Origin of the sequence: Pandoraea sp. NPDC090278, assembly GCF_044772185.1 — a bacterium.
Lineage (GTDB): Bacteria > Pseudomonadota > Gammaproteobacteria > Burkholderiales > Burkholderiaceae > Pandoraea.
On the sequence record NZ_JBIVYJ010000005.1, the window covers coordinates 1 to 57,671 of the forward strand.

Annotated in this window: 49 protein-coding genes and 1 pseudogene (1 of these 50 running past the window's edge); 29 read left to right on the forward strand and 21 right to left on the reverse strand. The window is 63.9% G+C overall.

The features are described 5' to 3' along the window. The 4 genes from ACIQWO_RS17940 to ACIQWO_RS17955 all read right to left on the reverse strand — a co-directional run. The coding region (locus ACIQWO_RS17940) for a hypothetical protein (protein WP_402826896.1) at positions 1-569 on the reverse strand (569 nt) is incomplete at its 3' end. 258 nt (positions 570-827) lie between these two features. Then, complete coding sequence (locus tag ACIQWO_RS17945) at positions 828-1,835, reverse strand: FecR family protein (protein WP_402826899.1); 1,008 nt, start codon at positions 1,833-1,835, stop codon at positions 828-830. Positions 1,836-2,021: 186 nt separating this feature from the next. Next, on the reverse strand, positions 2,022-2,597 hold the full coding sequence (locus ACIQWO_RS17950; RefSeq protein ID WP_402826902.1) for an RNA polymerase sigma factor: 576 nt from the start codon (positions 2,595-2,597) through the stop codon (positions 2,022-2,024). 2 nt (positions 2,598-2,599) lie between these two features. Continuing rightward, complete coding sequence (locus ACIQWO_RS17955) at positions 2,600-3,301, reverse strand: energy transducer TonB (RefSeq protein ID WP_402826905.1); 702 nt, start codon at positions 3,299-3,301, stop codon at positions 2,600-2,602. Positions 3,302-3,684: 383 nt separating this feature from the next. Between ACIQWO_RS17955 and ACIQWO_RS17960 the strand changes: the two genes are divergently transcribed. From ACIQWO_RS17960 to ACIQWO_RS17975, 4 genes are all read left to right on the forward strand, one after another. Beyond that, complete coding sequence (locus ACIQWO_RS17960; protein ID WP_402826908.1) at positions 3,685-4,212, forward strand: spore coat U domain-containing protein; 528 nt, start codon at positions 3,685-3,687, stop codon at positions 4,210-4,212. Positions 4,213-4,225: 13 nt separating this feature from the next. Continuing rightward, positions 4,226-5,020, forward strand: a complete 795-nt coding sequence (locus ACIQWO_RS17965) for a molecular chaperone (RefSeq protein ID WP_402826911.1) — start codon at positions 4,226-4,228, stop codon at positions 5,018-5,020. Between the two features lie 64 nt (positions 5,021-5,084). Next, entirely contained in the window at positions 5,085-7,358 is a 2,274-nt protein-coding gene (locus ACIQWO_RS17970; RefSeq protein ID WP_402826914.1) for a fimbria/pilus outer membrane usher protein, read from the forward strand. Beyond that, positions 7,355-8,317 (forward strand): spore coat protein U domain-containing protein, encoded by a 963-nt coding sequence (locus tag ACIQWO_RS17975; RefSeq protein WP_402826917.1) that lies wholly within the window; start codon positions 7,355-7,357, stop codon positions 8,315-8,317. Before ACIQWO_RS17970 ends, ACIQWO_RS17975 begins: the two co-directional genes overlap by 4 nt. Before the next feature lie 3 nt (positions 8,318-8,320). Here the strand turns inward: ACIQWO_RS17975 and ACIQWO_RS17980 are convergent, their stop codons facing one another. Then, positions 8,321-9,928: a hypothetical protein gene (locus ACIQWO_RS17980; RefSeq protein WP_402826920.1), complete on the reverse strand. Its 1,608-nt coding sequence runs from the start codon at positions 9,926-9,928 to the stop codon at positions 8,321-8,323. A 312-nt stretch (positions 9,929-10,240) separates the two neighbouring features. Between ACIQWO_RS17980 and ACIQWO_RS17985 the strand changes: the two genes are divergently transcribed. Further along, positions 10,241-11,245 (forward strand): flagellar brake protein, encoded by a 1,005-nt coding sequence (locus ACIQWO_RS17985; protein ID WP_402826923.1) that lies wholly within the window; start codon positions 10,241-10,243, stop codon positions 11,243-11,245. Continuing rightward, positions 11,245-12,039: an IclR family transcriptional regulator gene (locus ACIQWO_RS17990; protein ID WP_402826926.1), complete on the forward strand. Its 795-nt coding sequence runs from the start codon at positions 11,245-11,247 to the stop codon at positions 12,037-12,039. Before ACIQWO_RS17985 ends, ACIQWO_RS17990 begins: the two co-directional genes overlap by 1 nt. Positions 12,040-12,096: 57 nt before the next feature. On the opposite strand, the gene dmpG is transcribed toward ACIQWO_RS17990, so the two are convergent. Both dmpG and ACIQWO_RS18000 read right to left on the reverse strand, forming a co-directional pair. Then, on the reverse strand, positions 12,097-13,116 hold the full coding sequence (gene dmpG, locus ACIQWO_RS17995) for a 4-hydroxy-2-oxovalerate aldolase (RefSeq protein WP_150577325.1): 1,020 nt from the start codon (positions 13,114-13,116) through the stop codon (positions 12,097-12,099). 34 nt (positions 13,117-13,150) lie between these two features. Then, the gene (locus tag ACIQWO_RS18000) at positions 13,151-14,137 is read right to left on the reverse strand and encodes an acetaldehyde dehydrogenase (acetylating) (protein WP_170836280.1); all 987 of its coding nucleotides are present in this window, start codon (positions 14,135-14,137) and stop codon (positions 13,151-13,153) included. 725 nt (positions 14,138-14,862) lie between these two features. On the opposite strand from ACIQWO_RS18000, the gene pagP reads away from it, so the two are divergent. Next, positions 14,863-15,582: a lipid IV(A) palmitoyltransferase PagP gene (pagP, locus tag ACIQWO_RS18005; RefSeq protein WP_402826932.1), complete on the forward strand. Its 720-nt coding sequence runs from the start codon at positions 14,863-14,865 to the stop codon at positions 15,580-15,582. Here pagP and ACIQWO_RS18010 read toward each other — a convergent pair. Next, entirely contained in the window at positions 15,558-16,814 is a 1,257-nt protein-coding gene (locus tag ACIQWO_RS18010) for a sugar MFS transporter (RefSeq protein ID WP_402826935.1), read from the reverse strand. The two genes, pagP and ACIQWO_RS18010, sit on opposite strands and share 25 nt — an antisense overlap. A gap of 391 nt (positions 16,815-17,205) precedes the next feature. Here ACIQWO_RS18010 and ACIQWO_RS18015 point away from each other — a divergent pair, with 391 nt between their 5' ends. The 6 genes from ACIQWO_RS18015 to ACIQWO_RS18040 all read left to right on the forward strand — a co-directional run bounded on the left by ACIQWO_RS18015 (position 17,206) and on the right by ACIQWO_RS18040 (position 22,696). Then, the gene (locus ACIQWO_RS18015; protein ID WP_402826938.1) at positions 17,206-18,291 is read left to right on the forward strand and encodes a hypothetical protein; all 1,086 of its coding nucleotides are present in this window, start codon (positions 17,206-17,208) and stop codon (positions 18,289-18,291) included. 346 nt (positions 18,292-18,637) lie between these two features. Further along, entirely contained in the window at positions 18,638-19,096 is a 459-nt protein-coding gene (locus tag ACIQWO_RS18020; RefSeq protein ID WP_150577330.1) for an HU family DNA-binding protein, read from the forward strand. 491 nt (positions 19,097-19,587) lie between these two features. After that, positions 19,588-20,385, forward strand: a complete 798-nt coding sequence (locus ACIQWO_RS18025; protein WP_402828206.1) for a transporter substrate-binding domain-containing protein — start codon at positions 19,588-19,590, stop codon at positions 20,383-20,385. Between the two features lie 325 nt (positions 20,386-20,710). After that, the gene (locus tag ACIQWO_RS18030) at positions 20,711-21,307 is read left to right on the forward strand and encodes a PadR family transcriptional regulator (protein ID WP_402826941.1); all 597 of its coding nucleotides are present in this window, start codon (positions 20,711-20,713) and stop codon (positions 21,305-21,307) included. Next, entirely contained in the window at positions 21,307-22,146 is an 840-nt protein-coding gene (locus ACIQWO_RS18035) for a siderophore-interacting protein (RefSeq protein WP_402826944.1), read from the forward strand. Before ACIQWO_RS18030 ends, ACIQWO_RS18035 begins: the two co-directional genes overlap by 1 nt. A gap of 202 nt (positions 22,147-22,348) precedes the next feature. Then, a complete protein-coding gene (locus tag ACIQWO_RS18040) occupies positions 22,349-22,696 on the forward strand; it encodes a hypothetical protein (RefSeq protein ID WP_039399723.1) in 348 nt (115 codons plus the stop codon). Positions 22,697-22,809: 113 nt separating this feature from the next. Here ACIQWO_RS18040 and ACIQWO_RS18045 read toward each other — a convergent pair whose 3' ends face one another. Next, positions 22,810-23,565, reverse strand: coding sequence for an SDR family oxidoreductase (locus tag ACIQWO_RS18045; RefSeq protein ID WP_402826948.1), 756 nt, complete (start codon positions 23,563-23,565; stop codon positions 22,810-22,812). A 511-nt stretch (positions 23,566-24,076) separates the two neighbouring features. Here ACIQWO_RS18045 and ACIQWO_RS18050 point away from each other — a divergent pair. The 8 genes and pseudogenes from ACIQWO_RS18050 to dxs form a co-directional block, all read left to right on the forward strand. Continuing rightward, positions 24,077-24,463 (forward strand): annotated as a pseudogene (locus ACIQWO_RS18050) (CDP-alcohol phosphatidyltransferase family protein); the annotation flags it as partial. Positions 24,464-24,637: 174 nt separating this feature from the next. Continuing rightward, positions 24,638-25,462 (forward strand): 2OG-Fe(II) oxygenase, encoded by an 825-nt coding sequence (locus tag ACIQWO_RS18055; RefSeq protein WP_402828209.1) that lies wholly within the window; start codon positions 24,638-24,640, stop codon positions 25,460-25,462. Then, complete coding sequence (locus ACIQWO_RS18060) at positions 25,463-26,485, forward strand: flippase-like domain-containing protein (RefSeq protein ID WP_150577335.1); 1,023 nt, start codon at positions 25,463-25,465, stop codon at positions 26,483-26,485. A gap of 15 nt (positions 26,486-26,500) precedes the next feature. Beyond that, positions 26,501-27,265 (forward strand): NTP transferase domain-containing protein, encoded by a 765-nt coding sequence (locus ACIQWO_RS18065; protein WP_039399729.1) that lies wholly within the window; start codon positions 26,501-26,503, stop codon positions 27,263-27,265. Beyond that, a complete protein-coding gene (gene aepX, locus ACIQWO_RS18070) occupies positions 27,262-28,971 on the forward strand; it encodes a phosphoenolpyruvate mutase (RefSeq protein WP_402826953.1) in 1,710 nt (569 codons plus the stop codon). Before ACIQWO_RS18065 ends, aepX begins: the two co-directional genes overlap by 4 nt. After that, positions 28,964-30,151, forward strand: coding sequence for a phosphonopyruvate decarboxylase (gene aepY, locus ACIQWO_RS18075; RefSeq protein ID WP_402826956.1), 1,188 nt, complete (start codon positions 28,964-28,966; stop codon positions 30,149-30,151). Before aepX ends, aepY begins: the two co-directional genes overlap by 8 nt. Before the next feature lie 39 nt (positions 30,152-30,190). After that, positions 30,191-31,264 (forward strand): 2-aminoethylphosphonate aminotransferase, encoded by a 1,074-nt coding sequence (locus tag ACIQWO_RS18080; protein ID WP_233328161.1) that lies wholly within the window; start codon positions 30,191-30,193, stop codon positions 31,262-31,264. A gap of 21 nt (positions 31,265-31,285) precedes the next feature. Next, on the forward strand, positions 31,286-33,190 hold the full coding sequence (gene dxs / locus ACIQWO_RS18085; RefSeq protein ID WP_402826960.1) for a 1-deoxy-D-xylulose-5-phosphate synthase: 1,905 nt from the start codon (positions 31,286-31,288) through the stop codon (positions 33,188-33,190). 83 nt (positions 33,191-33,273) lie between these two features. On the opposite strand, the gene ACIQWO_RS18090 is transcribed toward dxs, so the two are convergent. Both ACIQWO_RS18090 and ACIQWO_RS18095 read right to left on the reverse strand, forming a co-directional pair. After that, entirely contained in the window at positions 33,274-36,684 is a 3,411-nt protein-coding gene (locus tag ACIQWO_RS18090) for an autotransporter outer membrane beta-barrel domain-containing protein (protein WP_402826963.1), read from the reverse strand. Between the two features lie 608 nt (positions 36,685-37,292). Further along, the gene (locus ACIQWO_RS18095) at positions 37,293-39,926 is read right to left on the reverse strand and encodes an MMPL family transporter (RefSeq protein WP_402826966.1); all 2,634 of its coding nucleotides are present in this window, start codon (positions 39,924-39,926) and stop codon (positions 37,293-37,295) included. A gap of 253 nt (positions 39,927-40,179) precedes the next feature. Here ACIQWO_RS18095 and ACIQWO_RS18100 point away from each other — a divergent pair, with 253 nt between their 5' ends. The 5 genes from ACIQWO_RS18100 (at position 40,180) to ACIQWO_RS18120 (ending at position 45,478) form a co-directional block, all read left to right on the forward strand. After that, on the forward strand, positions 40,180-40,830 hold the full coding sequence (locus ACIQWO_RS18100) for a phospholipid-binding protein MlaC (RefSeq protein ID WP_402826969.1): 651 nt from the start codon (positions 40,180-40,182) through the stop codon (positions 40,828-40,830). 348 nt (positions 40,831-41,178) lie between these two features. Continuing rightward, complete coding sequence (ispH, locus tag ACIQWO_RS18105) at positions 41,179-42,138, forward strand: 4-hydroxy-3-methylbut-2-enyl diphosphate reductase (RefSeq protein ID WP_150665728.1); 960 nt, start codon at positions 41,179-41,181, stop codon at positions 42,136-42,138. Between the two features lie 23 nt (positions 42,139-42,161). Further along, positions 42,162-43,283, forward strand: a complete 1,122-nt coding sequence (gene hpnH, locus ACIQWO_RS18110; RefSeq protein WP_402826971.1) for an adenosyl-hopene transferase HpnH — start codon at positions 42,162-42,164, stop codon at positions 43,281-43,283. Then, positions 43,284-44,279 (forward strand): hopanoid-associated sugar epimerase, encoded by a 996-nt coding sequence (hpnA, locus tag ACIQWO_RS18115; RefSeq protein WP_150665730.1) that lies wholly within the window; start codon positions 43,284-43,286, stop codon positions 44,277-44,279. Continuing rightward, on the forward strand, positions 44,276-45,478 hold the full coding sequence (locus tag ACIQWO_RS18120; RefSeq protein ID WP_402826975.1) for a glycosyltransferase: 1,203 nt from the start codon (positions 44,276-44,278) through the stop codon (positions 45,476-45,478). The genes hpnA and ACIQWO_RS18120 overlap by 4 nt, the downstream gene beginning before the upstream one ends. A gap of 104 nt (positions 45,479-45,582) precedes the next feature. Here the strand turns inward: ACIQWO_RS18120 and ACIQWO_RS18125 are convergent, their stop codons facing one another. The 5 genes from ACIQWO_RS18125 to hpnD form a co-directional block, all read right to left on the reverse strand. Then, a complete protein-coding gene (locus tag ACIQWO_RS18125) occupies positions 45,583-45,903 on the reverse strand; it encodes an IPT/TIG domain-containing protein (RefSeq protein WP_402826978.1) in 321 nt (106 codons plus the stop codon). Positions 45,904-46,087: 184 nt separating this feature from the next. Continuing rightward, positions 46,088-46,783: a phosphorylase gene (locus tag ACIQWO_RS18130; protein ID WP_402826981.1), complete on the reverse strand. Its 696-nt coding sequence runs from the start codon at positions 46,781-46,783 to the stop codon at positions 46,088-46,090. 130 nt (positions 46,784-46,913) lie between these two features. Continuing rightward, a complete protein-coding gene (shc, locus tag ACIQWO_RS18135) occupies positions 46,914-48,887 on the reverse strand; it encodes a squalene--hopene cyclase (protein WP_402828212.1) in 1,974 nt (657 codons plus the stop codon). Positions 48,888-49,081: 194 nt separating this feature from the next. Then, the gene (gene hpnE / locus ACIQWO_RS18140) at positions 49,082-50,335 is read right to left on the reverse strand and encodes a hydroxysqualene dehydroxylase HpnE (protein WP_402826984.1); all 1,254 of its coding nucleotides are present in this window, start codon (positions 50,333-50,335) and stop codon (positions 49,082-49,084) included. Beyond that, positions 50,335-51,183, reverse strand: coding sequence for a presqualene diphosphate synthase HpnD (gene hpnD / locus ACIQWO_RS18145; RefSeq protein WP_402826987.1), 849 nt, complete (start codon positions 51,181-51,183; stop codon positions 50,335-50,337). The genes hpnE and hpnD overlap by 1 nt, the downstream gene beginning before the upstream one ends. A 229-nt stretch (positions 51,184-51,412) precedes the next feature. Between hpnD and hpnC the strand changes: the two genes are divergently transcribed. From hpnC to ACIQWO_RS18160, 3 genes are all read left to right on the forward strand, one after another. Continuing rightward, entirely contained in the window at positions 51,413-52,267 is an 855-nt protein-coding gene (hpnC, locus tag ACIQWO_RS18150; RefSeq protein WP_402826990.1) for a squalene synthase HpnC, read from the forward strand. A gap of 177 nt (positions 52,268-52,444) precedes the next feature. Next, the gene (locus ACIQWO_RS18155; protein ID WP_402826993.1) at positions 52,445-53,395 is read left to right on the forward strand and encodes a DMT family transporter; all 951 of its coding nucleotides are present in this window, start codon (positions 52,445-52,447) and stop codon (positions 53,393-53,395) included. Positions 53,396-53,509: 114 nt separating this feature from the next. After that, complete coding sequence (locus tag ACIQWO_RS18160) at positions 53,510-54,676, forward strand: NAD(P)H-dependent flavin oxidoreductase (RefSeq protein WP_402826996.1); 1,167 nt, start codon at positions 53,510-53,512, stop codon at positions 54,674-54,676. 5 nt (positions 54,677-54,681) lie between these two features. Here the strand turns inward: ACIQWO_RS18160 and ACIQWO_RS18165 are convergent, their stop codons facing one another. From ACIQWO_RS18165 to cyoB, 5 genes are all read right to left on the reverse strand, one after another. Further along, on the reverse strand, positions 54,682-55,416 hold the full coding sequence (locus tag ACIQWO_RS18165; protein WP_402826999.1) for a hypothetical protein: 735 nt from the start codon (positions 55,414-55,416) through the stop codon (positions 54,682-54,684). A gap of 139 nt (positions 55,417-55,555) precedes the next feature. Continuing rightward, positions 55,556-56,482, reverse strand: a complete 927-nt coding sequence (locus tag ACIQWO_RS18170) for a LysR family transcriptional regulator (protein ID WP_402827002.1) — start codon at positions 56,480-56,482, stop codon at positions 55,556-55,558. A gap of 2 nt (positions 56,483-56,484) precedes the next feature. Continuing rightward, the gene (gene cyoD, locus ACIQWO_RS18175) at positions 56,485-56,856 is read right to left on the reverse strand and encodes a cytochrome o ubiquinol oxidase subunit IV (protein WP_402827005.1); all 372 of its coding nucleotides are present in this window, start codon (positions 56,854-56,856) and stop codon (positions 56,485-56,487) included. Further along, entirely contained in the window at positions 56,853-57,488 is a 636-nt protein-coding gene (gene cyoC, locus ACIQWO_RS18180) for a cytochrome o ubiquinol oxidase subunit III (RefSeq protein ID WP_402827008.1), read from the reverse strand. The genes cyoD and cyoC overlap by 4 nt, the downstream gene beginning before the upstream one ends. Continuing rightward, positions 57,488-57,671 carry the 3' end of a cytochrome o ubiquinol oxidase subunit I gene (cyoB, locus tag ACIQWO_RS18185; protein ID WP_402827011.1) on the reverse strand. Its footprint extends 1,823 nt past the window's final position, so only the last 184 of its 2,007 coding nucleotides appear in the window; its start codon lies beyond the right edge, outside the window; it ends in the stop codon at positions 57,488-57,490. Before cyoB ends, cyoC begins: the two co-directional genes overlap by 1 nt.

Here is a 57,671-nt window from a genome sequence, read left to right on the forward strand (position 1 = left end):
CGACGCCCGACGTTGAACGTCTCCCAGTTCAGAATGGCCTTCTCGCCCGTCTGCTCGATCTTGACGTTGGTGTTGCCTGCGGCGTCGCGCGATTGTGCGATGTCCTTCTTCGCGTTGATCCAACCGGCGGTGAGGCTATTCGTGTCGACCTTCAGGCCGCCTTCGGCGAGACCGTCGGGAATCGTTTCGGGAGACGCGGCAGCGGCCTGACGCGCCGCCGTCTGCGCGGCCTGCATCGCGGCGATGCCTTGCGCAGCAGTCGCGAGATTGGCGATGGAGTTCTGCAACGCCTGATTGGCGCGTTGCTGCTGTTCGCCCGGATTTTGCAGCGACGTGACAGGCATGCCATTCGGCAGACGTCCCGTTTGCGCCGCCGTGGTCTGTGCAGCGCCGCGTGCGGCGAACCATGCGTTGCTGAACGCCTGCTGCGCGTGCGCTTCGCTCCAGAAGCTGCCGGTGGCGAGCACCAGTGCGACGGCGTGCGTCATTGGCGAGAGGCGCAAACGTCGTGCGCCTGGCGTCGAATGTCGTGACTGAACCGTCTTGCCCGTCTGTCCGCGTGTGACCATCTGGAACTCTCGCCTCATTCTGCGCCGTCCCCGCAACGCGTCATTCCCCGTGCGTGCGAATCGGCTTTTCCCGTTGATTTGTGCGCACTACGACCCGAGTGACGGTGTCGCAGAAACGTCGTGACGAGCTAAGACGAACCCGGCGAATAGAGTCCGCAAAATTTTTTGCAGACGACTGCGGCAGTACGTTTTTTGAAGGATGCGACGCGCACCGGCCACACAACCGACGCGCGCTTCACATCAAGGGAGACAACGGAATCAGGTGAGAACGAGCAGGCCACCCGGCAACTGGCGGGCGTGCAGATCGAAGCTGTATTGCAGCTGGGCGATGGCGCGATCGAGCGATGCAATGTAAAAACTGCCGCTCACGGGCTGGTTGCGCACCTTGTCGTTCATGAGCACGATGCGACCCGGACGATACCGGTTGATCTCGTCGAGCACGACCGCCAGACGCGTCTGGCGGAACACCAGTTCGCCATTGCGCCATGCGGACACATTGGCAGCATCGGCCAGCGTCACACCGGCAAGTTGGTGACGGTCGTACGCCGTCTGCTGCGCTGCGTGCAGCACGCGCTGCCCCATCGGATGATCGACACGCACCGCACCTGACAGGCAAGTCACGCACACGCGACCATCGAGATATCGCACCTCGAACCGTCCCGACGTGGACGAACTCGTGCCGTCTGCGGCCGCCACGACAAACGCCGTGCCAGTGCCGTTCCCCTGGCCACCGGCTAGATCCACGGCGGCTTCCCCGCTCAGCAGTTCGATGCCGGGCACACTGGCGGACGCATCCGTACGAATACGGGTCTGGGTGTTGAGCGTGACGTCGACCTGCCCAGCCGAGCCAGCCAAGCGGATGGCACGCTGTTCGCCGGTCGCGGTGCTGTAGTCCGCCCCCCATTGATCGGGCGACGGCCACAGCCCGGCGGGCGGATGGACGATAGCAGCCACCGCCAGCGCAGCGCCGCCCGCGACCATCGTGCCGAGAAAAGCACGGCGGCCGGTGCGACTGGCGACCCGAACGGGCGGCGTGCGTCGTCCGAGCGTCTGGCCGAGCGCCGCCGCAGCGGGGGTGTAACTGTCCCACTGCGCGCGCGCGGCATTGAACGCCGCCTTGTGCGCCGGACTGGCGTCGAGCCAATGTCTGAATCGCTCGGCGTCCCATTGCCTGACGGTGTCCGACTTGAGCAGGCGCAACCAGACCCAGGCTTGCCGATGCAGCTCGTCCGGGGTGTTGGCGTGGTCGTCAGGAATGGAAGTCATGTCTGTCTTGTTATTCGATGGTGCACGGCGCCGAGGCACTCGCCGTCGTGCCGAAGCCCCACCGACGAGGCCCGCACGCGGTTTCGCCACGTCCGCCAGTAAGTAGACGGATGGCGAGCGCGAAATCCGCAAACTTTTCGCAGATCGAATTCTTACGCGGCATTACGTGAGCTATCGCCTGAGCCATCACGCGTCGCGCTCCATTTTGCGCGCCAGGTAATCGTGCGCATGCTTGAGCTCATACTCCACGGTGCGTTTGGAGCACCCCAAACGCTGCGCGACGTCCGACTGAAGCAGGTTCTCGAAGTGCACGAGCACGAAGATCTCACGACGGCGCTCGGGCATGCGCTCCAGCCACTGCATCATCGTCTGCATCTCGATGCGCGCCTGCACCGTCTGTGCCGGACCGGGTGCGGGGTCGGCCAGTTCGATGAGCGCGTCGACTTCGTCGAGCGGCAACGCACGGCTGTTGCGACGCAGCGCGTCCACCGCAATGTTGATCGCCATGCGCACCAGATAGCTGCCCGGGCTGCGCACCGACGCGGGCAAGGCATGCGCAGCTTCGCCAGGTTCACCCGGTTCGTCGGGATGGCTCGCGTCGTCCGACGGCGGCGCCGGTTCGGCGTTCACACGCAGCCATGCGTCGTGCAGGGCGTCGCTGGCGAGATCGCTGCTGCCGAGCAGATGCGTCACCCGGCGCTTGAGCGCGCCGTAGTGGCGGATCAGATATTCGGAGAGGGCCGGTTGGGAATCGTGCGCCATGCCTAGCGTTCCCGGCGCTCAGTCGTGCATGGGGTTGTCGCGCCGGACGCTCGCGCCGTGTTCGGCACGATCAGCAGCGTGAGCGGCTGATGCAGGTCAGGGGGCGGTGCGATGTCCAGCACGACACGCTGCAAGCTGGCGAGGATGGCACGGTCACGCCGTGCGTCGCCCGTACTGCTCAACAGTTCGACGTTCTCAAGCGCACCGCTCGGCCTCACACCGAAGCGCAGCAGCGCTCGATACGCGCCGGGCGCGCTGTCTGTACTGGCGCATAGGGCCGACATCACACGCGCCTGAACGAACGCCGGATAGCCCGCAAGGTTGCCAAGTCCAGCGCGCTCGGCCGCCCCCGAAGTTGCGCCGTCGGCTGCGCGCAGCACGAACGCCGGTCCCGTATCGCTTGCAATGCGTTGCGCTACGAGCCCCGTGCTTTCCAGTAATTGTGCGAGCGCCGTTTGCGCCGTCAGAAACCCGTGAACGGGCGACGACTCAAGCCCGTCGACCAGCTCGCTTCTATATAACGTGGGCAAACGCGTGACGCGGGCGAACTCGCGCAGGGCGTCAGACAGGGGTTGTGCGGGGATATCGAAGGACAGAAAGGCGTCGCCGCTGCGTAGCGCAGGCTGTGCGATGGCGAGCGTGCCACCGCAAAACACGAAGCCGGCAAGCGCGAACGCGCGCAGCGGCGCGAAGCTGCCTGTCATGTCGTCGAGAGTGGCGTTGGCTGGGAAGGCTGGACCTGCGGGCCCTGCTGGACCTGCGCGACCTGAGTTGGCGAGCGTTGCCCTCGGGTGAGCGCAGAACCTGAATCGGCTTGAAAGTTACCGCTCGCTCGTGACAGACGCATGACAGTTAGCAGTGCTGCGCGTGGCATGCGGCGCCCGGTCTTCCGGAATTAAACGGTCATTTGAAATAAAAGAGCTAAGCCGCGACGGTTCGTCACTCGCATGACACAAAGGCAAGCGACCGATATACACTGTGTCTTAGTAGTGCGACGTACTTTACGTATCAACGTGGTATGCGGCAACGGCAGCTGCATCGCCTTGTGCCCGCTAGGTCCTTCCGACGTTTTTTCGAGAAACCGACGATGAATAAACCAGCTGCGCGCATTACCGTCCTCCTGGCAAGCCTCTTGCTTGTTCCACCGCTGCCTGCGGTCGCTGCGGTCTACAGCAACGGCACCGCCACCAGCGCCTTCACCGTCACGCTGATCATTCAGGCCGGTTGCTCGGTCACCTCCACACCGATGACCTTCGGGACGGTTTCCAGTCTGTCGACGGCACTCACGGCGACGACGACCCTGTCGGTGACGTGCACGAATACCACGCCCTACAACGTGGGCTTGAGCGCAGGCACCACCACTGGCTCGACGATTTCCGCACGTCTGCTGGCGGGCGCCACCAGCGGGAACACGGCAACGGTCGGGTTCGGCCTCTTTCAGGACTCGCTGCACACCACCAACTGGAGAACGACACAGGGCACCGATACGGTTAGCGGCACCGGTAACGGCACGGCGCAGTCCGTGACCGTCTACGGTCAGGTGCCGACATCGGCGGGCGCGATTCCCCGGCCGGATACGTATTCGACGTCGATCACCGCGACCGTTTACTTCTAGCGGGGCGCCAACGATGACAGTTTTCCGCCTCGGGGCGGAGCGACGCGCCATGACCGGCGCGGCGGGATTTGTTCGCCACATTGCGTTGCGCTCCCCTCTTCTCTTTGTGCTTGCGGCGACGCTCGGCAGTCTGCCCGCTGCGGCCGCCACGCTTCAGATTTCCCCCGTCAACGCCGAATTCGCAGCCAAACAGAACGCCATCGGCATGACGTTGAGTAATCCGGGAGACACGACCGTCTACGGTCAGGTCCGGATCTACACGTGGACGCAGGCGGATGGCGAGGACAAGCTCACGCCCACCGATGCTATCGCTGCGAGCCCGCCGATCCTGCGCATCGAACCCGGCAGTTCTCAGATCATCCGGCTCGTGCGGACGGCGAACACCCCGCCCGCCACCGAACAGAGTTTCCGCCTGCTCGTCGACGAACTGCCCGAACCCGGCCAGCCCGCGCAGAGCGGCATCACCATTCATATGCGCTATTCGATTCCCGTGTTCGTCGCGCCGCCGACCGTGCCCGCGAAGCCTGACCTGCGATTCAAACTCAAGACCATTGACGGCGTGTGGCACCTCGAAGCCGAAAACCACGGCGGCACCCGCGCACAGATCGGGGCTAGCAGTCTCGTCGACGCGGCAGGGAAGTCGCACCCGCTGACCAGCGGGCTGCTCGGCTATGCGCTCGCCGGGCAACGGCGTGTGTTCAAGGTGTCGTGGCCGGTCGGCAAACCACCTGCATCGCCGCTGGCCCTCGACGCCGCGGTCAACACCGTGCCCACGCGCTTCGTCGTCAATATCGATGGCGGCGGGTGAGCGCGCGCGTCTCCGTGCGAACGCCCTCACCGCTGCTCTCGCCTTGTCTGGCGCGCTCGCGCCTGTGCCCGACGCAACCGCCGCCGACGCCACGCCCGCCGACTACTATCTCGACGTCTCCGTCAACGGTGCGGCGACCGGCGCCATCGCCCACTTCATCCTGCGCGACGGGCGCTTCAGCGCCGCCGCCGACGACTTGCAATCGCTCGGCATCGACGTCAGTCAGCTCAGCGTCTCCGGCGACGCACAGGTCCCGCTCGACAGGATCGGCGGCGTGCAATATCGCTACGACGCCGCGCGGCAGAGCATCGACATCGACGTGCCCGATGCGTTGCGCGTGCCGTTCCAGATCGGCCGTGTCGCACCGCGCGCGGCGAACGCCATGACGTCGCGCGGCTTCGTGTTCAATTACGACGCGCTGATCGAGCGCGACCGGATGACGCGCGCCTCCAGCTGGACAGAGCTTCGGTACTTTCATCCGGGCGGGGTGTTCAGTCAGACGGGGGTGTTCGACACGTATTCGGGCAGTCAGGCCTATCTGCGCTACGACACGTTCTGGCGTCACGACAATCCTGCCGAGATGACGAGTCTGCAACTGGGCGACACGATCTCCGGTTCGCTGGCGTGGTCGCGCTCGATTCGCATGGCGGGTGTGCAGTGGCGCAAAAACTTCGCCCTTCGGCCCGACCTCGTCACGTTCCCTGTGCCCACACTCGGCGGATCGGCGGCAGTCCCTTCGTCCGTCGACGTCTATCTCGACGGCATCCGGCGCTTTGGCGGCAGTGTGCCCGCCGGTCCGTTCGTGATTCGCGAAACGCCGGGGCTGATCGGCAATCTTCAGGCGACGGTCGTCACGCGCGATGCGCTCGGGCGCGAGAGCGTCCTCAACGTGCCGCTGTATATCGACACCCGCATGTTGGCGGCCGGGCTGTCGAGTTATTCCTTCGAAGCAGGCGTGCCGCGCACCGACTACGGCTTCCGTTCGTGGGGCTATGAGCATCGCGTGGCCGCCTCGGCGGCGTATCGCTACGGTGTGTCCGACCGGCTGACGACCGAATATCACGCAGAAGGCTCATCAGGACTGGTGAATGCGGGCGTGGGCGCGCTGGTGTCCATGTCGGGCTATGGGGTGATGAGCGGTTCGCTGTCCGGCTCCACGGGTAAGCGCAACGGCGCGCAGATCGGTGTGGGCTACCAGTACCTGTCGCGCGGCTTCTCGTTCGATTCGCTGTTTCAGCGCACCATCGGCGACTTCCGTGATCTCGCCACGCTCGGCGGCTCCGGTGTGCCAACGGCCATGGACCGTGTCACCATCTCCACGCCGTTCTGGGAAAACCGGACGCTGTCGCTGAGCTACATCGGCATGCGCGGCCCCGACTTCCCGACGTCGCGCGTGCTGTCGGCCAACATCTCCTGGCCGGTGCGTGTCTTAGGCTCGCTCAACCTCGGTGCGTTTCAGGATTTTGCGAATCGGCGCAGCTACGGTGTGTTCGCGATGCTCAGCTTTACGCTCGGCCCGAATACCGTCGGGTCGGTGTCGCTGGCCAGACAACAAGGCTCGACGCAGGCCCTCGCCGGGGCCACGCGCACGCCCGACTACGGCGGCGGCTGGGGATGGAATGTGCTGGGCGGCGTGAACGACAGCGTGCGCATCGGTCAGGCGCAGGCGCAGTATCTGGGGCGCTACGGACAGGCGTCGGCACAAGCGCAGACGTACGACGGGCAGACACGTGTCGGTCTCGGACTGTCGGGGGCGGTCGTCGCGATGGATGGCGGTCTGTATCCGGCGCGGCGCATCTACGACAGCTTCGCGCTGGTCAAGACGGACGACGACGCCAGCGTGCCCGTGCTGCGCGAACAACTCCCGGTCGGACGCACCAACGGCATGGGCAATCTCGTCATCCCCGATCTCAACGGGTATCAGATCAACCGTCTCAGCGTCGACCCGACGGATCTGCCCGCCGACATGCGCATCTCGCCCGCCGCACGCACAGTCATTCCCGAGTCCGGGGCCGGGGTGCTCGTCGCGTTCCCGGTGCATCGCTACCGCGCTGCGCTCATCACGCTGGTCACGCCGGACGGCGTACCGTTGCAGGTCGGTGCACGCGTCACCCATCGTGAGACGGGCGCGCAAACGATTGTCGGCTACGACGGCCAGACGTTCGTCGACGCCTTGCAGCCCGACAATTCGCTTGTGATTTCGCAGGACAACGGCACGTGCGTCGTGACGTTTGCCTACGATCCGGCCGTGCAAGGCGCGATGGCGCGTATCGGACCGCTGGTCTGCACGCCACAGGGCAAGCCCGCCTCAGCAAGACCGCAGGGGAGAGATCGATGAAACGCTTCGTCTTGCTCTCGATCCTGTTCTTGATGGGCTGGTTCGCAGCACCCACGGCACAGGCGCAGTCCTGCTCGCTCGGTGCACCGACCATCGCTTTGCCCGCCTTCAGCCCGATCGCAGGCACCGCAGTGACGACAACTGGAACGGTTCAGGTCACTTGCACCTGGGGCGCGATCAATCTGGTGCCGAATGTGAAGATCTGCGTGACCTTTACGGGGACGTCGCCGCGCACGCTGGCGAACGGCAGCAACACGATCGCATACAACATGTACACCGACAGCGGATACGCAACCCCGTGGGGGTCGACGGCGTCCACCGCCCTGTCGACCACGTTCAGTAACTCGATCCTTGGCGGCACGGGCAGCAAGAACATCGACATCTACACCCAGATCGCGGCGAACCAGACCACCGTACCGAGCAACAACAACGGCGACACCGTCTACTCCGCGACGTACGCGGGAAGCACTATCACGCTGTCCTATCAGTTCTATTTGCTAGCCGCCCCCGCGTGCGGCACGCCGGGCTTTTCGACCGGTACGACGAATGGGTTCACCGTGAACGTTACGGTCATCAACAAGTGCACGATCAACGCGACGGGCCTCACGTTCGGACCGTCGACCACGCTGAGCAATACACTGACGGCACAAGGCTCGCTTGCCGTGCAGTGCACGAACAACGACGCGTATCAGATTCTCCTGAGCAGCGGCGTGAGCGGGCAAGTGGGGGCGCGCACGCTGAAAGGTCAGACCTTTGGCGCGACGATTCCGTATCAGCTCTATACCAACTCGACGTATGCCACGGCGTGGGGCGACGGCACGGGCGGCACGTCGACCTATGTCGGCACCGGCACCGGGCTCGTGGTACCGATCACGATCTACGGCCGCATTCTTCCGCAACCGTCCACCCCGGCACCGGACACCTATCAGGACTCCATCACGGCAACGATTCAGTTCTGAGGATCAGAGCCAGGACGACTCCATTTCGAGGTGTGTCGCGCCCGAGGGTGGCGACGCAGCGAACCTCCGCTCCCTGACGACCGTCTCCCCGTCGCCATGACACGACGACGCGCCCACGACCCGCTCAAGCAGCGCCGCGCTCCAATGCTGATACAGCAGCAACAAGCGATACGCAGCGCGCGCGGGTGTCGCACCACCGCTGTCCCAACCGTCGCCTGTCCAGCGTTGGCCCCACGGATTCTCGGCGGGACTCAGGCTCAGGTAGTTCAAGCCATCGACACACGACGCGTGACACGACACGTCGAACTCGCTGCATGCCACCGTGATCAGGCTGGCCGACAAGTCTCTTTGAGAGGCGAGTAAGCACTCGCGTAGGTTGGGATGCGATGCGATCTTCGCCAGCAGCGGTGTGTCGCAGTGCCGCGTCAGTTGTGTGACGCGCGTGGCGCGGCGCTGCATCGTTACGATGTCTTCCGGCGCGACGTCTGCCAATCGTTCGGACAGGGCCTCCCAGCGTTGCGTAAGCGTTCGGGCGTCGAGCGTGAACGATTCGTTCCGCGCCCACGTGCCTAGCAGACTCGTCACCGCGCGGCAGGAGTCGAGCATCAGCCCGGCCACGCGCAGCATGCCGCGATACTCGTCGGTCGTCGACGAGGGCCCGGAGAACCACGAGGGCACCCACAGTCCGAGACGCGCGGGAGGCACGGCCGAGTTGGCGAACGTGAAGAGTGTTGCGACGTCGCGCGCACGCGTCAGGTTGCCCAGTGTGCCGCGCCACGACGTTTGCGGCGTCGCCGGTAGCAATACGCACGCTTCGAGCAGGCGACAACCGGCGTCCATGCGTTTGAGGATTTCGTCCACCGCGTGATGACGGATCAGGGTCGGGGAACCGAGCGACTGTGTGAGTACCCCCTTCACTCCTTCGAAGGCCAGCAACGACCAGTCGGCCCACGGCACACCGAAGGGCGTGTTGGCGGTCGCGATGCCGCGAGCGGTGCGCTGCGACGCCTCATCGTCCGTATCTCGCTCGCGATACAGACATGCGGCAATCACGGCGAGCAACGACAGATTGCCGACGAGCGACATGGCGTCGCGTGCTGCGCGAAAGTGCCACCCTCTGCGGCCGGTTGCGGCGACGGTGTCCAGCCAGGTGGTGATGTCGGCACCGATACGTTCGATGCTTGCGTCAGCCGCATCTGAAACATCGTCATCGTGAGTGGGCGCCAACATCGCATCGACCTGCTGCGCGCTCTGTGCGAGACGCGCGTCGCGTGCATGCGCCAGATCGAACTCCTTGCGATAGAAGTGCTGACACGGTCCGGTCGTCAGCCAGAGCCCGGCCCACGCATGCGCAAATGCCTTTGACAGGTGTGGATCGACGCGACGCGTCGCGGTGTGCCCGCTCACGTGTCCATACAATGGTGCGTTCAGCCGTTCATGACGCGCCGCATTCGACGCTTGCGTGAGCCGCGTGCCGAAGTCGGCCCGTTCGGCACGGCGGCACGCCCTGTCCTCGCGCATGCCTGCTGGCGCGATCCCCGCCTCGGCGCGCTCGCCCAGTCCCCAATCGGGCCCCCCGCCGTTAGCCCCGGAACACTGCTGGTACCCCATCGCTTCCCCCTGCCAGAACGTCGCCGGTCACCCCGGCAAACCGCCGACTATAGGCAGACGACAACGAACGCGCGGCGTCCTGTCGGGCGGATACGCGGGAAAGCCGCGGAATACCGGCGATGTCACGCGTCGTGCGATGCCCTCCGTCGACACCCCAGCGAGCACCCACTTACGCAGTTTGTGCATGTCGGGCGGGACAAGCAGATCGCGTCCCCTCTCGCCAAGTGCCAATGCGTCGCGGTAGACTTTCGCCACACTGACGTCTGCGGTCGTCCCGGGCACTCCGGCGAGCGCCCACTTCGCTGAATCGATATGTCTACCAACACACCTGCTCAACCGTCCGTCGCTTCGACTTCGGTACCTGCCTCGTCTTCCGTGCCTGCCTCGTCTGCTTCCGTGGCGCAGGGGCTCCCACTTGTCGCGCTGACACCCGATGAGATCCCGCTGGGCGAAGCCCTGCCCTGGGCTATCGTCGACCGCAATGGCGAGCCACTGCTGGCCGAAGGCGATATCGTGCCGACGCAAGCGGGCCGCGACTGGCTGTTCTCGTCGTTCGCGCCGCATCGCGTAGCCACGCTCGGGGAAGACGACGCGGCGGCCATCGCGCCCGCCGATACAGCGCCGACGACGCAAGCACCCACTGACAACGCGGCCACGGCCAGCGGTGCAACGTCTCCGCAGTACGGACTCACCGACCTCAATCTGCGCCCCGGCGACTGGCTGCAGATTCAGTTGCCGCCCGGTGCCGGATCGCAGCGGGTACGCACGCGCGTGATTGGTCATGCGCCGAATCAGATGCTGTTCGTCACGGCCCCCACGGGTCGCGCCGCGCCGCCGACGCTGCAAGCCAGCGAGCGCCTCGAACTGTGGACGTTCTCCGGCGAAGACATCTATCACTTCGTCTGCACGGTCGAGCGTGTCGAGCGCTCACCGTTCGATTACGTGGTGTTGTCGGCACCGGCACAAATCCGTCGCAAAGTGCTGCGCCGCTCGCAACGGGTACCCGCCAAGCTGGTCGTCTCCGTGAGCGCGGCCGAGGACCGGCATCTGGCACTGCTTCAGGACGTGAGCGCCGAAGGCGTTTCGCTGCTCGCCGACACGCCGCTGGGCGCGCCCGGCGACAGCGTACAACTGGCGTTCCGCGTGCGCGTGGGCGACATCGATATGCCGATCGAAGCGACCGGCACGATTCGCGGCGTGCAGCAAGGCGACGACGGTCATCTGCACGGCATCGAACTGCCTGTGCTCGAACCGTCGCATTACGTGGCACTCAAGTGCTATGTGTACGAGCGCCTGCTGGCGCTCGGAGGTGCCTGATGGCCAAGCCGAAGGCACCGGAGGCCGAGCGCCCTCGCACCCTCGCCAGTCAGACACTCTTTCGCGGTCTCGATATCGTGGAAGCGGTCGCCGCAGGCATCGACACCGTGCCCGCGCTCTCGGCGCACACCGGCATCACGCCGTCGACCACGCATCGCATTGCGTCGGCGCTGGTGCACGCGGGGTATTTGCGTTTCGAGCCGCGTCGCGGTTATCGGCTCGGCAACAAGCTCATCGAGCTGGGCTTTCTCGCCTATCGTCAGATCGATCTGCCGCGTGTTGCGCGCCCGACGCTTGAAGGACTCGCGAGCGAGACGCAGGACACAGTGCATCTCGCCGTCGCCGACGGCTGGGAAGTCATGTACCTCGATAAGCTGCCCGGTCAGCGCGCCGTGGAAATCAGCTCGCGCATCGGCGGCCGCAAGCCGATTTGCGTCACGGGTGTCGGTAAGGCGTTGTTGCTCGATCAGGACGAAGCCGAGTGGCAGGCGCAGCTCGAGCACTATCAATCGAAGGTGCCGTCGCATCCGGTCGATGCTGCGGCATGGCTCGCGCGCATGCACGACTATGCGCGTCTGGGCTACGCCTTCGATCTCGAAGACGACACGCCGCAGATCCGTTGTGTCGCCGCCCCCGTCTACGACGCGAGCCAGCGCATCGTCGCGGCCATCAGCGTGTCGAGCACGACCAAGTACATGAGCCGTGAGCGCATGCAGGAACTCGTGCCCAGCGTGAAGAACGCGGCGGCGCAGATCAGCCGTCAGTTGGGCTGGTCGGGAAATGCGCGGGCATAAAAAAACCGGCCCCGTCTGACGAGGGGCCGGCATTGGCACGGAGATGCCACAAACTAATTACGCAGCGCGACGCTTGATCAAGTCGAGCGCGACATCGACGATCATGTCTTCCTGACCGCCCACCATACGACGCTGGCCCAGCTCCACCAGAATGTCGACGGTCTTCAGGTCGTAACGCGACGCAGCAGCTTCTGCGTGACGCAGGAAGCTCGAATACACACCCGCATAGCCGAGTGCCAGCGTCTCGCGATCCACGCGCACGGCGCGGTCCTGCAACGGACGCACGATGTCGTCGGCCGCATCCATCAGCGTGTACAGATCGCAACCGTGGTTCCAGCCCAGACGCGACGCCGCCGCGATGAACACTTCCAGCGGAGCATTCCCAGCCCCCGCGCCCATGCCCGCCAGACTCGCGTCGATGCGGTCGCAACCCTCTTCCACCGCAACGATGGAGTTCGCCACGCCGAGGCTCAGGTTGTGGTGCGCGTGCATACCGGTCAGCGTTTCGGGTTTGAGCACGTCCTTGAAAGCGCGGAAGCGATCGCGCACGTCGTTCATGCCGAGCGCACCGCCCGAGTCCACCACGTAGATGCACTCAGCGCCGTACGACTCCATCAGCTTGGCCTGCTCGGCCAGATGCTGCGGCGTGGTCATGTGGCTCATCATCAGGAAGCCGACAGTGTCCATGCCCAGCTCACGCGCATAGGCGATGTGCTGGCGGGAGACGTCAGCCTCCGTGCAGTGCGTGGCGATACGCACCACGCGCGCACCGGCGTCATAGGCTTCGCGCAGGTCATGCACGGTGCCCACGCCAGGCAACAACAGCGTCGCGACCTTGGCGTGCGTGACGGTCTCGGCCACGGCAGCGATCCATTCGAGATCGGTGTGTGCGCCGAAGCCGTAGTTGAAGCTCGACCCGGCGAGGCCATCGCCGTGGGCCACTTCGATGGAATCGACCTTGGCCTTATCGAGCGCTGCGGCAATCGCCTTCACGTTGGCGATGCTGTACTGGTGACGAATCGCGTGGCTGCCGTCGCGCAGCGTCACGTCGGAGATATAGAGCTTTTTCTGGGTCATGATGAGGTGTGTCTCCTGATAGCGCGTGCGACGTTCAGGCCGCGAGCGCCAGGCGGGTGGCGGCGATGCGATCGGCACAGGCCAGCGCGGCGCTGGTCATGATGTCCAGGTTGCCCGCGTAGGCCGGCAGATAGTGCGCGGCGCCTTCCACTTCGAGAAATACCGAGGTCTTCAGACCCGTGAGCTTGCCCAGACCCGGCACGTTGAGCGGACGCGAGGCGTCGAACAACTCGAACTGCACCTTCTGCTTGAGGCGGTAGCCCGGCACGTAAGCGTGCACCTTGTCGACCATCGCCTGAATGCTGGCTTCGATGGCGGCCTGATCGCCCGGCTCCGACAGCACGAACACCGTGTCGCGCATGATGAGCGGCGGCTCGGCCGGATTCAGCACGATGATCGCCTTGCCGCGCGATGCGCCGCCCAGCACTTCAATCGCCTTGGACGTCGTTTCCGTGAACTCGTCGATGTTGGCGCGCGTGCCCGGTCCGGCCGACTTGCTGGAGATCGAGGCAACGATTTCCGCGTAGTGGACCTTTGCCACCTGCGAGATCGCCGCGACCATCGGAATCGTGGCCTGACCGCCGCACGTCACCATGTTGATGTTGCGGGCGTCCAGATGCGCGTCGAGGTTGATCGACGGGATCACATAGGGGCCAATCGCCGCAGGCGTCAGATCGATCACCTGCACGCCGCGCGCTTGCAGCAACTCGTTGTGATGCGCGTGCGCTTTCGCCGACGTCGCGTCGAATGCGATGCGAATGTCCTCGAAGCCGGGCATGGCCAGCAGGCCATCGATGCCGCCTGCGGTCACGGGTACGCCAAGGCGCTCAGCGCGCGCCAGGCCGTCCGAGGCCGGGTCGATACCGACCATCGCGCCCATTTCCAGATGCTCGCTGTTGCGCATCACCTTGATCATCAGGTCGGTGCCGATATTGCCCGAGCCAATGATCGCTACTTTCTGTTTGCGTCGTTCCGTCACTGTCGTCTCCTGAACGTGTCCGTCCACCGGTATGAGGCGCATCGTAATTCCGCTCGAACTTAAATGTCAATATGTAAACATTGATCTCATATTTTGAGATTTACGAAATCGATGATTTATCCACATTTTTTGTTCACAAGCCCGTTGATAACTTGCGGAAAAGCATCGCAAGTGACTGATCCGACAGGGAAGATTTCCCGCGCGCGAAAGTTGTGCCACTTGCTGCAAAACGTGGCGCGGCGCGGGTTTCAGGTGCACTTCGTTATCCACAGAATCTGTTTGCAAGCCAGTGGACAACTCGCGGATAGCTCGCTCAAGTGCTTGATCGGAAGGGGGAAAAATGTCGCGCGCAATTGCTGCGCCATGACATGAGCACGCCGGGAAATTTCCCATGTCGAGTGCGATGTCTTCGAAGCACCCATGAGCCTCCTCACGTTATCCACAGAAAATGTTCACAACCCAGTGAATAACACGTCGATATCCGCAGTATCCCGTTGACGCAAAAGGACTTCTTTGTCGCGCAGCAGGTTCGATCAACATCTGCTCCCGCAACGGGCAGTCGTGTGAGATTGGATGAAATAGCGTGAGAGGACGAACTTTCGCGTTTTCAGCGCGGTCTAGTAAGCAGTTTCCAGGGAACACCGGATTCGCGCTCCGCGCTCCGGTTAGGCACGCGACTTCCGACTTCGATTAGCGGCCACCCCGGACTCTCGCTCGACGCCGACGCTCGCGACCGGCACGTTTTTTCGCAACACGTTCACTCAACCATGACTACGACCCCCCAATTCACCGGGCGGCTCGCGCCATCGATTTCACTCGCACCGCTTGCCCACCTTTCCCGGACGTTTCCCCGCCGCGCACTCAGCCTGAGTTCGCGTGCGTCGCATGCATCGCGCTTTGCCCGCGTCTTTTCGATGACGTCGCGCTGCGTCGCCGTAGCGTCCGTGCTTGCATTGCTCACACCGCTCGCCGCGCATGCCGACGATTCGCCCGGCGTCATCTCGACTTGGACGGGCGCCATTGCCGATGAGTTTCGGGAGATCGCCACCGAAGGCGCGAGCGAGCTTTACGTGCCGCTGCATACCCATCATCTGCGGTTCGCATACACGCGCGAGAAGATCTCGCAGTACAACGAGAACCCGTGGGGTCTTGGCTATGGACGTGTACTCTCCGACGGCAAGAACGGCTCACGCATGCTCTATGCGATGGCCTTCAAGGACTCGCACAACGACTGGTCGCCGATGGCGGGCTATGGACGGATCTGGAACGTCGCCAACGCGGGGCCGGTGCGATTCGGTCTGGGCTACACCGTCTTCCTGATGTCGCGCTCCGACACGCTCGGCGGTGTGCCCTTCCCCGCTGCGCTGCCGTTGGCCGAAGTGGGCATCGGACGCGCCGCCGTCGCCACCGCCTACGTACCCGGCGGCAAGGGCAACGGCAACGTGCTGTTCATCTTCGGTCGCTACACGTTCGGCAAGCCGGGCTGATCTTCCTCCGCCCCATCTCCCGATACGTCCATCTCCGGCATGGTGCGCGCGCACCATGCCCCGAAGCCTGCGATGTAGCAGTACGCCAGCGCAGGCACCAGAAACGACAGCACGATCCCAACGCCGTCGGCCAGCGCTCCTTGTAGATAAGGCAGGATCGCGCCGCCCACGATAGCCATACAGATTAGCCCACCGCCTTCGCTCACACGTGCGCCAAGTCCACCGACCGACAACGAGAAGATCGTCGGGAACATGATCGCGTTGCCCAGACCGCACGCCAGCAACAACCACATGGCAATCGCGCCCGGCAGCGTCAGCGACGCGAGGATCAGCATCAGGTTGTAGAGCGCGCACAGACCGAGCAGCTTCCCCGGCGACACCTTGCGCAACAGCCACGCACCTGCGAACCGGCCCACCATCGCCCCGCCCCAATAGAACGCCAGATAGCGGCTCGCATGCGCGTGATCGGCGATGCCCGTGCCCGTGTGCGTCAGATAGACGATCAGAAAACTTCCGATACTCACTTCCGCGCCGACATAAAGAAATAGCGCCACGATGCCGTAACGCAAGGGACGGTGCGACAACAGGCTGCGAACGTTACCGAGCAAACCGGGCGAAGCAGCGGTGTCCGCGCGTTGCTCCGGCAACGTCAGACGCCACAGCACAACACCGCCGAGCGCCAGCACTGTCGCGAGCAAGCCATACGGGCCGCGTACGCTGTCCACCGCGTGACCGGTCGCCCCCGACGCCTGCGGCGCGAGTATCCAGAGCGCCGCGAGCGGGGGGCCGACGGTCGTGCCCAGTGAGTTGAACGCCTGCACCAGCGTGAGACGGCTCGCTGCTTCGCCACGCGAGCCGAGTGTCTCGACGTAGGCGTTCACCGCGACCTGAAGCAACGTGATGCCGCTCGCGAGCACGAAGAGCGCCGCGAGAAAGCACGGGTAGGAGACGAGCGCCGCCGCCGGGAAAAACAGGGCGCAGCCGAGGCCCGCCAGCCAGAGCGACGTCGCCAACGCGCGCCGGTAGCCCACGCGGGCGGTGTATTGCCCTGCCGGGTAAGACACCACGAAATACGCAGCAAAGAAGCTCGATTGGATGAGCGCCGCATCACGGTACGTCAGATCGAAGGCCGCCTTGAAGTGCGGCACCAGAATATCGTTCAGCGACGTAATGAGCCCCATTGCGAAGAAGAGCGCGGCGAGCATCGCGAGTACGCGATTCGCGGAAGGCATGGGGGAAACAGAGGAAGAAACAGAGAAAGCAGAACCGGGAGCAGGTGAAGACGTGCGGGAAGCAGGAGCGGAAGCGGGAACAGCAGCGGGAGCGGAATCGCCAGGGTCGCGCGTGCGGTCGACAGGCATGCAGGGTCTCCAGTGGACAACGGCAGAGCACGTTGAAAACGCCATGAAGGGGGCCGGTCTGAGCAGTGTAGACCGCACTATCGATGCCGGGATACGAGAGGAATCCGAATTTTGCGTGACGCCACGATGTTGCGCGGCCCCTCGTCATCCGTCGAACAGGGCCCATTCTTCCTTGTTTTTCGCCGCTTTCGGCTATTGTCAGCCGACGTCTTTTGATTGACTATCCGCAGCATAGGATATGCCGCGACATTGGGGAAACAACATGCGGGGTTTCAAGTTTTTCGGATTAGCGACGAGTTGGCTCGTCGCGGGCGCACTCGGCGCGGCCGGTCACGCTCAGGCGCAGACCGCAGGCACCTCACGTGCGCCGGTCGCCGCGTGTAACTGCGCGCAAATCATCGCCGATTGTTCGGCGTCGGTATCGGTACTTCCGACGCGCGCCCTCAACGGCGTGTTTTCCGCCGACGTCACGCTGATGACGGACGCGCCTTCCTGCGCCAAGGTCGATTACCAGCTCGACGACACGCCCTACGTCACGATTCTGCGTGACGGCACGCAGGGCAGTCAGCGTCTGTACGGCACGCGCCCGCTGACCCGCAACAGTCTTTCGCACATGTCGTGCCACGTGTGTGCGGCCGCCGCAGCGCCCGTGCCGAACGACGGCCTGGGCGCCGACATGGCTCGCGTCGACGGCGCATCGGGCACCTACAGCGTTGCGCCCGCACCAGCCGCCCCGGCCGTCCCGGTGAATTCGGCCCCTGCTGCACCGGCAGTGAGCACCTATGCGCCGCCGCCGACTGCCGCGCAAAACGCGAGCATCGCGGCGACGGCACCGCAGGACACGCCGCTGCCGAGCACCATCGGCGACACCGCAGGACTGAACGCCGTGAACGCTGCAGGCAAGTCCGAATCGCCGGAGGTCGCCCGCGATGTGGCAGCGATCAACGCCCCCGCACCTGCGGGTACGACGCTGGTGACGCCGCCGATTCCTCCAGGCACCGTCGTCGTGCAGACCAGCGCACCGGCGCCGTTGCGCCTGGTAAATCCGTCGGGACGCTGGCGCGGTCTGTGCACGAACGCGCCGCCGTGGTGGGGACTTTTCGGCAAGCCGATGACGCGTCTGATGGCGCTTGCACTGAACGGCTCACAAGTGACGGGCAGCGTCGACGACGTCGAACCCAATGTTCACACCACGGTGCAGGGCACGCTCGCGGGCGATCGTCTTCAACTCGCGGGCAGTTACGGCGCGAAGCACGACATCACTTTCGGCCCCGACGGCACCACACTCACCGATGCCTGGTGCAACGACGACGGCCGCTGCGAAACCTGCGAAATGCAGCGTTTCTGAGGGTTTCGGGACGATTGAGCCTTTGCGCGAAGCGGCGTTTGCATCGAATCATCCGGCCGACGCCGCGCAAAAATCACGTAAAAATTCGCGTCGAAAAATGCGCTGAAAGACGGGTAAAAACCGGACAATCGATTCGCCGTCGCGAGAAGAAATTCCCGGCACGTGAAAGCGGCGAATCGAAAAGTCGCGATTTTCGCCGCTCAGCCTTGTGCGGCAAGCGCGCAACATAATGCGCGCACTACTCGCACAAAGCGATTTCTTAGGTAGAATCGTCGGCGCAGCAAGACGTAACATTCGGGTGGCCGTTCTCCGACGGCACTTTCTTATTCTCATCGATTGGATCGATATGGCAACGGCAAAGAAAGCAGCAGCAAAGAAGGCCCCTGTGGCGAAGAAAGCTGCTCCGGTAGCAAAGAAGGCTCCGGCAGCGAAAAAGGCAGCAGCACCGAAGGCAGCCCCGAAGGCTGCTCCGAAGGCAGCCGCTAAGGTTTCGCCGATCAAGGAAGCACTCAACAAGACCCAGCTCGCAGCACACATCGCCGAAACCTCGGCTGTCGCCGTCAAGGACGTCAAGGCTGTGCTCGCCGCTCTCGAAACCACGATCGTCAGCGCACTGCACAAGAAGGGCGCAGGCGAATTCACGCTGCACGGCCTGTTCAAGGTCACGTCGCAACAAATCGCTGCCAAGGCGAAGCGTTTCGGCAAGGACCCGTTCACGGGTGAAGAGCGTTGGTTCCCGGCAAAGCCGGCTTCGGTGCGCGTGAAGGTTCGCCCGCTGAAGAAGGTCAAGGACGCCGCTCAGTAAGTCTTGCCATCGCGTTGCCGTGAGCTTCACGGCGGCGCGAATCGACAGGATCTGACAGTAGTCCCGGAAGACGGTGCCGATACTTCGGCACCGTTTTTTTTCGCCCTGACGTAAGACGTTCGTCGAACGTTCACCGCGTCCCGACGACTGACTTCGTCGTCCTCAGCAATCCGCGCGGCATGCATCGGCCCTCTTACATGAAGGGTTTTCGCTGGGGTTTTTGCTGAGTGGACGCATCCGGATCCGGCCGCTAACATCGCTCGGGACACGACGCGTCGCGACAAGGCACTGCACGGTACGCCCCTTCGCTCGCCGACGACGTCTTCGCGAACTCAGGAGATCCGTTCATGACCCGCAAGTTTTCGCGTCACCCGGCAAGTCCCCAGCCATCGCTATCGCGTTCATCGCATCCGGCCGATCACCCGAATTCTCACGACGCTACTACCGTTAGGTCGCGCCGCAATTTCCTCACCACACTCGGCTTCGCCGCAATGCCTGCCGGTTTTGTCGGCTCGCTAGGCGGCACGCTCGGAAGTCTGCTCACAGGCACGGCGTCGTTTTTCGTGACGCCCGTGCACGCGCAAACTGTGGCCGACATCAAGAAGAAGGGCACGATCAACGTCGGCATGCTGATCGACTTTCCGCCGTATGGCACGACCAACGCGCAGGCGCAGCCCGATGGCTACGACGCCGACGTCGCCAAGTTGCTCGCCCACGATCTCGGCGTGAAGGTGAACATCGTGCCGGTGACAGGGCCGAACCGGATTCCGTATCTGCTCTCGGGAAAAGTGGACGTGCTCGTCGCATCGCTCGCGATCACACCCGAGCGCGCCAAGCAGGTTCAGTTTTCGAAACCGTACGCGGCCGCGACGATCCTCCTGCTCGGCAAGAAAGGCACGTCGATCAAGTCCGCCGCCGATCTGAAAGGGCTGCGTGTGAGCGTGGCGCGCGCGAGCACGCAAGACACTGCCGTCACGAAGACTGCGCCGCCGGGCACCGAGATCCGCCGCTTTGACGATGACGCTGCTGCCATGCAAGCGCTGCTCTCCGGTCAGGTCGATGCCATCGGTTGCTCGGTGACGGTCGCAAACGTCATCAATACGCGAGCGCCGGACCAGTTCGAGCCGAAGTTCAATTTGCTGCAACAGGCGATGGGCATCGCACTGCGTCCGAATCAGCCGGAGTTGCTCGCTAGCGTCAACGACTTCGTCACACGTAATACCGCCAATGGCGAACTGAACAAGCTCTATCGAAAGTGGCTTCAGACGGATCTGCCGTCCTTGCAGTAAGTCCCTCCCCGCGAACACCGCCGCTTCCGCTTTCATCGCCCATCGTCCGGGACATCCCCGGCAACGGGCGATGCCCTCCGCCGCCCGCCCCACTATCGAAATACGTATTTCGATATAGTTTTCGTACAGTCTCACCACGCGACTCACAGACGAAAAACCATCCACTCCCTTATCCCACAAGGCTTTCGAGCACTCCCCGACACATCGGCGAAAAAATAATTTTGCTTTCGATTCAATTTAGATATATCGTAAACACGTCTTAACTACATCGATAAGGAGTCGCATCATGCGTGGATCACGTGGCGATTTCATGGGCCGAGGCCCTATGGACCTGGACAGAATGGATTTTGGCGACGAACGACGCGGTGGGCGTCATGGACGGCGCGGTGGTGGTGACGGATTTGGCGGACACGACGGCGAAGGCCGTGGTGAGCGTAGCGGTCGCGGTGGACGCGGAGGTGGCCGACTCTTCAGTCACGGCGGTCTGCGTCTTGTGCTGCTACACCTGATTTCGCTGCAACCGCGTCACGGCTACGAGTTGATCAAAGCCATCGAAGAAAGCGTGAACGGCACCTACAGCCCCAGCGCTGGCGTGGTCTACCCGACGCTCACGCTGCTTGAAGAAATGGGCTATATCCGGGTGCAGGAAAATACCGGCGACAGTCAGCGAAAGTCGTATGAGATCACCGACACCGGCCGCGAATATCTGGCCGAGAACGAGGACGCCGTCAGCGAACTGCTGGCACGACTGGCCACCCGTCGCGAGCGCTCGGAGGACATGCCCCCGCAAGTCATGCGCGCGCTGCACAACTTCAAATACGCCGTGCATTTGCGTCTGGGCGCCGAGCCGCTCACGACCGAACAGGCCAACGCGTTTGCCGCGATTCTCGACGCGGCCGCACAACAACTGGAGCGACTCTGATGCAAGACAACGCTGCACCGAACGTCACCCTTGATCGCACGCCGCAGCGCGTGCGTCATGAACTTCGATTCCGTCTGCTGGAAGTGCGCAGCGTCGAAGCGCTCACGCCGCACATGTTGCGCGTGACGCTGGGTGGCGACGATCTGGAAGGCTTCAACAGCCCGGGCTTCGACGATCACGTCAAACTGTTCTTCCCGAACCCGGAAACCGGCGAACTGGCCGTGCCGCAGATCGGCCCCGAAGGCGTGGCGAAGCCCGCGCCGGGCGATGCGCCGCGTCTCATGCGCGATTACACGCCGCGTCAGTACGACGCCGCGTCGAAAACGCTCGTGATCGATTTCGCGATGCACGAATCGGGCCCGGCCACACAATGGGCGCGCTCGGCCAAACCGGGCGACAAGCTCGGTGTCGGCGGCCCGCGCGGCTCGTTCGTCATTCCGATGAACTTCGACGGTTACGTCCTGATCGGCGACGATACGGCGCTGCCCGCGATCTCGCGACGTCTGGCTGAATTGCCCGCTGGTGCCCTGGTTTTCGTCTTCGCAGAAATCGACGGCCCGGCCGACCGCCTGCGCTTCACGAGCGAAGCCGACGTGGTCGTGGAATGGATTTATCGCGAGAGCACCCCTGCCGGTCAGAGCACCGCGCTGATCGACGCCCTTGAGGTCGCCAGCCTGCCCGCGGGCGATCTGCATGTGTGGGTCGCGGCCGAAGCTGGCGTGGCGAAGGCGGTACGCCGTCATCTGGTCGAAGCGCGCGGGCTCAATCCGAAATGGGTGAAGGCTGCGGCCTACTGGCGACGCGGCGACGCCGCCGTCCACGAAAATCTGGACGACTGACGTTACGCCCGGTTGCGTGGCCCTACGCCCTAAAGACCACCGTTAGTTGCGGACTCCCGTTCGTCCCTTTGGAGAAATTCCCTGCCGTCTTTCGGAATTGCCTGATAGAAATGCCGGGAACAAATTCCGACTATGAAAACGCGCCCGGGGATGTCGAATTTCGGCACCCGGAGGGCGGTTCACCCATAGGGGGTACGACGACATGGAGCAACGCAAACGACACGACGGTTTCGAACGTTGGGCGGCGGGCGCGACGGCGCGCCAGGCCGGGCGGGACGACGCCCGCTGGCGTGTCTTTCGCGCGCCGGAGCAGGCGGATTTTCACGGGTTCGTCGTCTGGTGCTACACGCAGGGCGTGTTTCTCGGGCAGGAGTTCGACCGGCGCACCGACACCATCACGCACTGTTATGTGCGCAATGGCGCGTGGGCCGTGCAGTTCGATTCGTTCAGCGAAGCCTGCGAGCGCGCCTTCGACATTCACGCGCCCACGCTGATTCTCTATGCGCCGGAGCGCAACGGCAGCGTCTTCGTCACCAGCACGGAGCAATAGGCCATCCCCGGTGTAATGCACGATGCGCATCGCGCGCAGCACGCGAATTACACCTGGTCAACCCGTACTGCGCTAAAACGACACCGGCCAGCCGAAGCGCTGACCGGTTTTTTTTACGCGTAGTTGCGGATGTCGTCGATTTCGGTCTGACCGAAGTCGTCGCGATCTGTCAGCGCCAGAATGCGACGGGCGACGTCTTCCGGCGACGACAGCTTGCCGCTCGCCTTGAGATCCTGAAAACGTGCCAACGCCGGGAAGCTTTCGACGCTGCTGCTGCGAATCGTCTCCTGCATGCCAGTGTCGACCACGCCCGGGGCCAGCGAAATCGCCTGGACGCCGTGCTCGTGATGTTCGGCATTGACCACGCGCGTATACATATCCAGCGCCGCCTTCGTCGAGCAGTAGACGGCCCAGCCAGCATTCGGATTGCGGCCCGCGCCCGACGAGATGTTCACGATCTGGCGCTTGGCCGTCAGCCCTTGCGTGGCGGCGAGAAAGCGCGACGTCAGCAACATGACCGACGTGACGTTCAGCGCAAACGCCGCGCCGATGGCCGCCGGATCGTTCAGCGCCGCCGAGTTGGCGACCGGGTGCACCGTACCGGCATTATTAATTAGCAGGTACCGACCGGCGTCGCGCGGCAGCGAGGCGAAGATGCGCTCGGCCGTCTGGGCGGCAGCGGCGGTGTCGGCGAGATCGACGGCGATCTGTTCGAGCTTGACGCCCTTTTCGCTGGCCAGCGCGGCGAGTTCGTCGTCCGTGCGACGTGCCAGCGTCACAAGTTGGGTGCCGGGCGCGAGCAAACCGCGCGCGAGCGACGCGCCGAGACCACGGGAGGCACCGGTAAGAATGGCAATCGTTTGGGACATTGGGAGAAGTGCGGTCGGAAGACACCGCAAAAAAAGGCGACGGGATCGCCATTATCCGCGTATCGCCGGAATGCCGCTATACCGACCAAAAGTCGTTTTTCACGGCAAAACACCCGGGATTACGTCGATCCGGCGCAATCTGGTGCGTCAAATAGACGCCGGGTGGCTCTAAAGCGAAATAGAGTATTGCGGAATATAATCGCGAACTCGGAACGCCTATCGCCTAACGTAGTAATTAGGGGTATTTGCAGACCCTTCGGAACACTCAGCCCGCAGTGCAGCGCAAGGTTTATCGCGCGTCAATGCCCTGAATCGCCAAGGTTGTCGCGGTAAGTACAGGTGTTTTAAGTGCACTGCACATTACCGTCTTATGGGTATATATTCCCCCCTCATGGAAACGATACCGAAAATCATTTCGGCGCCTGCTCCTGCGCCGACTACAAGTAAAACCGCACGTCCCGTGCCGCCGCGCCCGCGTCAATACGACGCCCGCCTCGCGCGCTGGCTGGTCATGCCGCTAGTCAATACAGCGGTGACGCCGAATCACCTCACGACGGTTCGTCTAATCGTGGGGCTCGCTTGCGCCTGGGCATTCGCCAAGGGTGGCTATGCGATGGCCAATCTCGGCGCGCTACTGCTCGTGCTCTCGAACTTCATCGACCATACGGATGGCGAGCTTGCCCGTGTCAGCGGCAAGACGAGCCGGATCGGTCACTTTTACGACCTCGCGTCCGACGCGTTCGTTACGGTGCTGTTGTTCGGCGGCATCGGCATGGGTGTCAACGCGATGGCCCCGGGTCAATTCCCGCTGCCCGTGCCGCTGTCGGCCTCGGCGCTTGGCTGGATCGCTGGCTTCGCCGTCGCCCTGATCTTCTTCCTGCGCATGCGCATTGAGGAGCGTGTGGGTAAGGCGGGGACCAAGCAGGCCTCCGTTGGTGGCTTCGAAACCGAAGACGTGCTGTATCTGATGCCGCTCGTCACGCTGTTCGACGGCACGCGCGGCTTCCTGATTGCCGCCGCCATCGGCGCACCGCTCTTCGCGCTGCTGGTCGTGGCCGATTACGTGCGCGTGATGCGCCGCCCGCTGCCGGTGAAGACTGACGAATCGGCCAAGGCAGAATCCGCCTCGGCCGCTCCAGTCGCCCCGATGGCGCCCGCCGCATTTGCCGCAGACGCCGAGATCGAACGCGCCCTCGATGCCGTGGACTTCGACGGCGTCACGCGTGAGTTCAAGTCGCAGGACGCCTTCGTCTATATGGAGAAGTTCCTGCCGCAGTCGGTCACGGAGCAACTGATCGCCGCCGCGCGCGCGGTCACGCCGAGTGTGAACCGCAACTATCTGCCCGGTCACAAGCAGGGCGGTAGCGTGAGCCGTCATACGCTCGACGAGCTGGCCCCGTTCGTGGCCGAGCTGTACCGCTCGCCTGCCCTGATCGGTTTCCTCGAGCGTCTGGCCGGTGAGAAGCTGCTGCCGTCGCCGCAGGAAGACCCGCATGCGTATGCGCTGTATTACTACACGCGTCCGGGCGACCACATCGGCTGGCACTATGACACGTCCTACTACAAGGGCCGCCGCTACACGCTGCTGCTCGGTGTGGTGGACCAATCGAGCTGCAAGCTCGAATACCGACTGCACACGCGCAATCCCGGCGCGACACAAGTCGACGGCGCCGTGGCGTATCCGCCGGGCGCGCTGGTGTTCTTCGACGGGGACAAGCTGCATCACCGGATCACGCCGCTCGGCGATAACGAGGAGCGTATTTCGCTCACGTTCGAGTATGTGACCGACCCGCGCATGGGCACCTGGCAGCGCTTCATCTCGAATATGAAGGACGCGGTTGCCTACTTTGGTTTCCGGCAAGTGTTTCGTCAGATTTTTGGACGGACGAAACGCTAAATGAACCGGACCGCCATCGTCTCACTCACCCTCGGTTTCGCCCTTTTCGTCGCCCTGCTGATCTGGCAGGGCACGGGATCGGTGATGTCCACGCTGGGCGCTGCCGGTTGGGGCCTGCTGCCTATCGCCGCCTTCCACCTCGTGCCGCTGGTGCTCGACGCCGCCGCCATTCAGGTGCTGGTGTCGAAGTCGTGCACGCTCGGCCGCGCCACGCTCACGCGCTGGGTCGGCGAATCGGTCAACAGCCTGCTGCCCGCCGGGCAGATCGGCGGCCCGATCGCGATGGTGCGTCAAATGAAACAACGCGGCATGGCCGGTCGCGAAGCGGCCGCCGCCATCACCGTCAGCACCACGCTGCAAGCCGTGGCGCAAATCGTCTTCGCCCTGCTGGGACTGGCCGTGTTCGGCATCAGCGCGACGCAGAGCACCAGCGACAGCCTGTGGCTGCCCATGTTGCTCGCCACGGCACTCGTCTCCGCCCTGCTCTACGCGTTCTATGTCGCGCAGCGTCGTGGCATCTTCGGCTGGGCGTTTCGCATGCTCTCGAAGATGTCGTCCAAGCGCGACTGGTCGTCGTTGCTCGACCGTGCGGATGCCGTCGACGAAATCGTGCAACGCATGTACGGTCATCGCCGTCAGGTGCTCGCCAGTTTTCTGCTCAGCCTTGTGGGCTGGATCGTCGGGACTGTCGAAGTCTGGCTGATCCTGCAATTCATCGGGCATCCGGTGAGCTGGGTCGACGCGCTGCTGCTTGAAAGTCTCGGGCAGGCGATTCGCGGTGCTGCCTTCTTCGTGCCGGGTTCGCTCGGCGTACAGGAAGGTGGTTACCTGCTGCTCGCCCCGCTCGTGGGTCTGCCGGCCGACGCCGCGCTGGCCCTGTCGCTGGCCAAACGTACGCGCGAGCTGCTGCTCGGCGTGCCGGGCCTCGTCTATCTGCATTTCTCCGAACGTGGCTGGCGTCGTCAGCGCGCTGCGCAACAAAGCGTGCCGCTGCCCACTGCCACGGATACTGCACCGCTCTAAAGAAGGATATCGACCATGCGGGCCATCATTCTCGCAGCAGGCATGGGCCTGCGTTTGCTCCAGCCCGAAGACAAGCAGTCGCCCAAGTGCCTGCTGAAGTTCGACGGCATGTCGCTGCTGGAGCGTCACCTTCGCATGCTGGCAGCGGCTGGCATCACGGACGTCGTGCTCGCGCTCGGGTTCCATCACGAGCAAGTGAGCGAGGAACTGGAGCGTCTGAACTGGACGCCGCGTCCCAAGATTTACCTCAACCCGGAATTCAATCTGGGTAGCGTGCTCACGCTGCACACCACGGCCGAGGCCATGACCGCCGGTGGCGACGTGCTCGTCATGGATGCGGACGTGCTCTACGACCAGCGCATTTTCAACGCCCTCGTAGCGGGCAAGACCGCCAACCGTCTGCTCATCGATCGCGACTTCGAAGTCGGCGACGAGCCGGTCAAGCTGTGCCTGCGCGACGGCGTGCCGGTCGAACTGCGCAAGCAGGTCATGGTCGGCCTCGAATACGACACCGTCGGCGAGTCCGTCGGCTTCTTCCGTTTCAACGAAGCGACGGCGACGCGTCTGGCGGAAATCACCCGCGATTACGTCGAATCGGGCCGCGCCAAGATGCCGCACGAAGAAGCCGTGCGCGATCTGCTGCTCGAGCGCGGTGCGCAATTCGAAACCGCCGACGTCACGGGCTTCCCGTGGATCGAAATCGACTACCCTGAAGATGTGAAGCGCGCCGCCGATCAGGTGCTGCCGCAACTCGAACCGCTCACGATGGTGTCCGAATGAACGCTCCCGACGCATTTACCCTTCCGCCGACAGCCACGCGCGCAGCACAACTGCGCGCCATGCTCCTCAGCAATCAGCTCGAATTCCTGATGGAAGCCCACAACGGCATCTCCGCACGCATCGTGCGCGAAGCCGGTTTCAAGGGCATCTGGGCGTCCGGCCTGACCATTTCGGCGCAGTTCGGCGTTCGCGACAACAACGAAGCCAGCTGGACGCAGGTTGTCGACAACCTCGAATTCATGGCCGACGCCAGCGATCTGCCGATCCTGCTCGACGGCGACACCGGCTACGGCAACTTCAACAACATGCGACGTCTCGTGCGCAAGCTCGAACAACGTGGCATCGCTGGCGTGTGTATCGAAGACAAGGTCTTCCCGAAGACCAACAGCTTCATCGGTGGCGAACGTCAGCCGCTGGCCGACATCGACGAGTTCTGCGGCAAGATCAAGGCCGGTAAGGACTCGCAGGCCGACGACGATTTCTCCATCGTCGCCCGTGTCGAAGCGCTGATCGCTGGCTGGGGCATGGAAGAAGCCCTGCGCCGTGCCGAGGCCTATCATCAGGCCGGAGCGGACGCCATCCTGATCCACAGCAAGCTCAAGCGTGCCGATGAAATCGTGCAATTCGCGCGTGAGTGGGGCAACCGCTGCCCGCTGGTGATCGTGCCGACGAAGTACTACAGCACGCCGACCGACGTGTTCCGCGAAGCCGGAATCAGTCTCGTGATCTGGGCGAACCATCTGCTGCGCGCCGCAACGTCGGCCATGCAGTCGGTGGCTACCGAGATTCACCGCAACGAAACGCTCATCAACGTCGAAGACCGCGTCGCTACCGTGGACGAAATCTTCCGTCTGCAGGACGCCGACGAGTACACGCAGGCCGAAGACCGCTACCTGTCCGCCGCCAATGCCCCGCGCTCGGCTATCGTGCTGGCCGCCAGCCGTGGCAAGAACCTGGAAAGCGTGACGACTGACCGTCCGAAGGTCATGCTGCCGGTCGCGGGCAAGCCGCTGCTGCGCTGGCTGGTCGACGGCTTCAAGAAGCAGAACGTGAACGACATTACGGTCGTGGGCGGCTATCGTGCCGACGCGATCGACACCGCCGGGATCACGCTCGCCGTCAACGAACGTCACGCCGAGACGGGCGAACTGGCCTCGCTCGCACGCGTTGCCAACGCCTTCGCGCAAGACACCGTGGTGTCGTACGGCGACCTGCTGTTCCGCAGCTACATCGTGCGCGATCTGGTCGAGAGCGACGCCGACTTCACCGTCGTGGTCGATTCCACGGCGGCGGTCACCGCCAATGCGGCGAACGCCAGCGTGCGCGACTTCGCGTATTGCTCGGCGGGCGACGACCGCAGCCTGTTCGGTCAGCAAGCGCTGCTCGAAAAGATCAGCGGCGACGCCTCGGACGCGGGCCGCACGCCCAACGGCCGCTGGATCGGTTTGCTCGGTGTGCGTGGCGACGAAGGCCGCGCGCAACTCCAACGCGTTTTCGCCGCGCTTCAGGCACGCGCCGACTTCGACCAGCTCGGCATGCCCGAACTGATCAACGCGCTGGCCGCCGATGGTGCCAAGATCGAAGTGCAATACGTGCACGGCCACTGGCGCGGTGTGAACGACATGGAAGAATTCCGCCGCGCGGCCGATTTCGCCCATGGTCAGACGCCGTTCAGCGGCACCGCTCCGGAGACGCAAGGTGATTGAGGCAGGTCAGTTCGTCGAAGCCGCGCGCAAGCACGGCTTCACGTGGTACACCGGCGTGCCGTGTTCGTTCCTCACGCCGTTCATCAACTATGTGCTGCAAGACCCGACGCTGCACTACCTGTCGGCGGCCAACGAAGGCGACGCGGTCGCCATCGCAGCTGGCGCGACGCTCGGTGAAGGCCGTGGCGCACGCTCGGTCACGATGATGCAGAACTCGGGCCTCGGCAACGCCGTCAGCCCGCTCACGTCGCTCACATGGACGTTCCGTCTGCCGCAGTTGCTGATCGTGACGTGGCGCGGCCAGCCGGGCATTACCGACGAGCCGCAACATGCGCTCATGGGCCCGATCACGCCCGCCATGCTCGACCTGATGGAAGTGCCGTGGGAGTTGTTCCCGACCGAGCCGGATGCGATTGCCCCGGCGCTTGAGCGCGCAGTGCGTCATATGGACGAGACCGGCCGCCCCTACGCGCTCGTGATGCAAAAGGGCAGCGTGGCGCCGTTCCCGCTGCAACCGTCGGAGCGTCCGGCGCGTCCCGCACAACCGGCACCGGTGTCGGTCGTGCGCGGTGTTGCGCCGTCGGACATGCCGACGCGTCGCGACGCCCTCGCCCGCGTCATCGCGCACACGCCGCTCGAAGGTACCGTGGTGCTGGCGTCGACCGGCTTCTGCGGACGCGAACTCTACGCCCTCGACGACCGTGCCAACCAGCTCTACATGGTCGGCTCGATGGGCTGCGTGACGACGCTAGCGCTGGGTCTCGCGCTTGCGCGTCCGGACCTTCGCGTGGTCGCGCTCGACGGCGACGGCGCGGCGCTCATGCGCATGGGCGCATTTGCGACGCTGGGTGCTTACGGCCCGTCGAACCTCATCCATTTGTTGCTCGATAACGCTTCGCACGACTCGACCGGCGCACAGGCAACGGTCTCGCCGACGGTGTCGTTCGCCGGTGTGGCCGCTGCCAGCGGTTATGCCCTGGCGCTCGAAGGCGACACGCTCGACGTCATCGAACAGTTGTTCGACGGCCGCAGCCATAGCCTGAACGACGGCCCGCGCTTCGCGTGTCTGACGACGCGCCCCGGCACGCCGGACGGTCTGCCGCGTCCGAAGGTGACGCCGGAAGCCGTGAAGTCGCGACTGATGGACCATATTGCACAACGCGCACAGGCTTCGGCCTGAGCGATCCCCCTTTACGATATCTGCCGAGGAAGCTTCGCCATGCTGTTACTGAATCCGGGCCCCGTTACCCTGACCGAGCGTGTTCGCAAAAGTCTGTTGCAACCCGATCTGTGCCACCGCGAGCCTGAATTCTTCGACTTGCAGGACGAAGCCCGCGCGCGTCTGACGGCCGTCTACGGCCTCGACCCGGCCGTCTGGACGCCGGTGCTGATGACCGGTTCGGGCACGGCTGCCGTCGAGAGCATGACGGCTGGCCTCGTGCCGGAAGGCGGCCGCCTGCTGATCGTCGAGAACGGCGTGTACGGCGAGCGCATCTCGCAGATCGCAAAGCAATATCGCATCGACCACGACGTCATCCATTTCGAATGGATGCAAGCGCCGGATCTGGCGCAGATCGTTGCCAAGCTGGACGCCGCAGGCGAGCGTCCGTACACGAACGTGGCGATCATTCACCACGAGACGACCACCGGCCGTCTGAACGATCTGACGGGCATCTCGCGCGTGTGCCGTGAGCGCGGCATCGATCTGCTGGTCGACGGCGTGAGCAGCTTCGCTGCCGAAGCCATCGACTTCAACGACTCGGCCATCGTTGCCGTGGCCGCAACCGCGAACAAGTGCGTGCACGGCGTGCCGGGCGTGTCGTTCGTGCTCGTGCGCAAGGCAGCCCTCGCGAAGGCGTTCGCCCGTACCTACTATCTGGACATCGCTCGCCTCGCCAAGCTGCAAGCCGAGCGCAACACGCCGTTCACGCCGTCCGTGCAGGCTTACTACGCGCTCGTCGAAGCCCTGCGCGAACTGGACGATGCGGGCGGCTGGGAAAAGCGCCACGCGCACTATGGTGCGCTCGCCGAGCAAGCGCGCGCCGGTCTGGCTGCGCTGGGCATCGATAGCGTGCTGCCGCCGGGCGAATCGTCGGTGGTGCTGCGCGCGTACAAATTGCCTGCCGGTGTCGACTATCCGCGTCTGCACGACTGGCTCAAGGCCGACGGCTTCGTCATCTACGCCGGTCAGGGCGGTCTGTCGAAGGAACTGTTCCGTATCTCGACGATGGGCAACCTCACGGCCGCCGACATCGATCGCCTGCTGGCTTCCTTCGCCCGCCTGGTGAAGTAAGCCGGGGACAGACGTTCAGCCATGACAGATTTGCTAGCCAGCCTCCACTCCCCTGCCGAACTGCGCGCGCTCTCGCGCCCCGAATTGCGCCGTGTGGCCGACGAACTGCGCGCCTGCGTGCTCGAGAACGTTTCGCGCACCGGCGGACACCTGTCGTCGAATCTGGGCACCGTCGAACTGACGATTGCCCTGCACTATGTCTTCGACACGCCGAACGACCGGATCGTGTGGGACGTGGGTCATCAGACCTACCCGCACAAGATCCTGACGGGTCGACGCGAAGCCATGCCGACGCTGCGTCAGTGGCAAGGGCTGTCGGGCTTCCCGAAGCGCGACGAATCGCCTTGCGACACGTTCGGCACGGCGCATTCGAGCACGTCGATTTCGGCGGCACTGGGCATGGCGCTGGCCAGCAAGGTTAAGGGTGAAAAGCGTCACGCCATTGCCGTGATCGGCGATGGCGCGATGACCGCGGGCGAGGCGTTCGAAGCGCTGAACAATGCCGGTGTGTACGACGATCTGCCGTTTCTCGTCGTGCTCAACGACAACGATATGTCGATCTCGCCGCCGGTCGGCGCGCTCAATCAGTACCTCACGCGTCTGATGTCCGGTCAGTTCTACTCGGCGGGCAAGGAAAGCGTGCGCAATCTGCTGCGCAACGCCCCCGCGCCGATGCGCGAACTCGCCCACAAGCTAGAAGAACATGCCAAGGCCATCGTCTCGCCCACGGGCACGATGTTCGAGGAGTTCGGCTTCAACTATCTCGGCCCCATCGACGGCCACGATCTCGATGCGCTGATCCCGGCGCTCGAAAACATCAAGGCACTCAAGGGCCCGCAGTTCCTGCATGTGGTCACACGCAAGGGCCGAGGCTACAAGCTGGCCGAAGCCGACCCTGTGCTGTACCACGGGCCGGGCAAATTCAATCCGAGCGAAGGCATTCGTCCGGCCGCACCGGGCACCGTTTCGGCCAAGACCTACACGCAGGTGTTCGGGGAATGGCTGTGCGATGCTGCGGCGGCAGACAAGCGCGTTGTCGGCGTGACGCCAGCCATGCGTGAAGGCTCCGGCCTTGTCGAGTTCGAGAAGCGCTTTCCGGAGCGTTACTACGACGTCGGCATTGCCGAGCAGCACGCCGTCACGTTCGCGGGCGGGCTGGCGACGGAAGGGCTGCGGCCGGTCGTCGCGATCTACTCGACGTTCCTGCAACGCGGCTACGACCAGTTGATCCACGACGTCGCCTTGCAGAATCTGCCGGTCCTCTTCGCGATTGACCGTGGCGGTCTGGTCGGCGCGGACGGTGCGACCCATGCGGGTGCATACGACATCGCCTATCTGCGCTGCATCCCGAATATGGTCGTGATGGCCCCGGCAGACGAGAACGAATGCCGTCAGATGTTGCAGACGGCGCTGGGCATCGACGGCCCGAGCGCCGTGCGCTATCCGCGCGGCACCGGCCCTGGCGTGAAGACCGAAGCGGGTCTGTCGACGCTGCCGGTCGGTCGTGCGCAGGTGCGCCGTCAAAGCGCCGCCCCGGCAGGCAAACGCGTCGCGATCCTGGCCTTCGGGTCGATGGTCGCGCTGGCCGAACAAGTGGCGCAAGCCTTCGACGCGAGCGTGGTCAACATGCGCTTCGTCAAACCGCTGGACGAGGCGACGGTTTTGGAGATGGCGCGCACACACGACCTCGTGGTGACGCTCGAAGAAGCATCGGTGATGGGCGGTGCAGGTACGGCCTGTGTGGAAGCGCTCAACGCTAACGGCGTGTTGGTCCCTGTGCTTCAACTGGGCCTGCCCGACACGTACATCGATCAGGGCACACCCGCGCAACAACTGGCCTCCGTCGGCCTCGATGTGCCAGGCATCACGGCCTCGATTCGCCGGGCGATGGCTGAGCGTCTCGGCGGGTCAGTCGAGGCGGTCTAAGCAAGACCGCTGCCATCACGCCACGGATTACGCCCGGCATTGCCTGCCGGGCGCATCCATCCGCAGACGCCGGTACACAGACGTCACCACGTGTATTTCACACCGCCGCGCACTGCGAGTTGCCGGTAGTCTTGCTGCCCCCACGACCCCGACACGTTGGCCCAACCGGTCCAGCGTTTGCCCAGCAACGCGTTCAGTCCCAGCTTCGCCTCGAACCTGTCGCGCGGGTACATCGTGCCAATCGGCAGCGCATTGAACGAGACCGAGCTGTCGGTCGTCGTGCGCCACCAGTTGAACGTGAAATAAGGCTGAAACCGGCGCCCATCGTCACGAACCCACGTGCGATGCGTGCGAATGCCCAGTCGCGTGACCAGCCCCGATGAGTTCGCCCCACCGATGCGCGTGCCGTTCGGCTCGGTGAAATCGTTCTCGTGATAATCGATGTAAATGATCTGGGCCTGCGGCTCCACGACCCAATCGCCATGCAGGGGAATGGCGTAGCCGGTCTCCCCCGATATGGCGAATCCCCCCGCGTGGTACTTCGCAGCGTCCAGGGTGTCGCCGTCCACCTGGTTGTTGAACCAGCCGACCTGCGCCCACGTATCGACGTAAGCGCCCAGCTTGTGTTCGTCGTTCTGATACCAGGTCGCGTAAGCCCCGAGACTCCAGCCCTCCACCTTGCCTTGTGCGTGTGCAGGATTTCCCTGTGCCGTGGCATTGCTGTTGGCCGTGCCGTAACTGAGCATGCCACCGACGTGCACGCGATCCGTCTCGCTCAGCATCGACCAGTCGGCGAACTCCAGACCGCCGTGCAGCAAGAACGCATTGGTGCGAACGTTAAAGAGTCCGTTCGCGCTCTGCGACCGCTCCCATTTGCCGACCATACGCAACCAGCCGGATTTGGGTTTGTCGGACGCTTCGTCGTCCGTGCGCGCCATATTGAACCCTTGCTCGTTGACGTATTGCGGCTCACCAAGCCGATCATGCAGGCTATGCACGAACATTTGTCCGGCCAGTCGCTGATTCGCGAGATACGCCGCGATCTCGGGACGGTACAACGGTTCGGGATCCGGCTCCCGGTCCGAGCGTAGATACCAGACGTTGGTACCACTGCCGTCCTCAGCGCCGCGAAACAGGCGATATTCGTACGGACCGGCGACGACACGCCGGTCCAATGTGAATGCGCCGCTGTCGCTGGCCGACGGTGCCGTGCCGAGAATGTCCACTAATGCAATGCCGTTCCCGGTCGTCAGTGCACCATCGCCGCCGACGTTGCTCACACGTATGCGAGTCGCACCACCGCTGCCGGTGGCGGCCGCGTCGACGACAAGCATGTCTGAATGGCTGTTGGCACCGCCCTCGTTGAGCACGCTGTTGAGAAACAAACGTCCACCATTCGAGACGTAAAGACCTCCGCCATAGTTGCCCGCCGACTGGCCGCCGGAGATTACCAGCACGTTGCCCGCGACATTGCCACCACCGCTCACGTCGACGATGCCGCTGTTGGTGAATGTCTGAACACCCAGCAACTGCCCCTGCACCGGCCCGCCCAGCGACGGCGTATTCACCTGATAGCCGAGCGGGAGATAGGCCCCTGTCGCATCGAACGTGGCGACGCCCGTGGTCGGCTGCCCGGCCAGCGAAAGCACGCCCGCATTCACGATGGCGTTGCCGCTGGCAGTCCCAAGACTGTTCGCGGCGATGCGCCAGGTATCTTTGACGCCGCTTCCGGTCGTATCGGCGAAGTTGCGCAAGGCCCATGTCCCGGTGTTGTTGATCGTCGTAGCCGCGCCGGTTGCCGTGACGAGGCCCGTCACCTGCCCGCTGTTGTCGACGGTGAACCGCGTGCCTGCGGCCTGTGCGTCGCCTCGAATAGCCACATCGCTCAGGGCGGCGACGGTACCCGAGTTCGTGACTGATTGCGCACCGCCATTCACTTGAATGCCCGCACTCGTCCCCCACCCTGCCGAGATCGCACCTGCGTTGCTGACGCTCACGGTGCCCGACGTCGTTTGCGCATCGATACCCGACGACCCGGTGCCGAGTGTGGAGATCGCACCGGTGTTCGCGACCGAGACCGTGCCGCCGCCGGTGGAATTCGCCCAAATGCCCTGGCTGCCGGACGCACCACTGGTCTGAATGGGGCCATCGTTGACGATGGACTGTCCGCCGCTCACTGTCAGCGTTCTGATCCCCTGCTGCGCGTTGCCTCGGGCGCGAAGCGTGCCCGTATTCGTGACGAAGACATCGCCGTGCCCCAGCCCGCCCAGATAGGCGTTGCTCGCGAGGATCGCGGCACCGGAACCGTTGACGTCGATCAGCGGCCCCGTATTCTGGATCGCGACCTCGGCCCCCTGACTCAGTCCCTGAATGCCGAACGATCCCACGCCGGTTCCGTCACCGCCTCCCGCGTCCGAATGCGTGACGATGGTGCCTTGTGAACGAATGGTGACGGTGCCGTCGGTGGCACCGGTGGTCGCATAAATGCCATTGGCATTCGAGTTGAATGTCTCGATGCGCGCACCGGTGTAGGTGATGTCGACATTGCCCGCCGACGCGGCATCGATACGTATACCGCCAGCGCCATTGCCATGCGCCTCGATGGAGCCACCGTAGTTCACGCTTGCGTGGCCGCTCCCCGCGCTCACGATGATCCCGTATCCACGGCTGGCCGTGGGACTGCCGGTGACGACGATATCGCCGTTGCCGGTAATCGAAACGTCACCCGTGCCCTGCGACAGCACGTAGATGGCGCGTGCGCCGGTGTCGTCGGCGGTCGTGCCCACACGAAGCGTGCCGCGATTGTCGACCGAGACCGAACCGTTGCCCGTCGTGCCGTTCGTGACGTAGATACCGTGCCCGCCCCCCCCCGACGTGGTGATCGCCCCGGTGTTGGCGACCGTCACGCTTCCGCCCGGAGAGACGGCGCGAATACCGAAGCCATTGACACCATTGGTCGTCAGCGCCCCACTGTTCTGAACGCTGACATTGCCGTTGGTGGTCTCGGCAAACACACCGAAGGCATTGCGCCCGATCGCCTGCACGTTGGCAGCATTGGAAATTTGCGAATTGCCGTCGACAGAACGGGTGTGCACTCCGGCATGATTCCCTTGCGACGAGGTGTCGGTGTTGTCCACCACGAACGACACACCACTGCCGACTCCCGCGACGGCATTCCCCGCACCGGTCGCCTTGACCCAGACACCATTGCCGCCGACCGTCGAAATGGTGCCTGCACCACTGTGACTGACTAATGCGTTCCCGCCACCGCTGGCGTTGATATCGATACCGTCGTGTTCGTTGCCGAGCACACGGTTGTCGATCGTCAGCGTAGTCCCCTGTGTGACCACGACTGACGACGATCCGCTTGTGGCGTTTGCAATAGCAACGGCATCGAGCGCAGCCCCCGTCGCAGCGACCGAATTGACGCCGCCGTCGATCGCGATGCGCGCATCGGATGCCGGGGCCGTGCCGCCGGGATTCGTAATTTGCACATAGATGCCATTCAACGCAGACGGGGGCGATGTCGATATCGCCGTGCCACTCACGTTTAATGTCGCATTGGCACCCACGCCAGTGGCCCGCAAGACGTGTCCGACTGTCGTTGAGAAGGTCGTGCCTGACGTTGTCGAAAGACTCGCCGCGTTACCCGCAGCGGGCTGACAGAAATAGCCGGACGTGTACTGACCCGTTGGGACCACGCCGCACAGGGCGGATTGCGCGTGACCGTCCTGACTCGCAACGGCCAATGCGATGCAGTGTGAGATGGCAATCGCACTTGCAGGACTACGAAGCAAGGCGCCACGCTGTATGTCATGCGCTGCACGACTGAATCGCATTCGCCCCCCTTTTCGGCTCACCGTCTCACAAGTGAACTGCACGTTTTAGGGGCGATTATTAATCCAACAAAAGCGAACAAACAACAAAATAAGTCAATTTAAAACAACGTAGTAATTTCAATATTTTTTATATTTGAAGTTTAAATACAACTTAATTGTTTCCATCATCGCGTGCAAAGCGCATCCGAATATTCGAACGCACAATGACATCGGGCGCATCAACGATGCGCCCGATGTCATGACGGCCCCCCGCCCTTCAGTCGTTACGACTTCGGCGGTACAACCTTCTCGCGCGGCTTACCCATCAGCACCGGCTGGAAGAACACCGCACCGATGAGCGTACACACCAGCGACAGCGCCAGCAGCTTGCCCATGCTCGACGTGCCCGGGTGATGCGACAGCCAGAGACTGCCGAACGCAATGCCCGTGGTTGCCGCAGACAGCACGATCGCCTGCGTGAGACCGGACGCCAGCAAGCGGTACTGCCCGTGACGCCATGCGATCACGTAGTAGATCTTGAACGCGACCCCGACACCCAGCAGCAACGGCAGCGCGATGATGTTCGCGAAGTTCAGCGGCAAACCGATCAGCACCGTCACCTCAAGCGTGACGGCCGCCGAGACCAACAACGGGACCAGCGTGCGCAGCACGTCGCCGAAGTTGCGCAGCGCCAGCCAAAGCAGAATCGTGATCGACAGCAAGGCCCACGCGCCCGCCTCGATGAACGCGCGAATGATCGTGTTGGCCGAGCGCAGAATCGAAATCGGACCGCCGACGGCGTCCGGCGTCGTGCGCAGCACGGCCTCGGTGAATTTGCGCAGCATCACGTCGTCGCTCGGGTCCGCACCCTTCTCCACGCGTGGCGAGATGTTGACGAGCGCGCGTCCGTCAGCGGCCACCCACTGCGACGCGATGTCCTTCGGCAACGATTCACGCGTCACCGAATGCGGCTGCAAGGCGTCGCGCAGTTGGCCGAGTGCCAGCTTGAGCGGGTCGGCAATCGCACGGTCTGCACGGTCACGCGTGGCCGGATCGGCCGCTGCGAGCTTGCGCATCGCCGCAGCCAGACGCTGCGCTTCCTTCGCGCCCTCACCCGGGTAATCGAGTGCGGCGTCTTCCAACTGGCCTGCGGCCGTCTTGAGCGCCGAGATGCGTGTCGCATCCGGCACAGCGGCCAGCGGCGTTTGCGTGAGCACCGGCAGCAGCGACTTCGCCGCCGTGCCGATCATCGCCAGCTTGGCGGGCTGGTCGGACGGTAGGAACGTGGTGAGCGTCACCACGCGGCCGATCTCCGGCACGGCACGCAGCTTCGCGGCTTCGGCGTCGGCATCTGCGAGATTCGGCGCGAGCAACTGCACATCGTTGACACCCGCTTCCGGCGAATTCGACAGATCGATGAGCGTCGCCATCGACTCCGTATGCGGGTCCTTCAGGTGCAGCGGATTGAAATCGAAGTGCAGATGCGCGAGCAACGGCAGCCCGGCAATGACCAGCGCAAGCGTGCCGTAAAGCAACGGCTTGCGGTGCTTCTCGGTGAAATCGTCGACCGGCCCGAGGCTGCGGAACCCGGGCGGACTCGGCTCACCCTTCGGCTTGAACACGCTGATGAGGGCCGGGAGCAACGTAATCGCCGACGGGAACGCCACGCACAGAATGCCGACGCCCGCGATCAACCCCAGTTCGGATACGCCGCGATAGTCGGTCGGCAAGAACGAGAAGAAGCTGGCCGCCGTGGCCGCTGCGGCCAGCGTGAGCGGCATCGCAATCTGCTTGCCTGCGCCACTCAATGCGCCGCGCAACACTTCATCGCCCGATTTGCCTTCGTCGTGTTCCAGACGATGGCGCTCTTCGCGATAGCGCACGCCAAACTGAATGCCGAAGTCCACGCCGATACCGACGAACAGCACGGCGAACGCCACGGAAATCATGTTGAGCGCGCCGACCATCATCAGACCGAGCGCGAACGTGACGGCAAGCCCTGCGAGCAAAGTGATGAAGACCGCGAGAATCATCTTGCCCGAGCGCACCGCCAGCCACAGCACCACGAGCACCGCGAGCAACGTGATGACGGCGTTCGGCCCGGCGTCCTGACGCACCGATGCGAACTCTTCGTCCGACAGCGGACGCGGACCGGTGAGGCGCACCGTCGCGCCGTAGCGCTCGGCAAGCTTCAGGTCGGCGACGGCGTCACGAATACGCGTGGCCGCGTTGGCGCCCGCTTCGAGCGCGCCGTAATCCAGCACCGGCTGCACCTGCACGTAGCTGCGCGCGACGGTATCGGGCGCGACCAACGCGCGCCACGACATCGCGGCCGGACGACTGGCGAGCACGGCTTCCGAGGCGTCCGCTGCGTTGCCCAGCAGGCGCGACATATCGGAGAGCTTCACCTGACCGGTTAGCAACGGCGTCTGCAACGTCACGGACAGCAGGTTCGACAGACCGGCGAGGCTCGGATCCTGCGCGAGACGGTTGAGCAACGGTTTGGCGTCTTCGAGCTTGCCGGTAAGCGATTTGACGTCGTCCGTCGACGCGAACAACAACGCGTTGTGCGCGAAGAAATCGCCCGCGCCGGGACGGCTCACCGCGCGAAACACGTCCGTCTCGCTTTCCAGCTTGGCCGCCAGCTCGGCCGCAGCCTTGTCGGCGAACTCGGCGGCGGGTGCTTGTACGACGGCCAGCGTCAGGTCGGTCTTCTGCGGGAACGCACGGTCGATTTCACGACCGCGTTCGGCGGCCGGGGTATTCAGATCGATCAGGCTGGAGACGTCGGTGTTGATCGCGAAATGCTTGGCGACGTACACGCAACTGGCCACCACGAGCAGCAGCGAAGCGAAGATGACCGGGTACGCGTGCTTCGCCGAAAAACGGACGATGCGCACGACGAGCGAAGTCAGCATGAAGCGGTTCCGGAAGAAAGTGGAAGTCTCACTGTGACGTCCGACGCATTGTCTGCCACCACCCAATACGTAACGAAAGGTTAAACATTGGCGGGAATCAGGAACCAATCGCGGAGAAAGTCCGTCGATCAGCCAGAGAATGCGCAGTGAACAGTGAATTTACAAAATCGCAGCAGTATACAGGGGCCGGGTGTGCGTCACGTGCACTACACTACGGCCTACCCCCGAATCCAACCTATTCAGACAAGCTGGCATGAATAAATTCCTGATGACGGTGGCTGCCGTCGCATTGAGCGGTATCGGCAGCGTAGCGACCGTATCCAGTGCCTGGGCGCAGGCAAGCGCCAACCCGAACGACATGGTGAAGACGGCCGTCGAGACGGTCGTCAAGGGCGTGAAGGCCGATCCGGCGGCCAAGACCGGTGATGTGACCGCCACGGCGCGCGTCGTCGCCCGCGACTTCCTCCCGTATGCCGACTTCCAACGCACCACGCGCTTTGCCGTCGGCCCCAAAGCCTTCGACGCCGCGACGCCCACCCAGCAACAGCAGGTCTTCGAACAGTTCCAGCAACTGCTCGTGAACACCTTTGCGCTGCAACTCTCGCAAGTGCGCGGCAACGACCTGACGTTCAAGTTCGATCCGGCGAAGCTCACCGCAAACAGCAGCGACGTGGTGGTCGGTGCGACTGTCAGCGGCACCGGCGACAACCTGTCTGTCGCTTACCGTCTCACCAAGACCGACAAGGGCTGGAAGATCTACGACATCAACATGATGGGCGAGAACGTGGCCAACGCCTGGCTCATCCAGTTGTATCAGCCGCAGTTCAAGGCGCGCATCGCTCAGGGGGGCATCGACAGCCTGATCGCCTACCTGCGCGAGAAGAACGAGCGTTTCGGCAAATAAAATCAAAGACTTAGAGAAGCCATTCGCTTCCAGCCAGGCAGATTGAATGACCGTTCGCCGAGATTTGCGGGGAATGGCAGCAGGATCGGCGCAGAACTCACCCAGATCGGCGCCGATTCGTCAACATTTATGCAACACTTGCGGGCGCTCTCCTACCGGGGGTCGTCAGCAATATTTGGCAGCCACGGTTACAATCGCTGCTTGTCAAACGACCGGACGGCGGTCCCCCCACGGGTGTGTACGAATTGCCATCGAAACTGGCCTTGTACGCTCCATCGCGCCTTGCTTCGAGGTGCATGGAAGCCCGATAGAAACCGCCATCCCGGCCGACCTGAGCCGGAGAGCTGAATGCAAGTCTTACTTGCCCAACCCCGCGGGTTTTGTGCGGGTGTCATACGTGCCATCGAGATCGTAGAACGTGCGCTGGAAAAATACGGCGCGCCGGTCTACGTTCGTCATGAGATCGTCCATAACAAACACGTAGTCGATTCGCTCAAGGCGAAGGGTGCGCGCTTTATCGCCGAGTTGTCCGAAGCCCCTGCGGGCGCTGTCACCATTTTCAGCGCTCATGGCGTCGCACGCGTCGTCGAGCAGGAAGCGGAGATTCGCGGTCTGAAGGTGCTCAATGCCACCTGCCCGCTCGTCACCAAGGTGCACATTCAAGGCAAGAACTACGTGTCTGCCGGCCGTGAAGTCATTCTGATCGGTCACGCCGGGCACCCGGAAGTCGAAGGGACGATGGGCCAGATCGACGGTCCGGTTCACCTCGTGCAGACCGAGGCCGATGTCGACGCACTGCCGCTCGCCATCGACACGCCGGTCTCGTACGTCACGCAGACCACGCTGTCGGTCGACGAGACTCGCGGTATCATTGCTGCGCTGCAACGTCGCTTTACCAATATCGTCGGCCCGAACACCAAAGACATCTGCTACGCCACGCAGAATCGCCAGACCGCCGTGCGCGAGCTGTGCGAGCGTGTGGACGTACTGCTCGTGGTCGGGGCGACGAATAGCTCGAACTCGAACCGCCTGCGCGAAATCGGCTCCGAAATGGGGCTGCCGAGCTATCTCGTGGCCGACGGCTCCGAGGTAAATCCGGAATGGGTGCGTGGCAAAGCCCGCATCGGCATTACCGCAGGGGCGTCCGCGCCCGAGCGCATGGTCGAAGACGTGATCGATGCGCTGCGTCGCATCGACACGGTCGAAGTGACTCTCATGGACGGCATCGAGGAAACCATCCAGTTCCGCTTGCCGTCGGAATTGACCAAAGACGAGCCGGTCGCCGCACGCCACGCGGTCGCTGGCTAACGCTATACGAACAGGAGCCGAACTTGGCCATCCCCTTCCTTCAACAGGCGTATGTTGGCGCCTATCTGATGAAGCAACGCTTCAAGGGCACCAAACGCTACCCGCTGGTGCTGATGCTCGAACCGCTCTTCCGCTGCAACCTGGCCTGCTCGGGCTGCGGCAAGATCGACTATCCGGATCCCATCCTGAACCAGCGCGTCTCGCTCAAGGACTCGCTCGACGCCGTGGACGAATGCGGCGCACCGGTCGTCTCGATCGCTGGCGGCGAGCCGCTGCTGCACAAAGAGATGCCGGAGATCGTCAAGGGCATCATCGCGCGCAAGAAGTTTGTGTATCTGTGCACGAACGCCCTGCTGCTCGAAAAGAAGATCGACGACTACGAGCCGAGCCCGTTCTTCGTGTGGTCGATCCACCTCGACGGCGACCGTGAAATGCACGACGCCGCAGTGTCGCAAGAAGGTGTGTACGACCGCGCCGTGTCCGCCATCAAGCTGGCGAAGTCGCGTGGCTTCCGTGTGAACATCAACTGCACGCTGTTCAACAACGCCGATCCGGAAAAGGTCGCCAAGTTCTTCGATTCGACGAAGGACCTGGGCCTCGACGGCATCACCGTGTCGCCGGGCTACGCTTACGAGCGCGCTCCGGACCAGCAGCACTTCCTGAACCGTTCGAAGACCAAGCAACTGTTCCGCGACATTCTCAAGCGCGGCAACGGCGGCAAGAACTGGACGTTCAGCCAGTCGAGCCTGTTCCTGGACTTCCTCGCCGGTAACCGTTCGTACCACTGCACGCCTTGGGGCAACCCGACGCGTACGGTGTTCGGCTGGCAGCGTCCGTGCTACCTGCTCGGCGAAGGCTATGCCAAGACGTACACGGAACTGATGGACACCACCGACTGGGACAAGTACGGTGTGGGCAACTACGAGAAGTGCGCCGACTGCATGGTGCACAGCGGCTTCGAAGCCACGGCCGTGAACGAAACCATCTCGCACCCGCTGCGTGCTCTGGGCGTGGCGCTCAAGGGCGTGCGTACGGAAGGCAAGATGGCGGACGACATCTCGTTCGCCAAGCAGCGTCCGGCTGAGTTCGTGTTCTCGAAGCACGTCGAGATCAAGCTCGACGAACTGCGCCGGGCCAAGGCGTAAATGCCGTCGCGAGTGCTGGTCACCGGCGCCTCCGGGTTCGTCGGTTCTGCGGTAGCACGTACGGCGCTCGCGCGCGGTCATGAGGTTCGCCTGCTGGTGCGTGGCACCAGCCCCCGGGCGAACCTCGCCGACCTGCCTGTCGAGGTCGTGGAAGGCGATATGCGCGACGCGGCATCGATGCAGCGCGCGCTGACCGGCGTGGACGCCCTGCTCCACGTGGCCGCCGACTACCGCCTCTGGGCGAAAGATCCCAACGACATCATGCGGGCCAATATCGACGGCACGCGCACGGTGATGGAAGCCGCGCTGCGTGCAGGCGTCGAACGTGTGGTGTACACCAGCAGCGTTGCGACACTGCGTGTGCATGACGCCACTGGCCCTGTCGACGAAACCTCCCCGAACGAAGAAGCCACGACCATCGGCGTGTACAAGCGCAGCAAGGTCGCGGCCGAACGTCTGGTCGAGCGCATGATTGCGAACGACGGCCTGCCCGCCGTGATCGTCAATCCGTCTACGCCCATCGGGCCGCGCGACATCAAGCCCACGCCCACCGGGCGCATCATCGTCGAAGCCGCGCAAGGCAAGATTCCCGCGTTCGTCGATACCGGGCTCAATCTCGTGCACGTCGACGACTGCGCCGAAGGCCATTTGCTGGCGCTTGAACGTGGGCGTATCGGCGAGCGCTACATCCTCGGTGGCGACGACGTGCTGCTGCGCGACATGCTCGCCAGCATCGCTGGCATGGTCGGACGCAAAGCGCCGAAGATCGCCTTGCCGCGCTGGCCGCTGTATCCGCTTGCGATGGCAGCGCAAGGCGTGGCGCGATTCACTGGCAAAGAGCCGTTCGTGACGGTCGACGGCCTGAAGATGTCGCGTTATCACATGTTCTTCTCCTCCGAGAAGGCCAAACGCGAGCTGGGCTACACGGCCCGCGCCTATCCCGAAGGCCTGCGCGACGCGCTCGCCTGGTTTGGTTCTGCCGGATATCTCTCATGACTGTTTTGGCCTGGATCGCCGCGTTGTCGCTGGCCATCTGGATCTACCTGCTGATCTCGCAAGGCGATTTCTGGCGTGCGCGTGAGCGCGACGATCTGAACGAAGACCGTCTACCCGCCCCCGCCGTGTGGCCTGCCGTTGCCGTCGTCATTCCGGCGCGCAACGAGGCCGAATCGATCGGTCAGGTGGTCGAGTCGCTTTGCCGTCAGGACTACGCGGGACGCCTGCGCATCGTCGTCGTCGACGACCAGAGCAGCGATGGCACAGCGGACCTCGCGCGCGAAGCTGCGGCCCGCGCCGCCGCCGACGGCCTGACGCGTCGCGTGGATGTCCTCTCGGGCCAACCGTTGCCCGGCGGCTGGACTGGCAAGATGTGGGCGGTGCGTCAGGGCGTCGCATTCGCGAGCGATCCGGCGACCAACGACGATGGCATCCGCCCCGAATACCTGCTGCACACCGACGCCGACATCGCGCATTCGCCCGACAACGTGCGCCGTCTGGTGACGCGTGCGACGGGCGACAACCGCGTGCTCGTCTCGCTCATGGCAAAGCTGCGTTGCACGGCATGGTTCGAGCGCACGCTGATTCCGGCGTTCGTGCTGTTCTTCCAGATGCTGTACCCGTTCGCCTGGGTCAACGATCCGAAGAAGAAAATGGCGGCCGCGGCCGGTGGCTGCATGCTGATCCATCGGCCGTCGCTCGAAGCCGGTGGCGGCATCGAAGCGATTCGCGACGAGATCATCGACGATTGCGCGATGGGACGCATGCTCAAGAAGCAAGGTCCGATCTGGCTGGGACTGACGGAGCGCGCCGTGAGCGTGCGTCCGTACGACAACCTCGGCGAGATTCGCAAGATGGTGTCGCGCACGGCTTACGCGCAGTTGCAGTACTCGCCGGTGCTGCTGGCGGGCACGATCGTGTCGTTGCTGCTGACGTTCATCGTGCCACCGGTCATGACGATCTTCGGTTCGGGCATCGGCCAGTGGCTTGGGCTCTTCGCGTGGATTGCGATGACGATTTCGTATCTGCCGATGCTGCGTTTCTACCGTCAGCCGTCGAGCTTCGGTCCGATGCTGCCGCTCGTGGCCGCGCTCTATACCGTCTTCACGTTCGACTCGGCGCTGCAACACTGGCGCGGTCGCGGTGGGATGTGGAAGGGTCGTGCGCAGGCGCGCGGTCAGCAATCGTCGGACGTTTGATTTCAGCCTTTCGCAAAATTCAAAACCCCACAAGATGCTTGCACTTGTGGGGTTTTTTAATGCCGAAGTCTTAAGTCGCTCGTTTGTATCGAACGCCTGTCGAGTCAGGACGCCGTCTTCCGCGGAACGTAGTAGATGTAGTTAACGGGCCCATCAGGCGTCAAGAAGCTCCCCTGCCCCGCCTCGGCCTCAGTGCCACCGGTGATGACGAATACTTGTAACCGTCCGGGCGTTAGAGACGGAAGTACCGTGTTGATCTGTTTGTCGTTGATGATATTGAAGGTGCGCGCGAAGATTTTCGTCGACGACGTCGAGTCCAGGAAATAGACTGACGTAGCCTTCGAGAACCCGTCACCCATAATCGAGATACTGGCGTTATTCATATCCGCCAGCTCTTGAGGGACGACCTTGGAGATGGATGCCATATTCGACTCCTGCAGACGCGCCTCCCACACGGGAAGCTAACTGCAATTTAGGCAACGCATCGCGTTCACGCACCTGTCAACGTTGACAGGCTTTCCTGCGGGCGGCTGTCGTCATGATCGCTGAAGCCGACGACAGGCGTCTCTGTCAGCGCGACGTCCACCAGATCGACGATTCAACAGAACATCAAATCCCCGCCGCCACCGCGCCGAACCCTTCGCCAAGTCGCAGCGCGATGATCTGGCGTCCGTGGCGCATCGCATCCTTCGCAAGCCCCGCATCCTTACCAACGCGAAGCAACGCTGGCAATTGCAGCGGGTTCTTCGCAAGCGATCCCAGCACGCCAAGCAAATTAACCGAGCCATCGGCCCGCATACCGGCGAGCGCCGCAGGAGGCAACGAGCGTTCGGCAGGATCGATCACCACACGCGCAACGACGAACGGCAACCCATGCGCCTGCGCTACACGCGCGACGATATGCGACTCCATGTCGGCCGCCGCCGCCCCGCTCTCGCGAAACAGCGCCGCCTTGTCCTCCGCCGTCACCACCGGTGCCGTCAGCCCGGCCAGATCGGCCCGCAGTGCGGCGGGCAACGCACGACGTAACGCATCGGCCCACGGGATCGACGTGACGGACTCACGGGCCTGCTGTGGCATGTCGAGCACCTTGTGCGCAATGATCCACTGCCCCGGCTTCACGCCGGGAATCAGCCCGCCCGCCGTGCCGAAGCTCACCAGCCCGCGCGCGCCTTCTGTGGCGATGACAGCCTCCAGCTCCGCCGCCAGCGTGGCGTTCTGCGCGCAGACCACACGCACGCCTTCACCCTTGGCGATGCGGGCCTCGAACGGCATACCGGTCACGACGATGATGGGCTGGCTCATGCACTTCCTTACGGGATGGGGATGGGAATGGGGATGACAACAAAACGAATCGCCCCGACGATCAACGCGAAAACGGTCGATGCCGGGGCGACGATACCTGAAGCAGGCGATGTGCGTCGATGTGACGTGCTTACATCCCGCAAGGCACCGGACAGTCGTTACGCACCGTCAGATTACGGAAACGCGCGAGCGCCCACAGCGGGAAGAACTTGCGATAGCCGTGGTAGCGGAGATAGAACACGCGCGGGAAGCCCGTCGCCGTGTAGATGTCTTCGTCCCACAGCCCTTCGTCGTTCTGTGTGTTCAGCAGGTAATCGATGCCGCGCTTGACCGCCGGATGATCGGCCTTGCCCGCCGCCATCAGACCGAGCAGCGCCCAGGCCGTTTGCGACGACGTACTCGGCGCGGCTTCATAGCCCTTGTATTCGAGCTTGTAGCTGTCGCCGTCCTCGCCCCAGCCGCCGTCGGCATTCTGGATCGAGAGGAGCCACTGCGCAGCACGGGCCATCGCCGGATGTTCCGGCAGAATACCCGCCGCCGCGAGACCGCACATCGCCGACCACGTGCCGTACACGAAATTCATGCCCCAGCGGCCGTACCAGCTACCGTCGGCTTCCTGATCGTCGAGGATGTACTTCAGCGCCAGATCGGCCGACGCACGGCGCTCCGGCGACTGCGGCAGTTGCGCGAGCATCGACAGGCAACGTGCGGAGACGTCCACCGTCGGCGGATCGAGCAGCGCGCCGTGGTCCGAGAACGGAATGTTGTTCAGATACAGATGCGTGTTCTCCGGCTCGAATGCGCCCCAGCCGCCGTTGCTGCTCTGCATACCGATGACCCACTCCGTGCCGCGATCGATCGCGTACCGCATCGCACGGGTGTTCGCGTCGGCGCCGTCCACCTTGTCGTTTTCAAATTTACCGGCAAGCTTCTCGTAGCGATCCATCGCCATCGCGACCACGGCCGTGTCGTCCACATCCGGATAGTGCGGGTTCGCGAACTGGAAGGCCCAGCCGCCCGGACGCACGTTCGGACGACGCGAGATCCAGTCGCCGCGCACGTCGAGAATCTGCAACGGGATGAGCCATTCCAGCCCCTTACCCGCCAGTTCGATAGCACGCTTGTCACCCGTTTCCAGCAGTGCATGGGCCGACAGCGCGGTGTCCCACACCGGCGACAGGCACGGCTGCACGTACGTCTCGTGATCGGCGGGCGTCACCAGTTTCTCGACCGACCTGCGGGCGATCGCGCGGCTCGGATGATCTTCCGGGTAACCAAGTACGTCGTACATCATGACGGCGTTGGCCATCGCCGGATAAATCGCGCCCAGGCCGTCTTCACCGTTCAGACGCTCTTCCACGAACTCGACCGCGCGCTTGACCGACTTCGCGCGCAGCTTCTTCGGGAAGAACGGATCGAGCGCGCGCAGCACGTGATCGACACCCGAGAAGAACGTGAACCAGAAACGGCTCTGATGCGGGGCGCGCTTGGGTGGACCAACATCCTTAGGGCTGCCGATAAACAGTTCGTCGATGGTCACGCCCTTCGGATTGCGCGCGAGCGGACGCTTGGCCTGCAACACGAGCAACGGCACGATCACCGTGCGCGCCCAGTACGAGACCTTCGACAGATGGAACGGGAACCACTGCGGCAGCAGCATGATTTCGACGGGCATCATCGGCACCGCCTTCCATTCGACCACGCCGTAGAGCGCCAGCAAAATGCGCGTGAAGACGTTCGAATTCTGCGCGCCGCCACGCGAAATGATGGCTTCACGCGCGCGCACCATGTGCGGCGCATCGATCGGCTCGCCGATCATCTTGAGCGCGAAATACGCCTTCACGCTCGCGCTCATGTCGAACTTGCCGTTGTGGAACAGCGGCCAGCCGCCGTGCTCGCCCTGAATGCGACGCAGATACGCGGCGACCTTCGCTTCGAGATCGGCGTCGACCTTCTCGCCCAGATGGTGACGCAGCAGCACGTACTCGGCCGGAATCGTCGCGTCGGCTTCCAGTTCGAACAGCCAGTGACCGTCGTCCTGTTGCAGGTCGAGCAGCGCCGTAATCGAGCGGTCGATACCGGTTTCAAGCGTCTGCGTCGCCATCGCCGTACTCACCTTTTGAGCGAGTTCGGTGTGCAGTTTGAGGTCCACGGCCGTGGCAGTGGCCGTGCGTCGCGCTTCCTTTTCGGAAGCATCGCGTATCGTATCCATGGCGTTCTTGCCTATTCAAAGGCGATAGAGCGGCGCGCGTTACGCGCCGGTTAAACATTTAATGCCGCAGTGACGGTTGCAACCGGTCAGACGCGGTGCAGCAGATCGGCCGCCAGATTCCCGCTGCGCAGCGCGCCCTCGATGGTCGCGGGCAGGCCGGTCGCCGTCCAGTCACCGGCCAGCAGCAGATTGCGCCAGCGCGTCTTCGCACCGGGGCGACGCTTGTCCTGCGCGGGCGTCGCCGCAAACGTGGCGCGCTTCTCGCGCACCAGTTGCCACACCGGCATCGGCGTGGACGGAATCTTGCAAGCTTTGGCGACCTCTTCCCAGATGCGAAGCGCGAGCGATTCGCGCGACTCGTCAAGCAGATGGTCGGCCCCGCTGATCGTGACCGAGAGACGGCCGTCGAACGCGAAAATCCAGTCGCTCACCCCGTTCACCACGCCGATCATCGGCGGGCAACCCGGCGGCGGCGGCACCTGGTAGTGCGCATTGACGATGGCACGGTACTCGTCCGGCGTCGTCAGCGACGGCACCAGCGACGCCGCCACGTTCGGCGGCACCGCCAGCACCACGACATCTTCGGCGGCCAGCGGCTCAGGCCCGTCGCCAAAATCGATGGCTTCGACGCGGCTACCGTCCGCAGCGAAATGCAATTCGCGCACACGGTGCTGCATCATCACGCGCGCACCCTTGGCTTCCAGATACGCCAGCGCAGGCGTCACGAACGAAACGTCCAGCCCTTCCGTGGCAATCAGCGGATGGCAGGACTTACCGCCCGGCACCAACGTTTCGCGCAGCACCGCCCCGGCCATCTGCGCCGAGCCCTCCGCCGGATCGGCGTTGAGCACCGCGAGGAACAGCGGATGAATCAGCCGCTTGTACAACATCGGCGGGCAATTCATGGCGTCGGTCATGGTGGCCTCCGGCCCCGCGCGCAGCAGCGGCGCGAGCGACAGATAGTCCGACCACTTCGTACCCGGCACGCGGGCGCTTTTGTCGAAGATCCACCACGGCAGACGCCCTTCGGAGAGCCGCACCGTCCAGCGTTCGTCGCTTTCGAGATCGACAAACGCGAACTCGGCGCGATCCGGGCCGGTCAGCGTGTGCTCGGAGCCGATGGTGCGCGTGAACTCGCGCATCGTCGTGTTGCCCGAGAGCACCAGATGGTTGCCGTTGTCGATCACGGCGCCCAGTTGCTTATCGAAGTACGAACGGCAACGTCCACCGGCCTGCGGTGCGGCTTCGTGCAGCACCACGGCAACGCCGCGCGTGGCGAGTCTGACGGCGGCAGCCAGCCCAGCCAGGCCAGCACCAATGACGTGAACAGTACCCGCCATCAGAAAACCATCTGCCGCACGAGCATCAGAATGAGACGCCAGCGCGGCACACGCACGCGCTCGCGGGGCACGGCGAAGCCGCGCGCAATGAGTTTGTCGAGAATCGCGCCGTACGCCTTCGCCATGACGGCCGGTGCCACCACGACACGTCGCGGATGGCGCGCCATGATCGTGCGGGCGCGGGCGTAATGCTCACGCGCCTGCGCCACGAGCGGCGCACACGCCTTGTCGAGACGAGCGGCGGCGACCATGTCGGGCGTCGCGCCGACGATACCGGCGTCCGCCAGCGTTTCGCGCGGCAGATAGACGCGGCCAATGCCCGCATCTTCGTCGATATCGCGCAGAATATTCGTCAACTGCAGCGCACGGCCCAGGTGATACGACAGATCGATGCCGTCCTGCTCGGGCATGCCGAACACCTTGACCGACAGACGGCCAACGGCGCTCGCCACACGGTCGCAATAGAGGTCGAGCGTAGGCAGATCGGGAGCGACGATGGGACCGCAGGCGTCCATTTCCATGCCGTCGATGACGGCGAGGAAGTCTTCGTGCTTCAGGCCGAATTGCTTGACGGCGCGTGCAAGGTTGCTCAGCGAAGGCGTCGGACGGCCGTCGTAAAGATCGGCCAGATCGCGCCGCCACACGGCCAGACGCGCCATGCGGTTCGCCGACGTGTCGTCGCCGTCGTCGGCGATATCGTCCACGGCACGGCAAAAGGCGTAGATCTCGAACATGCCTTCGCGTTGCGCGGGCGGCAAAATGCGCATGGCAGCATAAAAACTGCTGCCCGACGCCACGCGTGCACTGCTTTGCTCAGGCGAAATTTCGATCGGTTCGGCGACGCTCACGAGGCTCCTCGTCGTACAGGGGAACAGGGTGACACTGCTAGAAAGCCCAGAGAATTCTGGCAAAGGGTGAAGTATACCGGGGATTGGCACGACTTTCCCGACAGGATGAGGAGCGATGACATAGAATCTCGGGGCATTGCGCGCCGCCCCGGGGTTTCGGCTCTCGAAACCAAATTTCGAGGCGGCATGGCCCTCATTCGCTTCACACTCGCCTCACACGCATCACCCGATGACTTCCGACGCCAAGATCGAGCATTACGAGAACTTCCCGGTCGCCAGTGTCCTGCTGCCGCGCGAAATGCGCGCGCCGGTAGGCGTGATCTACAACTTCGCCCGGACGGCCGACGACATCGCCGACGAGGGTGACGCCACCAACGCCGAGCGCCACGCAGGCCTTGCCGCCTATCAGGCCGAACTCAACAAGATCGCCGCCGGTCAGCCGACGTCGCCCGACATGCCGCTGTTCGCCGCCCTCGCCCGGGTGATCACCGAGCACCAGCTCTCGGTACAGCCGTTCTCCGACTTGCTCTCCGCCTTCGATCAGGACATCGAGACCAAGCGCTACGCCACGTTTGCCGACCTGCGCGACTACACGCGCCGTTCGGCCGATCCGGTCGGGCGCATCATGCTCGGCCTGTTCAAGCTCGACACGCCGGAAAACATCGCCTGCTCCGACGACATCTGCACAGCGTTGCAAGTGATCAACTTCTGGCAGGACGTGGAAGTCGACTGGCGCAAGGCGCGCGTGTATCTGCCGCAGGACGACATGGCCCGCTTCGGCGTGACCGACGCCGACATCGGCGCGCACAAGTACGACGACAAGTTCCGCGCGCTGATGCGCTTTGAGGTCGACTCCGCCCGCAAGATGATGTTGCGTGGCGCGCCGCTGGCGAACCGCGTGCCGGGTCGCTTCGGGCTGGAATTATGCTGCGTGGTGCACGGCGGCCTTCGCATTCTCGAGATGATCGAAGCCGTCGACTACGATGTCTTCCGTCATCGCCCGCAACTGGGCAAGAGCGACGGCATCCGCGTCTTCCTGCGCGGCCTCGGCATGAAGCTAAGCGGCCGACCGCCGAAGACCTGAGCGTCCAGGCATTTCAGCGCCGTGGCACCAACGAATGCCTCGGTGCTGGCGCTTCTCTACCCTCCACGCCTACCTTAACGTGATGGGATAGCGCGTTCTGCCTGCCGGATGACGAGACGATCTCGTTCAGGTCACCGGCCGCAGAACGCTCGTCCATCCCTCACGGAGTCCGGGCACGTGAATCTGCCTGCCAGCCTGCAACGTCTCGCCTCGAACCGTTCGCCAGTGCGCTCGCACGCCGGGGTGCTGTTCGCTATCGTCATCGTGACCTGGGGTGTGAACTGGCCGGTCAGCAAGGCGCTCCTCGCGCACGTCTCTCCGTGGTGGAGCACTGCGCTTCGCTCAGCCATCGGCATGGCGACGCTGTTTGTCATCTGCGCGCTGAGCCGTCGTCTCGTGCTGCCGCGTCGGGGTGATTTGCCGGTGATACTGAGCGTCGGTCTGCTGCACATGACGGCGTTCTCGCTGCTCGTCGCGCTCAGCCTGCAATACGTCAGCGCCGGACGCTCTGCCGTGCTCGCCTACACCACGCCACTCTGGGTGATGCCCGCCGCGCGCCTGTGGCTGGGCGAAGCGCTCACCCCGCGACGCCTGCTCGGGCTGGCGTGCGGCCTGCTCGGCTTGCTGGTGATGTTCAACCCCATCGCGTTCGACTGGCACGATCACAACGCCATCTTCGGCAATGCTCTCGTGCTGCTGTCCGCATTCGTGTGGGCAATCGCCATCGTCCATATGCGTGCGCACCGATGGGTCAACGGCCCGTTCGAACTGAGCCCGTGGCAACTGATGCTGGCGAGCGTCATGCTGTGCTCGCTGGCATTCGTCGTCGACGGCGCACCGCGCGTGACCGGCTGGGCCGGTTTCTCGGCATTGCTGACGTACGGCGGTGTGGTCGGCGGCGGCATCGCGTACTGGCTGGCGGGTGTGGTCACGCGCCAGTTGCCTGCTGGCGTGACGTCGCTCGGCCTGCTTGGCGTGCCCGTGGTCGGCACGCTGGCGTCGGCACTGATCCTGCGCGAGTCGCTCGGGCTGGACGTCTGGATCGCGCTCGCCCTGATTGTCGGTGGCATTGCACTCGGCACGGTGCCGCGCGCTGCGACGCCATGCCGCACCGAAGACCCTGCCTGAGCGCGCCCGCGCTTGACCCATCGCAAGAACCGTTCGCGAAGCGAATGCCAGACTGCCGGAACTGCTGCGTCGCATGCCTTCGTGCGCCAGCATTTTTCGACGAACGGATCTGACATGAACGAGCAATGGATGACGCTGGCTGGCCGCCGACTGGTGCCGGTGGTGCAAGGCGGCATGGGTATCGGCATCTCCGCGCACCGGCTGGCGGGCACGGTGGCGAAGCACAACGGCATGGGGACGATTGCGAGCATCGACCTTCGCCACCATCACCCCGATCTGCTCGCTCAGGTGGATGGCACGCGTGACAAAGCCGCCATCGAAGCCGTCAACCTGATCGCGCTCGACCGCGAAATTCGCGCAGCTAAAGCGATTGCCGACGGCAACGGTCTCGTGGCGGTCAACGTCATGAAAGCGGTGAGCGCACATGCATCGCTCGTGCGTCAGGCGTGCGAGAGCGGTGCGGACGCCATCGTCATGGGTGCCGGTCTCCCGCTCGATCTGCCCGAACTCACGGCCGCGCATCCGCACGTCGCGCTGATCCCGATTCTGTCGGACTCGCGTGGCGTCAGTCTCGTGCTGCGCAAGTGGATGAAGAAGGGTCGACTGCCGGACGCCATCGTCATCGAGCACCCCGCGCACGCGGGCGGCCACCTCGGCGCGTCGCGTATCGAGGATCTGGGCGACGCACGCTTTTCGTTCGAACGCGTACTCACGGAGTGCCGCGAAATCTACGCAACGCTCGGCATCGAATGGACGCAGGTGCCGCTGATCGTTGCGGGCGGCATCCATCGTCACGAACAGGTGCGGCACTGGCTCGCGCAAGGTGCCGCAGGCGTTCAGTTGGGGACGGCCTTCGCCGTGACCGAAGAGTCCGACGCGCATCCCGACTTCAAGCAAGTGCTGGCGAGTGCGCGTCCTGAGGACATTGCCGAGTTCACCAGCGTCGCAGGATTGCCCGCGCGGGCTGTGCTCACACCGTGGTTGAAGAAGTACCTCTCCCGCGAGACGGCCTTGCAGGCGAAGGCGAAAGTGCGTCAGTGTCTGGAAGGATTCGATTGCTTGCAGGCGTGCGGCTTACGTGACGGCGTTGCGCGCATCGGCCAGTTCTGTATCGACCTCAAGCTCGCGCAGGCCGTGCGTGGCGACGTGGCGCGCGGCCTCTTCTTCCGTGGCCGTGATCCGCTGCCGTTCGGCGAGCGCATTCGTCCCGTGGCGGACCTGATGCGTTACTTGCTGACGGGCGAGCGCCCCACAGATGCAGACATCGCACCGGCCGCCTGACAGGCCTACTCGGCAGGGGCCGACGGCGTCGAGACCGGCGCTGACGTCGGAGGCTGAGTCGAAGGGGTCGCAGGGGTCGCAGGAGGTGCAGTAAGCGGTGCAGACAGCACGCCGGACGCGGGCACGCCCGCCGCGTCCCGCACCGCATCGATGCGTCCAGTCGGTCCTCCGGTCGGCTCAGTGGGCACTGGGGCGCGCACCGTCGTCCGCTCGGCCATCCGTTTGTCGAAAAACGCCGCGAGTGCCGGGTCGTTCACCTTGAGGTCGAACTGACGTTCGTCCACCGCATTGAAATAGCCGTCGCACATGTCGGCTTTGGCGGATTGCGTCGGCTGATCGTCGATGGTGTTCGAATACACGACGAACTGACGTTCGACGAGCTTCGGAAACTGGTTGGTCAGGAGATCGTCGAAACGCTGACGCGCCTCGGGGTCAGTGTAGACGGCGCGCAGTTCGTCGCGCACGCGCTGGCCCTCGGCGAGATAGTCGCGATGCCGCGCCTGCCATGCACGCAGCACGGCATTCCCGTGCGCCTTGGTCGTCTCGCTATACAACCCGCACTTCTGCACGAGCCGGTCGAGCACCTGACCGACGCCTTCGGGCGACGCAATCGCCGCCCCCATCAACTCTGCTTCGCTTTTGTATTGGGGCGGTTGCGCGAGCGCTGCCGTCGTCCAGACAAGTGCCGTGCCCGCAAAGGTGCAGGCGAACAGGCGTCGCAATGCTTTGCCAGATAGCATGATTGCCGGATCTAAGGGGTGGCGGGCTCGGAAGGCCCCGCTCTTGGATATCGCATCGGCCACGACGTCGATGGCAGCATCTTAGCCGAAGTTTGTGACCGCCGGATCGAACCGGCATCAGAGCGTCATCAGACCGCCATCAAACCGACGAAGCCACCGGACAGGCGTCCGGCCCGAGCTTGGCGACCATGTAGCGCACGAAGTCGTCGAGCTTGGACGACACGTAGCGTCCGGCCAGATGCACGAGATGCATCGGCTCGCTCAGTTGCGCCTGCGCTTCGAGCACTCGCACCAGACGCCCCGCCTCTACCTCAGGCGCGAGCAGATACTCGGGCAGCAGCGCGATGCCCATGCCATACACCGCCGCCTGAAGCTGCGCGAGCGGATTGTGTGCGATGAGACGGGCGTCGCCCGACGCCCCCGCCGGTGCAAACTCCCAGCGCCCCAGCACCTCGTCGTAACGAAAGCCAAGGCAGTCGTGCCCGGCCAGATCGGCGGGTTGACGGGGCACGCCGCGCCGCGCGAGATAGCCGGGCGACGCGCACGCCACACGCGTCACGCCGCGCAACGTGTGCGCGACCAGCCCCGGCTCGGGATTGCCGCCCGCCTGAAACGCAGCGTGGATGCCCTCTTCCTCCAGATCGACGGCCCGGTCCTTGAGCGCGAGGTCGAGCGCCACGTCTGGATGCGTCTGCAAGTACTCTGCGAAGATCGGCATGAGCAGATGCGAGCCGACCGTCGTAGGTGCACTCACACGAATCTGACCGACAGGCCGCGAGATGGCCGACGCGAGCAGTGCACCCGCAGGACTCCCGTCGCCCAAAGCGTCAGCCGTCTCGACCCGCGCAAGCACTTCTGCACACTCGGTGTAGTAGCGCTCGCCGAGTTCGGTGGGCACCTGACGCCGCCCGCTCCGACGCAGCAACGGCAGGCCGAGCCGGGCTTCGAGCGCCTGCACGTGGCGCGTGGCGGTGACGGCCGACATCCCACAGGCGGCCGCACCGGCAGACAGGCTACCGGCGCGCACCACTTGCACAAACACCTCCATGCATTTGAGGCGGTCCATGGTCAGTCGCGCAGCTTCGCCCGATCGATGGACATGTGCGTGGGCATCATGTTCTCGTTGGCGTTATGCATCACCCACAACGAACCTGCGACGATGATCGCAATCAGCCCGGCCGTGCACAGGAAGATGGCCGAGTTCTGACGCTGGCTGCGCTTCGCCCCGATGTGCAGGAAGTACACCAGTTGCACCACCAGCTGCGCCACGCACAGCACCACGATGGTCGCCAGCCCCCAGCCGGTCGGCACCAGCTTGAGCATGACTGCGCCGAACGACGCGAACGTCAGCACCAGCGACAGGAAGAACCCGACGATGTAATCGCGCAGATGACTCTGCGAGGCGTAAGCGCCGTGGTCGTGAACTTGCGCGCTCGTCATACGAACTCCCGCAGATAGACGAAGGTGAAGACACAGATCCAGACGAGGTCCAGAAAGTGCCAGAACAGGCTCAGGCATTGCAGACGGCGACGCACGACCGGATCGAAGCCGAAGCGTCCGATCTGGTGGATCATCACGACGAGCCACAGCAGGCCGCACGTCACGTGCAGACCGTGCGTGCCCACCAGCGTGAAGAACGCCGAGAGGAACGCGCTGCGCCCCGGGCCTGCACCTTCGTGCAGCAGCGCCGAGAACTCATAGACTTCCATCGCGACGAACGCCGCTCCGAGTGCGAACGTGATCCAGAGCCAGCGCTGAACGACGCCCTCGTTGCCCGGACGCATCGACAGCGATGCCAGCCCGAACGTGAAGCTCGATAGCAGCAGCAGCATCGTCTCGCCGAGCACGAACGGCAGCTCGAACAGCTCGCGGCCGGTCGGCCCGCCTGCCGTGTTCGCGGCGAGCACACCGAACGTCGCGAACAGCACGCAGAAGATGAGACAGTCGCTCATCAGGTAGATCCAGAAGCCGAGCGTCGTCGTGGCGCCCGCGTCGTGGTGCCCGTGAGCGTGGGCATCGGCTCCGGCGGTGCCGCCGTGACCGTGTGAGGTATGAAGGGATGCCGAGGACATCAGGCGGCCTTTTGCAGGGATTGATGCGCGCGATGCGCGGCACGCAGGTCGGCAAAGCGGGCGTTTTCGATACGCTCCACTTCGGCCGCCGGCACGTAGTAATCGACGTCGCGGTCGTAGGTGCGCCACAGGAACGTGGCAATCGTCGCGATCAGGCTCGCACCGGCCAGCCACCAGATGTGC

Bases quoted from the DNA above. Each gene is read 5' to 3' on its own strand.
- ACIQWO_RS18020 (WP_150577330.1), top strand. From the start codon at position 18,638: ATGGCAACGGCAAAGAAAGCAGCAGCAAAGAAGGCCCCTGTGGCGAAG.
- ACIQWO_RS18100 (WP_402826969.1), top strand. From the start codon at position 40,180: ATGAATAAATTCCTGATGACGGTGGCTGCCGTCGCATTGAGCGGTATC.
- ACIQWO_RS18040 (WP_039399723.1), top strand. From the start codon at position 22,349: ATGGAGCAACGCAAACGACACGACGGTTTCGAACGTTGGGCGGCGGGC.
- ACIQWO_RS18120 (WP_402826975.1), top strand. From the start codon at position 44,276: ATGACTGTTTTGGCCTGGATCGCCGCGTTGTCGCTGGCCATCTGGATC.
- ACIQWO_RS17980 (WP_402826920.1), bottom strand. From the start codon at position 9,928: ATGGGGTACCAGCAGTGTTCCGGGGCTAACGGCGGGGGGCCCGATTGG.
- ACIQWO_RS18170 (WP_402827002.1), bottom strand. From the start codon at position 56,482: ATGGACCGCCTCAAATGCATGGAGGTGTTTGTGCAAGTGGTGCGCGCC.
- dxs (WP_402826960.1), top strand. From the start codon at position 31,286: ATGACAGATTTGCTAGCCAGCCTCCACTCCCCTGCCGAACTGCGCGCG.
- ACIQWO_RS17965 (WP_402826911.1), top strand. From the start codon at position 4,226: ATGACAGTTTTCCGCCTCGGGGCGGAGCGACGCGCCATGACCGGCGCG.
- ACIQWO_RS18165 (WP_402826999.1), bottom strand. From the start codon at position 55,416: ATGCTATCTGGCAAAGCATTGCGACGCCTGTTCGCCTGCACCTTTGCG.
- ACIQWO_RS18080 (WP_233328161.1), top strand. From the start codon at position 30,191: ATGCTGTTACTGAATCCGGGCCCCGTTACCCTGACCGAGCGTGTTCGC.
- ispH (WP_150665728.1), top strand. From the start codon at position 41,179: ATGCAAGTCTTACTTGCCCAACCCCGCGGGTTTTGTGCGGGTGTCATA.
- ACIQWO_RS18125 (WP_402826978.1), bottom strand. From the start codon at position 45,903: ATGGCATCCATCTCCAAGGTCGTCCCTCAAGAGCTGGCGGATATGAAT.
- ACIQWO_RS18065 (WP_039399729.1), top strand. From the start codon at position 26,501: ATGCGGGCCATCATTCTCGCAGCAGGCATGGGCCTGCGTTTGCTCCAG.
- ACIQWO_RS17975 (WP_402826917.1), top strand. From the start codon at position 7,355: ATGAAACGCTTCGTCTTGCTCTCGATCCTGTTCTTGATGGGCTGGTTC.
- dmpG (WP_150577325.1), bottom strand. From the start codon at position 13,116: ATGACCCAGAAAAAGCTCTATATCTCCGACGTGACGCTGCGCGACGGC.
- hpnC (WP_402826990.1), top strand. From the start codon at position 51,413: ATGACTTCCGACGCCAAGATCGAGCATTACGAGAACTTCCCGGTCGCC.
- ACIQWO_RS18010 (WP_402826935.1), bottom strand. From the start codon at position 16,814: ATGCCTTCCGCGAATCGCGTACTCGCGATGCTCGCCGCGCTCTTCTTC.
- ACIQWO_RS17950 (WP_402826902.1), bottom strand. From the start codon at position 2,597: ATGGCGCACGATTCCCAACCGGCCCTCTCCGAATATCTGATCCGCCAC.
- ACIQWO_RS18015 (WP_402826938.1), top strand. From the start codon at position 17,206: ATGCGGGGTTTCAAGTTTTTCGGATTAGCGACGAGTTGGCTCGTCGCG.
- pagP (WP_402826932.1), top strand. From the start codon at position 14,863: ATGACTACGACCCCCCAATTCACCGGGCGGCTCGCGCCATCGATTTCA.
- ACIQWO_RS18095 (WP_402826966.1), bottom strand. From the start codon at position 39,926: ATGCTGACTTCGCTCGTCGTGCGCATCGTCCGTTTTTCGGCGAAGCAC.
- ACIQWO_RS18045 (WP_402826948.1), bottom strand. From the start codon at position 23,565: ATGTCCCAAACGATTGCCATTCTTACCGGTGCCTCCCGTGGTCTCGGC.
- ACIQWO_RS18000 (WP_170836280.1), bottom strand. From the start codon at position 14,137: ATGCGCCTCATACCGGTGGACGGACACGTTCAGGAGACGACAGTGACG.
- ACIQWO_RS18130 (WP_402826981.1), bottom strand. From the start codon at position 46,783: ATGAGCCAGCCCATCATCGTCGTGACCGGTATGCCGTTCGAGGCCCGC.
- ACIQWO_RS17960 (WP_402826908.1), top strand. From the start codon at position 3,685: ATGAATAAACCAGCTGCGCGCATTACCGTCCTCCTGGCAAGCCTCTTG.
- ACIQWO_RS17955 (WP_402826905.1), bottom strand. From the start codon at position 3,301: ATGACAGGCAGCTTCGCGCCGCTGCGCGCGTTCGCGCTTGCCGGCTTC.
- ACIQWO_RS18030 (WP_402826941.1), top strand. From the start codon at position 20,711: ATGGACCTGGACAGAATGGATTTTGGCGACGAACGACGCGGTGGGCGT.
- aepX (WP_402826953.1), top strand. From the start codon at position 27,262: ATGAACGCTCCCGACGCATTTACCCTTCCGCCGACAGCCACGCGCGCA.
- ACIQWO_RS17945 (WP_402826899.1), bottom strand. From the start codon at position 1,835: ATGACTTCCATTCCTGACGACCACGCCAACACCCCGGACGAGCTGCAT.
- ACIQWO_RS18055 (WP_402828209.1), top strand. From the start codon at position 24,638: ATGCGCCGCCCGCTGCCGGTGAAGACTGACGAATCGGCCAAGGCAGAA.
- ACIQWO_RS18160 (WP_402826996.1), top strand. From the start codon at position 53,510: ATGAACGAGCAATGGATGACGCTGGCTGGCCGCCGACTGGTGCCGGTG.
- ACIQWO_RS18060 (WP_150577335.1), top strand. From the start codon at position 25,463: ATGAACCGGACCGCCATCGTCTCACTCACCCTCGGTTTCGCCCTTTTC.
- ACIQWO_RS18025 (WP_402828206.1), top strand. From the start codon at position 19,588: ATGCCTGCCGGTTTTGTCGGCTCGCTAGGCGGCACGCTCGGAAGTCTG.
- ACIQWO_RS17990 (WP_402826926.1), top strand. From the start codon at position 11,245: ATGGCCAAGCCGAAGGCACCGGAGGCCGAGCGCCCTCGCACCCTCGCC.
- ACIQWO_RS18035 (WP_402826944.1), top strand. From the start codon at position 21,307: ATGCAAGACAACGCTGCACCGAACGTCACCCTTGATCGCACGCCGCAG.
- cyoC (WP_402827008.1), bottom strand. From the start codon at position 57,488: ATGTCCTCGGCATCCCTTCATACCTCACACGGTCACGGCGGCACCGCC.
- ACIQWO_RS17985 (WP_402826923.1), top strand. From the start codon at position 10,241: ATGTCTACCAACACACCTGCTCAACCGTCCGTCGCTTCGACTTCGGTA.
- shc (WP_402828212.1), bottom strand. From the start codon at position 48,887: ATGGCGACGCAGACGCTTGAAACCGGTATCGACCGCTCGATTACGGCG.
- cyoD (WP_402827005.1), bottom strand. From the start codon at position 56,856: ATGACGAGCGCGCAAGTTCACGACCACGGCGCTTACGCCTCGCAGAGT.
- hpnE (WP_402826984.1), bottom strand. From the start codon at position 50,335: ATGGCGGGTACTGTTCACGTCATTGGTGCTGGCCTGGCTGGGCTGGCT.
- hpnA (WP_150665730.1), top strand. From the start codon at position 43,284: ATGCCGTCGCGAGTGCTGGTCACCGGCGCCTCCGGGTTCGTCGGTTCT.